Origin of the sequence: Halostagnicola sp. A56, assembly GCF_000691505.1 — an archaeon.
Taxonomy (GTDB): domain Archaea; phylum Halobacteriota; class Halobacteria; order Halobacteriales; family Natrialbaceae; genus Halostagnicola.
Genome location: NZ_JMIP02000015.1, coordinates 1 through 56005 on the forward strand (window position 1 = coordinate 1; position 56005 = coordinate 56005).

General features: G+C 60.5%; 57 protein-coding genes, 1 tRNA gene, 1 other RNA gene and 3 pseudogenes. 31 read left to right on the top strand and 31 right to left on the bottom strand.

The features are described 5' to 3' along the window. Positions 1-375: 375 nt before the first annotated feature. The gene (locus EL22_RS05355; protein WP_050050526.1) at positions 376-1929 is read right to left on the bottom strand and encodes a carboxypeptidase-like regulatory domain-containing protein; all 1554 of its coding nucleotides are present in this window, start codon (positions 1927-1929) and stop codon (positions 376-378) included. Positions 1930-2059: 130 nt separating this feature from the next. On the opposite strand from EL22_RS05355, the gene EL22_RS05360 reads away from it, so the two are divergent. Continuing rightward, on the top strand, positions 2060-2593 hold the full coding sequence (locus EL22_RS05360; RefSeq protein WP_049953258.1) for an Rrf2 family transcriptional regulator: 534 nt from the start codon (positions 2060-2062) through the stop codon (positions 2591-2593). A gap of 122 nt (positions 2594-2715) precedes the next feature. Here the strand turns inward: EL22_RS05360 and gyrA are convergent, their stop codons facing one another. From gyrA to EL22_RS05375, 3 genes are all read right to left on the bottom strand, one after another. Continuing rightward, positions 2716-5217 (bottom strand): DNA gyrase subunit A, encoded by a 2502-nt coding sequence (gene gyrA, locus EL22_RS05365; RefSeq protein ID WP_050050527.1) that lies wholly within the window; start codon positions 5215-5217, stop codon positions 2716-2718. 16 nt (positions 5218-5233) lie between these two features. Beyond that, positions 5234-7165, bottom strand: coding sequence for a DNA topoisomerase (ATP-hydrolyzing) subunit B (gene gyrB / locus EL22_RS05370; RefSeq protein WP_050050528.1), 1932 nt, complete (start codon positions 7163-7165; stop codon positions 5234-5236). Between the two features lie 189 nt (positions 7166-7354). Beyond that, complete coding sequence (locus EL22_RS05375; RefSeq protein ID WP_050050529.1) at positions 7355-8302, bottom strand: biotin--[acetyl-CoA-carboxylase] ligase; 948 nt, start codon at positions 8300-8302, stop codon at positions 7355-7357. 549 nt (positions 8303-8851) lie between these two features. On the opposite strand from EL22_RS05375, the gene EL22_RS05380 reads away from it, so the two are divergent. From EL22_RS05380 to EL22_RS05390, 3 genes are all read left to right on the top strand, one after another. Next, a complete protein-coding gene (locus tag EL22_RS05380; RefSeq protein WP_156184057.1) occupies positions 8852-10660 on the top strand; it encodes an asparagine synthase-related protein in 1809 nt (602 codons plus the stop codon). 111 nt (positions 10661-10771) lie between these two features. Next, complete coding sequence (locus tag EL22_RS05385) at positions 10772-12037, top strand: PAS domain-containing protein (RefSeq protein WP_050050530.1); 1266 nt, start codon at positions 10772-10774, stop codon at positions 12035-12037. A 430-nt stretch (positions 12038-12467) separates the two neighbouring features. Next, a complete protein-coding gene (locus EL22_RS05390) occupies positions 12468-13697 on the top strand; it encodes a site-specific integrase (protein ID WP_050050531.1) in 1230 nt (409 codons plus the stop codon). A 2-nt stretch (positions 13698-13699) separates the two neighbouring features. Here EL22_RS05390 and EL22_RS17050 read toward each other — a convergent pair whose 3' ends face one another. The 9 genes from EL22_RS17050 to EL22_RS17880 all read right to left on the bottom strand — a co-directional run bounded on the left by EL22_RS17050 (position 13700) and on the right by EL22_RS17880 (position 17383). Further along, positions 13700-13855 carry a hypothetical protein gene (locus EL22_RS17050; protein WP_156184058.1) on the bottom strand — a complete coding sequence of 52 codons (156 nt, stop codon included), beginning with the start codon at positions 13853-13855 and terminating at the stop codon, positions 13700-13702. After that, positions 13852-14169, bottom strand: a complete 318-nt coding sequence (locus EL22_RS05395) for a hypothetical protein (RefSeq protein ID WP_050050532.1) — start codon at positions 14167-14169, stop codon at positions 13852-13854. Before EL22_RS05395 ends, EL22_RS17050 begins: the two co-directional genes overlap by 4 nt. After that, positions 14166-14633, bottom strand: a complete 468-nt coding sequence (locus tag EL22_RS05400) for a FaeA/PapI family transcriptional regulator (RefSeq protein WP_050050533.1) — start codon at positions 14631-14633, stop codon at positions 14166-14168. The genes EL22_RS05395 and EL22_RS05400 overlap by 4 nt, the downstream gene beginning before the upstream one ends. Next, on the bottom strand, positions 14630-15385 hold the full coding sequence (locus EL22_RS05405) for a hypothetical protein (RefSeq protein ID WP_156184059.1): 756 nt from the start codon (positions 15383-15385) through the stop codon (positions 14630-14632). Before EL22_RS05405 ends, EL22_RS05400 begins: the two co-directional genes overlap by 4 nt. Then, positions 15378-15830 (bottom strand): hypothetical protein, encoded by a 453-nt coding sequence (locus EL22_RS05410; RefSeq protein WP_156184060.1) that lies wholly within the window; start codon positions 15828-15830, stop codon positions 15378-15380. The genes EL22_RS05405 and EL22_RS05410 overlap by 8 nt, the downstream gene beginning before the upstream one ends. Next, positions 15827-16369: a hypothetical protein gene (locus EL22_RS05415; protein WP_050050536.1), complete on the bottom strand. Its 543-nt coding sequence runs from the start codon at positions 16367-16369 to the stop codon at positions 15827-15829. The genes EL22_RS05410 and EL22_RS05415 overlap by 4 nt, the downstream gene beginning before the upstream one ends. Further along, positions 16366-16695, bottom strand: coding sequence for a hypothetical protein (locus EL22_RS05420; protein ID WP_050050537.1), 330 nt, complete (start codon positions 16693-16695; stop codon positions 16366-16368). The genes EL22_RS05415 and EL22_RS05420 overlap by 4 nt, the downstream gene beginning before the upstream one ends. Next, positions 16692-16823: a hypothetical protein gene (locus EL22_RS18955; protein ID WP_255349660.1), complete on the bottom strand. Its 132-nt coding sequence runs from the start codon at positions 16821-16823 to the stop codon at positions 16692-16694. Before EL22_RS18955 ends, EL22_RS05420 begins: the two co-directional genes overlap by 4 nt. Before the next feature lie 401 nt (positions 16824-17224). Beyond that, positions 17225-17383 carry a hypothetical protein gene (locus EL22_RS17880; RefSeq protein WP_169732121.1) on the bottom strand — a complete coding sequence of 53 codons (159 nt, stop codon included), beginning with the start codon at positions 17381-17383 and terminating at the stop codon, positions 17225-17227. Between the two features lie 128 nt (positions 17384-17511). On the opposite strand from EL22_RS17880, the gene EL22_RS15880 reads away from it, so the two are divergent. From EL22_RS15880 to EL22_RS05430, 3 genes and pseudogenes are all read left to right on the top strand, one after another. Next, positions 17512-17694, top strand: coding sequence for a plasmid mobilization protein (locus EL22_RS15880; RefSeq protein ID WP_082146684.1), 183 nt, complete (start codon positions 17512-17514; stop codon positions 17692-17694). 42 nt (positions 17695-17736) lie between these two features. After that, positions 17737-17874: a hypothetical protein gene (locus tag EL22_RS17885; protein WP_197075863.1), complete on the top strand. Its 138-nt coding sequence runs from the start codon at positions 17737-17739 to the stop codon at positions 17872-17874. Further along, a pseudogene (locus tag EL22_RS05430) lies at positions 17871-18029 on the top strand (PIN domain-containing protein); the annotation flags it as partial. The gene EL22_RS17885 and the pseudogene EL22_RS05430, both read left to right, overlap by 4 nt. A gap of 187 nt (positions 18030-18216) precedes the next feature. On the opposite strand, the gene EL22_RS05435 reads toward EL22_RS05430, so the two are convergent. Both EL22_RS05435 and EL22_RS05440 read right to left on the bottom strand, forming a co-directional pair. Then, positions 18217-19212 carry a phosphate uptake regulator PhoU gene (locus tag EL22_RS05435; RefSeq protein ID WP_050050538.1) on the bottom strand — a complete coding sequence of 332 codons (996 nt, stop codon included), beginning with the start codon at positions 19210-19212 and terminating at the stop codon, positions 18217-18219. Between the two features lie 221 nt (positions 19213-19433). After that, positions 19434-19922, bottom strand: a complete 489-nt coding sequence (locus EL22_RS05440) for an NYN domain-containing protein (RefSeq protein WP_050050539.1) — start codon at positions 19920-19922, stop codon at positions 19434-19436. Between the two features lie 146 nt (positions 19923-20068). Between EL22_RS05440 and gcvT the strand changes: the two are divergent. The 3 genes and pseudogenes from gcvT (at position 20069) to EL22_RS05455 (ending at position 23714) form a co-directional block, all read left to right on the top strand. Beyond that, positions 20069-21168 (top strand): annotated as a pseudogene (gene gcvT, locus EL22_RS05445) (glycine cleavage system aminomethyltransferase GcvT). Beyond that, complete coding sequence (gcvH, locus tag EL22_RS05450) at positions 21165-21548, top strand: glycine cleavage system protein GcvH (RefSeq protein ID WP_050050540.1); 384 nt, start codon at positions 21165-21167, stop codon at positions 21546-21548. The pseudogene gcvT and the gene gcvH overlap by 4 nt, the downstream one beginning before the upstream one ends. Positions 21549-21731: 183 nt before the next feature. Next, a complete protein-coding gene (locus tag EL22_RS05455) occupies positions 21732-23714 on the top strand; it encodes a hypothetical protein (protein WP_231587885.1) in 1983 nt (660 codons plus the stop codon). Between the two features lie 145 nt (positions 23715-23859). Here the strand turns inward: EL22_RS05455 and EL22_RS05460 are convergent, their stop codons facing one another. After that, a complete protein-coding gene (locus tag EL22_RS05460; RefSeq protein ID WP_050050542.1) occupies positions 23860-24606 on the bottom strand; it encodes a molybdopterin-binding protein in 747 nt (248 codons plus the stop codon). 115 nt (positions 24607-24721) lie between these two features. Between EL22_RS05460 and EL22_RS05465 the strand changes: the two genes are divergently transcribed. The 3 genes from EL22_RS05465 (at position 24722) to EL22_RS05475 (ending at position 30582) form a co-directional block, all read left to right on the top strand. Next, complete coding sequence (locus EL22_RS05465) at positions 24722-26299, top strand: HTTM domain-containing protein (protein WP_082146685.1); 1578 nt, start codon at positions 24722-24724, stop codon at positions 26297-26299. 85 nt (positions 26300-26384) lie between these two features. Continuing rightward, positions 26385-26597 (top strand): hypothetical protein, encoded by a 213-nt coding sequence (locus tag EL22_RS05470; RefSeq protein WP_050050543.1) that lies wholly within the window; start codon positions 26385-26387, stop codon positions 26595-26597. 343 nt (positions 26598-26940) lie between these two features. After that, complete coding sequence (locus tag EL22_RS05475; protein WP_050050544.1) at positions 26941-30582, top strand: exodeoxyribonuclease V subunit beta; 3642 nt, start codon at positions 26941-26943, stop codon at positions 30580-30582. Between the two features lie 71 nt (positions 30583-30653). Here the strand turns inward: EL22_RS05475 and EL22_RS15885 are convergent, their stop codons facing one another. From EL22_RS15885 to EL22_RS19260, 3 genes and pseudogenes are all read right to left on the bottom strand, one after another. Next, positions 30654-31211 (bottom strand): hypothetical protein, encoded by a 558-nt coding sequence (locus EL22_RS15885; protein WP_082146699.1) that lies wholly within the window; start codon positions 31209-31211, stop codon positions 30654-30656. Positions 31212-31225: 14 nt separating this feature from the next. Further along, a complete protein-coding gene (locus EL22_RS05480) occupies positions 31226-31846 on the bottom strand; it encodes a transcriptional regulator (RefSeq protein WP_231587886.1) in 621 nt (206 codons plus the stop codon). 678 nt (positions 31847-32524) lie between these two features. Next, positions 32525-32888 (bottom strand): annotated as a pseudogene (locus EL22_RS19260) (RNA polymerase subunit sigma-70); the annotation flags it as partial. Between the two features lie 550 nt (positions 32889-33438). Here EL22_RS19260 and EL22_RS05490 point away from each other — a divergent pair. Next, entirely contained in the window at positions 33439-33693 is a 255-nt protein-coding gene (locus EL22_RS05490; RefSeq protein WP_050050546.1) for a hypothetical protein, read from the top strand. After that, entirely contained in the window at positions 33690-33983 is a 294-nt protein-coding gene (locus EL22_RS05495; protein ID WP_050050547.1) for a hypothetical protein, read from the top strand. The genes EL22_RS05490 and EL22_RS05495 overlap by 4 nt, the downstream gene beginning before the upstream one ends. A 124-nt stretch (positions 33984-34107) precedes the next feature. Here the strand turns inward: EL22_RS05495 and EL22_RS05500 are convergent, their stop codons facing one another. From EL22_RS05500 to EL22_RS05505, 3 genes are all read right to left on the bottom strand, one after another. After that, the gene (locus EL22_RS05500) at positions 34108-34368 is read right to left on the bottom strand and encodes a HalOD1 output domain-containing protein (RefSeq protein WP_050050548.1); all 261 of its coding nucleotides are present in this window, start codon (positions 34366-34368) and stop codon (positions 34108-34110) included. Between the two features lie 501 nt (positions 34369-34869). Further along, positions 34870-35181, bottom strand: an RNA gene (gene ffs, locus EL22_RS15895) — signal recognition particle sRNA. Positions 35182-35246: 65 nt separating this feature from the next. Beyond that, positions 35247-36917 (bottom strand): TrkA family potassium uptake protein, encoded by a 1671-nt coding sequence (locus EL22_RS05505; protein ID WP_231587888.1) that lies wholly within the window; start codon positions 36915-36917, stop codon positions 35247-35249. 196 nt (positions 36918-37113) lie between these two features. Between EL22_RS05505 and EL22_RS05510 the strand changes: the two genes are divergently transcribed. After that, positions 37114-37437: a DUF5798 family protein gene (locus EL22_RS05510; protein ID WP_050050549.1), complete on the top strand. Its 324-nt coding sequence runs from the start codon at positions 37114-37116 to the stop codon at positions 37435-37437. A gap of 78 nt (positions 37438-37515) precedes the next feature. On the opposite strand, the gene EL22_RS05515 is transcribed toward EL22_RS05510, so the two are convergent. The 3 genes from EL22_RS05515 to EL22_RS05525 form a co-directional block, all read right to left on the bottom strand. Continuing rightward, positions 37516-37926 (bottom strand): CoA-binding protein, encoded by a 411-nt coding sequence (locus EL22_RS05515; protein ID WP_050050550.1) that lies wholly within the window; start codon positions 37924-37926, stop codon positions 37516-37518. 64 nt (positions 37927-37990) lie between these two features. Continuing rightward, entirely contained in the window at positions 37991-38842 is an 852-nt protein-coding gene (locus EL22_RS05520) for a geranylgeranylglycerol-phosphate geranylgeranyltransferase (RefSeq protein WP_050050551.1), read from the bottom strand. A 68-nt stretch (positions 38843-38910) separates the two neighbouring features. Then, positions 38911-39090 carry a hypothetical protein gene (locus EL22_RS05525; protein WP_050050552.1) on the bottom strand — a complete coding sequence of 60 codons (180 nt, stop codon included), beginning with the start codon at positions 39088-39090 and terminating at the stop codon, positions 38911-38913. A gap of 149 nt (positions 39091-39239) precedes the next feature. On the opposite strand from EL22_RS05525, the gene EL22_RS05530 reads away from it, so the two are divergent. Then, positions 39240-39314, top strand: a tRNA-Arg gene (locus tag EL22_RS05530). A 121-nt stretch (positions 39315-39435) separates the two neighbouring features. On the opposite strand, the gene EL22_RS05535 is transcribed toward EL22_RS05530, so the two are convergent. Further along, positions 39436-40614 carry an FAD-dependent monooxygenase gene (locus tag EL22_RS05535; RefSeq protein ID WP_050050553.1) on the bottom strand — a complete coding sequence of 393 codons (1179 nt, stop codon included), beginning with the start codon at positions 40612-40614 and terminating at the stop codon, positions 39436-39438. A gap of 211 nt (positions 40615-40825) precedes the next feature. Between EL22_RS05535 and EL22_RS05540 the strand changes: the two genes are divergently transcribed. Together EL22_RS05540 and EL22_RS05545 are read left to right on the top strand one after the other, a co-directional pair. After that, positions 40826-41497 carry a helix-turn-helix domain-containing protein gene (locus tag EL22_RS05540; RefSeq protein WP_050050554.1) on the top strand — a complete coding sequence of 224 codons (672 nt, stop codon included), beginning with the start codon at positions 40826-40828 and terminating at the stop codon, positions 41495-41497. Positions 41498-41941: 444 nt separating this feature from the next. Further along, entirely contained in the window at positions 41942-42298 is a 357-nt protein-coding gene (locus tag EL22_RS05545; protein ID WP_156184062.1) for a hypothetical protein, read from the top strand. A gap of 97 nt (positions 42299-42395) precedes the next feature. Here EL22_RS05545 and EL22_RS17055 read toward each other — a convergent pair whose 3' ends face one another. Next, a complete protein-coding gene (locus EL22_RS17055) occupies positions 42396-42734 on the bottom strand; it encodes a hypothetical protein (protein ID WP_231587891.1) in 339 nt (112 codons plus the stop codon). 665 nt (positions 42735-43399) lie between these two features. On the opposite strand from EL22_RS17055, the gene EL22_RS17060 reads away from it, so the two are divergent. Genes EL22_RS17060 through EL22_RS05560 form a run of 3 tightly spaced genes read left to right on the top strand, consistent with a single transcriptional unit; the run spans position 43400 to position 47076 of the window. After that, positions 43400-43606 (top strand): hypothetical protein, encoded by a 207-nt coding sequence (locus tag EL22_RS17060; RefSeq protein ID WP_050050557.1) that lies wholly within the window; start codon positions 43400-43402, stop codon positions 43604-43606. Positions 43607-43630: 24 nt separating this feature from the next. Next, complete coding sequence (locus EL22_RS17065; RefSeq protein ID WP_156184064.1) at positions 43631-43774, top strand: hypothetical protein; 144 nt, start codon at positions 43631-43633, stop codon at positions 43772-43774. A gap of 20 nt (positions 43775-43794) precedes the next feature. Then, entirely contained in the window at positions 43795-47076 is a 3282-nt protein-coding gene (locus tag EL22_RS05560; RefSeq protein ID WP_050050558.1) for a fibronectin type III domain-containing protein, read from the top strand. A gap of 79 nt (positions 47077-47155) precedes the next feature. Here EL22_RS05560 and EL22_RS05565 read toward each other — a convergent pair whose 3' ends face one another. Both EL22_RS05565 and EL22_RS05570 read right to left on the bottom strand, forming a co-directional pair. After that, on the bottom strand, positions 47156-47584 hold the full coding sequence (locus EL22_RS05565; protein ID WP_050050559.1) for a hypothetical protein: 429 nt from the start codon (positions 47582-47584) through the stop codon (positions 47156-47158). Next, positions 47574-47879, bottom strand: coding sequence for a DUF6516 family protein (locus EL22_RS05570; protein WP_050050560.1), 306 nt, complete (start codon positions 47877-47879; stop codon positions 47574-47576). The genes EL22_RS05565 and EL22_RS05570 overlap by 11 nt, the downstream gene beginning before the upstream one ends. A gap of 227 nt (positions 47880-48106) precedes the next feature. On the opposite strand from EL22_RS05570, the gene EL22_RS05575 reads away from it, so the two are divergent. The 7 genes from EL22_RS05575 to EL22_RS05600 all read left to right on the top strand — a co-directional run bounded on the left by EL22_RS05575 (position 48107) and on the right by EL22_RS05600 (position 53316). Then, positions 48107-48661, top strand: a complete 555-nt coding sequence (locus tag EL22_RS05575; RefSeq protein ID WP_082146701.1) for an archaellin/type IV pilin N-terminal domain-containing protein — start codon at positions 48107-48109, stop codon at positions 48659-48661. A gap of 159 nt (positions 48662-48820) precedes the next feature. Continuing rightward, the gene (locus EL22_RS05580) at positions 48821-49348 is read left to right on the top strand and encodes a hypothetical protein (RefSeq protein ID WP_050050562.1); all 528 of its coding nucleotides are present in this window, start codon (positions 48821-48823) and stop codon (positions 49346-49348) included. After that, entirely contained in the window at positions 49349-49846 is a 498-nt protein-coding gene (locus tag EL22_RS05585; RefSeq protein ID WP_050050563.1) for a flagellin, read from the top strand. Between the two features lie 11 nt (positions 49847-49857). Then, complete coding sequence (locus tag EL22_RS05590) at positions 49858-50958, top strand: FlaD/FlaE family flagellar protein (protein ID WP_050050564.1); 1101 nt, start codon at positions 49858-49860, stop codon at positions 50956-50958. Between the two features lie 134 nt (positions 50959-51092). Next, positions 51093-52814, top strand: a complete 1722-nt coding sequence (flaJ, locus tag EL22_RS05595; protein WP_050050565.1) for an archaellar assembly protein FlaJ — start codon at positions 51093-51095, stop codon at positions 52812-52814. Between the two features lie 58 nt (positions 52815-52872). After that, positions 52873-53007 carry a hypothetical protein gene (locus tag EL22_RS18960; RefSeq protein ID WP_255349661.1) on the top strand — a complete coding sequence of 45 codons (135 nt, stop codon included), beginning with the start codon at positions 52873-52875 and terminating at the stop codon, positions 53005-53007. Between the two features lie 102 nt (positions 53008-53109). Beyond that, positions 53110-53316 carry a hypothetical protein gene (locus EL22_RS05600; RefSeq protein WP_050050566.1) on the top strand — a complete coding sequence of 69 codons (207 nt, stop codon included), beginning with the start codon at positions 53110-53112 and terminating at the stop codon, positions 53314-53316. A 132-nt stretch (positions 53317-53448) separates the two neighbouring features. Here the strand turns inward: EL22_RS05600 and EL22_RS05605 are convergent, their stop codons facing one another. Next, positions 53449-54078, bottom strand: coding sequence for a hypothetical protein (locus tag EL22_RS05605; RefSeq protein WP_050050567.1), 630 nt, complete (start codon positions 54076-54078; stop codon positions 53449-53451). Positions 54079-54228: 150 nt separating this feature from the next. Between EL22_RS05605 and EL22_RS17895 the strand changes: the two genes are divergently transcribed. After that, entirely contained in the window at positions 54229-54501 is a 273-nt protein-coding gene (locus tag EL22_RS17895; RefSeq protein ID WP_197075855.1) for a hypothetical protein, read from the top strand. 183 nt (positions 54502-54684) lie between these two features. Beyond that, positions 54685-55299: a hypothetical protein gene (locus EL22_RS05610; protein ID WP_050050568.1), complete on the top strand. Its 615-nt coding sequence runs from the start codon at positions 54685-54687 to the stop codon at positions 55297-55299. A 39-nt stretch (positions 55300-55338) separates the two neighbouring features. On the opposite strand, the gene EL22_RS05615 is transcribed toward EL22_RS05610, so the two are convergent. Beyond that, the gene (locus tag EL22_RS05615) at positions 55339-55968 is read right to left on the bottom strand and encodes a DUF4013 domain-containing protein (RefSeq protein WP_197075856.1); all 630 of its coding nucleotides are present in this window, start codon (positions 55966-55968) and stop codon (positions 55339-55341) included. Positions 55969-56005: the final 37 nt, after the last annotated feature.

Here is a 56005-nt window from a genome sequence, read left to right on the forward strand (position 1 = left end):
CTGAAGCGCGATATCGATAGCGTCGGTGACGTTCGACCTAAACAGCTTCGCCATCGCGCTCTCGGCGATCGCGTTACCGCGCTCGAGTTTGCGTGCAGCGTGGCGCCCATCGTCCGCGCGGAAGGGCGACTACCTGCGGTTGCACTTCGAATCGATAGACCGCTGGTCTAAACACAGTCTGGAGCGGGCAACTACCTCTGTCGAATTTTGTATCACTATCAATCATCATGCGTTCTCGAATTTGAATTACACACCTACACCTGTAATAGAAAACATTCAGTATTGATTGTGACAGTGTAATCTCCCCATGTAATACTCGTTTTTCGCATTTGACCACGTGTTCTCGAGAGTACAAACGTATTTGAGAATAAAACTCTAAACTCCAAATGTATTACTACAGAACGAAAAAATATGCACGCCGTATTCGATACCTTCGTTCTGGTTGTCCTGTTCGGTGAACGTGAACTGAATGCTATCGACCTGCTGTTCGGTCTCCGTGGTCGCTTCGAAGCTCGCTTCACCATCTTCGTTCGTTGTCTGACTCGAGTCCCCGTTTCGGTAGTCGACATCCTCGCCGTCATCGGTTGCCTCGACGGTGACGCCCTCGACGGGCGTTCCAGCGTTGTTAGTCACGGTTGCGGTGAACTCGACCCACTCGCCGACCGTCGTTGTCGTGTCGCTGGCATCGATGTCTACCTGTTGTGCGACAGGATCGGTCAGATCGATGTCGACACCAGTGGTTTCGTCCCCGACATCGACGATGACGCTCTCCTGTTCCGGAGCAGATTCGAACGCGTCGGTCGTCACGCTCACCGTGTAGCCATTGTCGACGTTCACGTCGACGTTCTCGAACGTGTACGTGACTGAACTGTCGCCGTCAGCAATCGTCACCTCCTCGCTCGCAACCTCTTGTTCCCCGTCTCGGACCGTCACGTCCACCGGGAAGTCACCGTCAGCGGGCTCCGGTATCGAGACGCTTCCCGAGAGAGCGCCACCCGCTGCGTAGTCGAGGTCGAAGTCGACGTTTTCCTTCGTCGTACCGTCCTTGATAGTTTCGGTCCGCGTGTCGGATTCGAGCCCACTGCCGTCAACCGCGAAGCCGTGGGTCCCGACCGGCAATTGGTCGACACTGAACGAGCCGTCTGTTACGTCCACGGTCACGTCGCCGTCTCCGCTCGCATCCGTGTCGAAGTAGTGGACGGTAACCGTCGCGTCGTCGACGTTCTCCCCCGCAATGGGAGTACTCATGGTCGATATGGAGTCGGTCGAAGTCCCACCGCTCGAGGCGGTATCACCGGAAGCGGTCACCGTCCCTTCGGCACCTCCGGTGTCTCGCTCGAGCACTAGGTTGCCGACATCGGCCGTCTCGCCGACATCGACCATCACGGTGTCCTCGAGGGCGTCTCCATAGTTTTCCGAATCTGGCGACGCGATGACCGTGTAGCCGTCGTCGACGTCCACATCTACGTCGTCAATGGTGAACGCCGCGCTGTCCGTGTCAGCCTCGAGGGGAACGGTCGTTTCATCGTCGGTCTCCTCGAGGGCGACCGTCACTGTCACGTCTTCGGCTGGATCTACCTCGTCGAGTGAGACGGTTCCCGAGACGGTCCCCCCGTCGGCGTACTCGAGGTCGAAGTCGGCGTCGTCCGTCGTGACGCCCTGTTCGATCGTGACCTGCTGCGTGTCAGAGACAAAACCGTCCGCCTCGGCCACGAACCCGTGGGTCCCAACTGGTAGATCCGTGATCGAGTACTCCCCGTTCGCGTCGACCTTGATCGGCTCGAGCGTCTCGTCACCCGAGGCGTCCGGATCGAACGGATAGACCGTCACGGTCGCGTCCACAACCGGATCGGCTGTGCCGGGCGTCTGCATGGTCGTAATCGCGTTCGTGCTGGTATCGGCTTCACTGGTGTCGCCGGAGGCGGTCACCCTGCCGGCGGCGTCGCGTTCTGCAAGAGATTCTCGAGGAGTTGGACGAGTCGCGTTTCGCTCGCGAGAAATCGCTTTGAGGACTCGACGACGAGCCCGCTCCCCGGAAATCAATTACGTAAGATTCCATATGTCATCAATCGAACTCACTCCGAGCCAGAAGAAAATACTTCGTGCCCTGACAAATCTGCACAACGAGACCGACGACGCGATCAAGGGGGAAGACATCGCAGAACAGGTTGACCGCAACCCGGGCACGATCCGCAATCAAATGCAGAGTCTCAAAGCGCTCCAGCTCGTCGAGGGCGTACCCGGTCCGAAAGGGGGGTACAAGCCGACCGCCGCAGCCTACGAAGCCCTCGAGATCCAGCAGATGGACGATCCCGCGTCGGTTCCACTCGAGCACGAAGGCGAGCCAGTAACCGATGTCATCATCGAAGAGATCGACCTCTCGAGCGTGCACCACCCCGAACTCTGCCGTGCGGAGATTCACGTTCAGGGCGCGATCGGCGACATCAACGAGGACGATTCGGTCGTCGTCGGCCCGACGCCGCTCTCGAAACTCCTCATCGAGGGGACTGTCGACGGCAAGGACGATACGAACAACATCCTGATCCTCCGCATCGACGAGATGGTCGCGCCGTCAGAAGAAGCGGCCCACTAACAGGACACGGAGCAGACCACGGTTTCGGGACTCGAATCGCGGCATCTGACGTTGTCTCTCCTCGAGTTGCTCTTCGAATCGCGATTCGATTGTGAAAAGTTCCGAGAGCGGTCGATCGTCGTCTATTCTGTCGATTCGTCCGACTCGTTCGCGTCACCCGCGGCGACCGCCGGAATGACGTCGACGCTCGCGACCGCGTCGTCCGCGTCGACGTCCATGATAGTCACGCCCATCGTGTTGCGCCCGACCGTCGAGATCTCGCCCGCCCGAGTCCGCATGATCTGGCCGCGTTCGCTCATCGCGACGAGGTGATCGTCTTCGGTGACCGCCTTGACCGCGGTGACGGGCCCGTTTCGCTCGTCGGTTTTGATGTCGATCAGGCCCTTGCCGTACCGCGATTGGTTGCTATACTCCGAGAGCAGGGTCCGTTTTCCGTACCCGTTCTGGGTGACGGTCAACAGCGAACGATCGTCGTCCTGATCCATCGCGACGAGTCCGGCCACCGCGTCGCGGTCGTCGCCGTCGCCCTGGAGTTTGATTCCGTTGACGCCTCGAGCGTTGCGTCCCATCTCGCGCACCTCGTTCTCGTCGAAACGAATGGTCATCCCATGTTCGGTCGCGATCACGAGATCGGTCGAGCCGTCTGTCACCTCGACATCGACGAGTTCGTCGCCGTCCTCGAGGCTCGCCGCGATAATCCCCGTCGTCAGGATATTGTCGAAGTCCTCGCCCGCGGTCCGTTTGACGTAGCCGTTTTTCGTGACCATCGTCACGCACTCGTCGTCCTCGAAGGAGTCGGTGTCGACGACCGCCGTGATTTCCTCGCCGTCGTCGAGATCGAGGATGTTGACGGCCGATTTGCCGCGCGCGGTCCGGCCCATCTCGGGGATTTCGTAGGTTTTCAGCTGATAGACCTGCCCGTGGTTCGTAAAGCAAAGCAGGTAGTCGTGGGTGTTCGCCTGGAACACCGCCGACACCCTGTCGCCTTCTTTGATGTCCGCACCGATGATCCCCTTCCCGCCTCGGCCCTGGGGATCGAACGTGTCGATCGGCATCCGTTTGACGTAGTCGTCCTCGGTCATGACGACGACGACATCTTCCTCCGGAATGAGATCCTCGTGGGTGACGGTCCCCTGATCCTCGATGATCGAGGTTCGGCGCTCGTCGTCGTATTCGTCTTTGATCTCCCGAAGTTCGTCCTTGATGACGGTCAACAACTTTTCCTCGCTCTCGAGGATCGCAGTCAGGCGGTCGATTTCGGCCTGGACCTCCTCGTACTCGTTTTCGATCTCGGCGGCTTCCATCGACGTGAGGCTACCCAGTTGCATCCGGACGATGTGTTCTGCCTGCGCCTCGGAGAAGTCGAACTCCGTCGCGAGCCCGGATTTGGCCGCCGAGCGGTCCTCGGAGTTGCGGATGAGTTCGACGACGTCCTCGACGTTCTCGAGGGCTTTCAATCGCCCCTCGAGAATGTGGGCACGATCCTCGGCCTCCTCGAGGTCGTACTCGCTGCGCCGGCGCACGACCTCCCTGCGATGAGAGACGTACTCCTCTAAGGTCTCTTTGAGCGAGAGGACCCGCGGCTGGCCGTCGACCAGCGCGAGGTTGATGACGCCGAAGGTTCGTTCGAGGTGATTCTCGAGCAGTTTGTTCTTGACGACGTCGCTGTTCGCACCGCGTTTGAGGTCGACGACGACGCGGACGCCGTTCCGATCGGATTCGTCTCGCAGGTCCGAAATTCCCTCGATTTCGCCCTCGTTGATGTCTTCGGCGATTCGCTCGACGATTCGAGCCTTGTTCGCCTGATAGGGCAGTTCCGTGATGACGATGCGTTCTCGATCCGATTTCCACTCCTCGACCTCGAACTCGGCCCGAACGCGGATGCGACCGCGGCCGGTCGCATAGGCCGAGTAGATCGCGTCGCGGCCGACGATATTCGCACCAGTCGGAAAGTCAGGACCTTTGACGTGTTCCATCAGGTCCTCGACGGTCGCGTCGGGATCGTCGATGAGTTCGATCGTCGCGTCGATCACCTCGCCGAGGTTGTGCGGCGGAATGTTCGTCGACATCCCGACCGCGATCCCCGACGAGCCGTTGACCAGCAGGTTCGGGAACGAGGAGGGCAACACCGTCGGTTCCTCGAGTCGGTCGTCGTAGTTCGACTGGAAGTCGACGGTGTCCTTGCCGATGTCCTCGAGTAGCTCTTCTGAGAGTGCGGACATCCGCGCCTCGGTGTATCGCGGGGCCGCGGCCGGATCGCCGTCCATCGATCCGAAGTTCCCCTGCCCGTCGACGAGGGGATAGCGCATCGAGAAGTCCTGTGCCATCCGGACGAGCGTGTCGTAGATCGCGCTGTCGCCGTGGGGGTGATAATCACCCATCGTCTCCCCGACGATCGAGGACGACTTCCGATGGCTCGAGCCGCTGGTGACGCCCAGTTCGTGCATCGCGTACAGGATGCGCCGGTGGACGGGTTTGAGCCCGTCGCGGGCGTCGGGGAGGGCACGACCCGCGATGACGCTCATCGCATAGTCGATGTAACTCTGTTCCATCTCGTCTTCGATACGGACGGTTTCGACCGTCCGGGCCTCTACGTCCGTGGGTTCGGGTACGTCTGAGCTCATGTGTCTTGCCTACTCGTTAAATGTCGATCCACTCTGCCTCGGGGGCGTTATCCTTGATGAACTGCTTTCGCGGCTCGACGGCGTCGCCCATCAGGACCGAGAACATTTTGTCCGCCGCCGCGGCGTCCTCGACGGTGATCTGTTTGAGGATGCGATTCTCTGGATTCATCGTCGTCTCCCAGAGCTGTTCGGGGTTCATCTCGCCAAGGCCCTTGAACCGCTGGACCTGCGTCGGGTTGCCGTCGCAGTTCTCGGCGACGATCTCGTCGCGTTCGGCGTCGGTCATCGCGTCGTAGGTCTCGCCACGATAGCGAATCCGGTACAGCGGCGGTTGGGTCGCGTAGACGTACCCGCCCTCGAGCAACGGACGCATGTGCCGGTAGATAAACGTCAACAGGAGCGTTCGAATGTGCGCTCCGTCGACGTCCGCGTCCGTCGCCATGATGATCTTCTTGTATCGGATATCCTCGACGTCGAACTCGTCGCCGATTCCCGTCCCGATCGCGGTGATCAGGTTCCGAATCTCGTCGTTCTCGAGGATCCGATCGAGCCGGTGTTTCTCGACGTTCAGTATCTTCCCTTTGATCGGAAGAACGGCCTGAAACTCGGGGTTTCGGGCCTGCTTTGCGCTGCCGCCCGCGGAGTCTCCCTCCGCGATGAACAGTTCGGCGTCCTCGGGGTCTTTGGTCTGACAGTCCGCGAGTTTCCCCGGCAGCGAGGTCGAATCGAGCGCGGACTTTCGACGGGTCAGCTCTTCGGCCTTCTGGGCAGCCATTCGGGCCTTGGCCGCCTCGACCGCCTTCATGACGACGGCCTGGGCGGTGTCGGGGTTCTCCTCGAAGTAGATGCCGAGGCCCTCGTGCATGGCGCTCTCGACGATTCCGCGCACTTCGCTGTTGCCGAGTTTCGTCTTGGTCTGGCCCTCGAACTGGGGATCGGGGTGTTTGACCGAGATGACCGCGGTCAGTCCCTCGCGGATGTCCTCGCCCTTGAGGTTGTCCTCGAGATCCGAGAGGAGGTCGTTCTCGTTGGCGTAATCGTTGACCACGCGCGTGAGCGCGGTCTTAAATCCCGTGAGGTGGGTGCCGCCCTCGCGCGTGTTGATGTTGTTCGCGAACGCATGGATCGAGCCCTGGAGTTCCTGGGTCGCCTGCATCGCGACCTCGACCTGGATGTTCTCGTCCTCGTCCTCGAAGTAGATGATCTCCTCGTGCATCTCCGAGCGAGTCTCGTTCAGATACTCGACGAACTCGCGGATGCCGCCCTCGTACTCGTAAGTTTCGGCGACGACATCGCCCTCGTCGGTCCGCTCGCGTTCGTCGCGGAGGGTGATGCGAACGCCCGAGTTGAGGAAGGCGAGTTCGCGAAGCCGGTTCGAGAGCGTCGAGAACGCAAACTGGTCGGTCTCGAAGATGTCGTCGTCGGGCCAGAACCTGATCTCGGTGCCCGTATCCTCGCCCGCCTCGAGGTCGCGAACCCGCTCCATATCGCCCTGGGGTTCGCCGCGCTCGAACGCGTGGCGGAAGACGCCCCCGTCGCGCTTGACCTCGACCTCGAACCGACTCGAGAGGGCGTTCACCACGGAGACGCCGACGCCGTGGAGGCCGCCCGAAACCTGGTAGGACTTGTTGTCAAACTTGCCGCCGGCGTGGAGGACGGTGAGGATCACCTCGAGGGCCGGGCGATCGTACTCCTCGTGGGTGTCGACGGGGATCCCACGGCCGTCGTCGGTCACGGCAACGGACCCGTCGTCGTGGATCGAGACGGTGATGTCGTCACAGTGGCCTGCCAGTGCCTCGTCGATGGAGTTGTCCACCACCTCGTAGACGAGGTGATGGAGTCCTCGAGAATCGGTAGAACCGATGTACATTGCCGGGCGCTTTCTGACGGCCTCCAGACCTTCTAAGACCTGAATCTGGCCGGCACCGTACTCGCTTTCCTGAGACATGAAAACCTGTTTTCGGATAGTGGGTGGGAGGTTAAAAAGGTCACGTACGCGCGCTCGCGCGAACAAAAAACGAAACACCAGTGACAGAAACTGGATATGTGAAGGGATCCGTGCTGTTCCTCGAGAGAACACGTACAGCGACCGCTTCGTCTCGTATCCAGCCGAACCGGCCGTACGCCCGCTTCGAACTCACGCTCGCCGAACGTGTTCGCAGTCTCCCGCGGTCACCGTCTGCTCGCCGTCGTCCGTTTCGACGATCAGCGCACCGGCGTCGTCGATGTCGACTGCCGTCCCGACGACTTCGCCGCCAGTGCAGTCGACTCGGACGTGCTTTCCGATCGTCAGCGCGTGGTCCCGCCAGGAGTCGACGACCGACTCGAGGGCGTTTCGCTGCGCGTCGAACTCCTCTAGCAGTCGCTGGACGAAGACGCGCCGGTCGACGTCACCGACTTCCTCGCCCACGCTGGTCGCCTCGGGCGGAAGTGCGGCCGCATCGATGTTCGCGTTCACGCCGATCCCGACGACGAGCCAGGTGACGCGGTCGGTCTCACCTTCCATTTCCGTGAGGATTCCCGCGAGTTTCCGATACGGACGAGCCTTCTCTTCGTCCTCGAGCGGGACGACCACGTCGTTGGGCCACTTGATCTGGGCGTCGACACCGGCTTCGCGAGCGGCTCGAGTCGTCGCAACCGCCGCGGCCAGCGTGTACAACGGCGCTCGCGTCGGGGGCACGTCCGGTCGACAAACGAGGCTCGCCCAGACGCCGCCGCTGGGTGCACTCCAGGCTCGCTTGAGTCGGCCTCGCCCTCCGGTCTGTTCGTCCGCGAGAACGACCACGTCGGACGCACCGTCGGTCGCCAGGTCGCGCGCGCGGTTGTTCGTGCTCCCGAGCGAATCGTGATACTCGACGGAAAACGGCGCCTCGAGGCCGTACTCGACGGCCAGTGCGTTGTACTCGGTCGGCCCGTCGAGTGCGTAGCCGTCTGATCCGCTTTCGATTTCGAACCCGGCCTCCCGAAGCTCGTCGACGTGTTTCCAGACCGCCGCTCGAGAGATGTCGAGTGACTCGGCGAGCGCGGGACCGCCGACGGGGCCCGCAGACAGGGCCTCGAGGATCGCGCGTTTCGTCTCGTTCATGGTATATAACGTGAGGTACGAACACTTCAACTCGCCGGAAGGGCCGTTCGAACCCGGCATCTCGGGACCGTACGACCGCGTGTCCGCGTCATAGAAAAATCCGTACGAGTTCTTCGGCCCGTTTTTCGCGCGATGCGTTATTCCGGGCCTCGGCGTCGTACGTGGCTCCCGGGGGCTTCTACGGCCACGAGTCGGACGCGTCATCCCCTATCGGCGGTGGGCTCGGCTCGAACGGCGCTTCGGGTCGCCGGATCCATACGTCCGTTCACGCCGTCGTGTGCCTCACCGGGTGCCTTCAGTGATGACCGTTCCGTCTGTGGTTTGTTTCGCCGGGAGCAGGGCGTTCGCCCCACGCGATACAGGGAGTGGCGGTCGCTTAATTCTTTCTCTCTGACGTGACTGCGGAGTCGAACGGCTCCACCGAGACACTGCGAGCGACGGTTCGTCTCGCTCGGGTGGATCACGGAATATCCCGAAACTCCGCCCAACCAGAGCACTGGTGCGTTTAACAGCCGTATAATAATCCCCTCGCGCCGTCTTCGCCGTCGTATGCCAGGAATCACCGTCGCCGACGAGCCGATCGATCACGGGGTCGTTGACGACGCGCTCGAATCAGTCTGTTTCACCGATCGATACGACGGCCACTACGTGATCGACGACGAGGAGGGGGTCGTCGCCTACTCGGGGTACGACGAGTATCCGATCGAAGTCTACGAAACCGACACGTACACGATCGTTCTCGAGGGACACCTCTACGGGACGGACGACGTCGAAGCGACAGTGACCGAGGCGGCAGAACTCGTCGCGGGAGCCCGAACCGACGAACTCTCGGAGTGGATCGCCGAACGGGACGGGGACTTCCTGCTGGTAATCTCCGATCAGGACGATGGCACGACCTGGGCGGTAAACGACGCGTTCGGGCGGCTGCCGACCTACCGCGCGACCGTCGGTGGGACAACGATACTCACCCGCGAACTCAAGGTCGTTCGCGAACTGGCCGAACGGATCGAAGACGGACTCGAGCCCGATTCGCTCGCACTCGGCCAGATGCTGCTGTTCGGCTATCCGCTCGGGACGCGAACGCTGTTCGAGGGCGTCGAGCAACTGCCGCCGGGATCGATGCTCGAACTCGAGTCGGATACCACCGACTCGGTGCACGAGTTCCAGTTCGACGAGCACGCGAACGCGCATCGATCCGTCGAAGAGAACGCCCGACGGCTCCGCGATCGGTTCGTCGACGCCTGCCAGAACCGGGCGGGCGTCACCGGCGAGACGGTCGTCTCCCTGAGCGGCGGCCTCGATTCTCGAGCGGTCATCGCCGGCTACACGCACGCGGACGGCGAACTGCTCGCAGCGACGTCTGCGCGGACGGACGGCTCCAACGCGGCCGAAGTCGACGTCGCGCGACAGGTCGCGAACGCACTCGACGTCCCGTGGCAGTCCTACGTCGCGGACAGGACCGACCGACACCGAGAACTGCTCCTCGAGATGAGTCAGGGGATGAACAACCTCGGGATGTCGCTCGGCCTCAACTTCGCCGAACAGGTCGCCACCGACCACCCCAACGCCACCTTCGTTACCGGCGACGGCGGCGACAAGGCCATCCCGGATCTCACCCCCTCGAAAGACGTCGATTCGATGGACGAACTCGTCGAACTCGTCGTCGACGGCCAGCAGGTCTTCTCGCTCGAGGAGGTCGCAGACATCGTCGACGTCGACCCGGCCCGGCTGACCAGTTCGGTCAGGAGTCGACTGCTTTCCTACCCCGAATCCACCCTCGAGGGACGATACGTCCACTTCCTCGTCCGAGAGCGGGGGATCAACTGGCTCAACCACGGCGAGGACCGCACGCGGTATTACACCTGGTCGACGACGCCGTTCTACGCGCTCCCGTTCTTCGAGGAGGCGATGGCATGTCCGCCGGCCCAAAAGGACGGAACGACGCTCTACCGGGAGTTTCTGGCCCAGCTTTCGCCCGCTACCCTCGAGATCGACTACGTCGACTTCGGCGCGCCGATCGACTCGCTCACCTACCGGCTCAAACGCTTTGGCTACGACTGGCTCTCCGAACATCCCGACCTCAAAGACCGTGTCTTCGGACTGCTCGGGCAGGGCGAAAGCGGTGCGGACAGTCCCCCGATGGCTCTCGCAGAGGCGACAAGCGACCCCTCCGACTTTCGGGAGCACTTCTCGGGCGAGGCGGTCCAGCGGGTGACGTGGTCGGGCGGGCGCTACACCGCCACCCAGCAGTATTTCCTGCTGACGCTCATCGCTGCGATCCAGCAATCCGGTGACTCGAGTGATTCCCGTTCCGAATCGGTTGATAGCAGTGCGGATCGGGTATCGCTCTCACAGTAATTTCGACGACCGCCCAACCGCCTTGACGTACGAGAAGTACTTCTTAGTGCTTGATACTGCGGATCACCCGTGGCCGTAAGAACAACGAGCCTTCGAACACTGGCATGATAGATGGAACGTGGTAGTGGAGAAGAGATAACGGTTCTTCACGTCGATGACGACTCGAGTTTGGCCGACTTGATCGCTACCTACCTACAACGCGAGGATGACAGATTTTCCGTCGAAACCGCAACCACCGTTGACGAGGGTCTGAAATACCTCGGTAAATCCGCTGTCGATTGTATCGTCTCTGATTACGACATGCCTGGAGGGAACGGTATCGAATTCCTCAAAGCAGTTCGAGAACGATACCCCGATCTCCCGTTTATTCTCTACACCGGGAAAGGATCCGAGGAAGTGGCCAGTGAGGCAATCTCTGCGGGTGTAACAGAGTATCTGCAGAAGGAGTCCGGAACCAGTCAGTACGCGGTACTCGCAAATCGCATCGGAAACGTCGTAAGACAGTCGCGATCACAACGCGATCTCGAAGAAACGCAACGAAAACTGTCCCAACTCGCTGAGAAGTCAGACGACATCCTGTTCATGTTCAACAGCGATTGGAGTGAGTTACTGTTCATCAACTCGGCGTACGAAGACATCTGGGGCGGTTCTATTTCGGACGTCAAATCCGATCCGGAGTCGTTTTTAGCGCATATTCACCCCGAAGACCGCGAGCGGACAACCCGCTCTATGGAGACGGTCGCGAACGGCGAACCTGATTCGATCGAGTATCGTATAATCCGTTCGAACGGCGAGATGCGGTGGGTTCGAAGCGAGGGAAAACCGATCTTCGAGGCGGAATCCGTAAGCCGAATCGTGGGATACGTCCGTGATATTACCGAACAAAAAGAGCGCGAAGGGGAGTTAAAGTCACTTTACGCCCGGTTCGAACGGTTTGGGAAACACGTACGCGACGCTCTTTTTTTCGTCTCGACAGATTATTCGGAGACACTGTATGCAAACCCAGCCGTCGAGACCATCTACGGGATCACACCCGAGGAGGCGTACGAAGACCCCACATCGTGGATGAGATATATCCATCCCGACGATCGGACCGAGATGGTAGAAGGGCTGGAAAAGCAACAAGAACAGGCCCTCGACTGGCCGGTCGAACAGGAGTTCCGTATCCAGCACCCTGAACGGGGGGTCCGGTGGATCCAATCGCGACTCGAGCAGGTTACCGATGACGAGGGAGTTCCCGTCGAGATTGCCGGCGTGGCAACGGATATCACCGAGAGTAAAGCACGCGAGCAAACGCTCAAGCGGGAACGTGACAAGTTCGACGAGTTCGCCAGCGTCGTCTCCCACGACCTTCGCTTCCATCGTTTAGCCGCTTAGCGATTGCGTAGAAGTGTTCTGTCGACTTCTAACCGAAGATCGAACACAGTACAGACCGGTAGAATTCAACGTAGGTTTCATCCGGGACGAATTATGTTCTGAGCCAGTGACTATTGGCTGGCCCATAGGACACATCAGCAATCTCCTTCTGTTGCTCGAAGGACTCTGCAAAGCTTCGAGGTTAATCTCCTCTGGTAGGAACTCGTCGCGACGACGTTGGCAACATCGAAGTCAATTACTATTCGAGTTGAGACTACGACGGAGTATATATTATCTTAGCGCCACTATACTCAAATTGATCTGCTATCCGTGATGTCTTCGATCCACTCTTTATATAATGAAATCGCAAGAGGGCGTTGAACCCTTTTTAAGTATGCCCGGGGAGGGATCTAAACCCGACCTTTACATGCCCACTGAAATAGTATAAGTCATGACGGCGCACCCGGAACAGTCGATCAAACGGCTCCGTGAGCGAGTCAACGGTGCCGAGGATATGAGCGAAGACGACGCGCAAGCGCTCCTCCGAATGAGCAACCGTATCCGTATCCTCGGGGAGTCGAAATACGGTGACTTCGCCCACGAGAAGTACCTCATGCGAGCTGTCAAACTCGCCCAGGAGGTCGGCGGTCTCGCCGACGCGCTTGAGGATCGCGACGCCGCGGAAAACCTCGTCGCCTGGATCAACACGGAGAAGTCGAACTCCGCTGAGACCAACAAGGATTACCGAGTCACCCTCCGACAGTTCGGAAAGCTCGCCAGTGGAGACGACGTCGACGGCATCCCCGACAGTCTCGAGTGGGTTCCTGGCGGCTATCCAAGCAACTACGACCCGGCACCCGATCCGGGCGACATGCTCCGGTGGGACGAAGAAATCCTCCCCATGATCGACGCGTGTTCGAATCTCCGCGATCGCGCGCTGATCGCCCTCGCCTGGGATCTCGGTCCGCGCCCGTACGAACTGTTCGACCTGACACCGAAGCAGATCACCGACCATAAATACGGCCTCCAAGTCACTGTCAACGGAAAGACTGGCCGACGATCGCCCGTCCTGATCCCGTCGGTGCCGTACGTCCAGCGATGGCTCGAGGTACATCCAGGTGACCGAAACGATCCGCTGTTCTGTGCGCTCAACTCCCCGCGCGAAATCTCGAATAACCGAATCCGGGACATCCTCAAGGAGAAGGCACGGAAGGCTGACGTCGAACGGCCGGTCACACCCTCGAATTTCCGGAAGTCCTCCGCGTCGCATCTGGCGAGCCAGGGCGTCTCGCAGGCCCACCTCGAGGACCATCACGGCTGGACTCGGGGATCCGATATCGCCTCGCGTTACATCAGCGTCTTCGGTGATGCGAACGACCGGGAGATCGCCCGCGCCCACGGCATCGATGTCGGTGAAGACGAACACGAGGATCTCGCGCCGGTCCCGTGCCCTAGCTGCGATCGGGATAACCCGAGAGATAGTGATGTATGTGTGTGGTGCGGACGCGCGCTCAGCCAACGCGCATTGGATAAATCCGACGATGTCAACCGCCGATGGGTCGAGTCCGCCGGAGAGGCCAGTGGGGAGCAGGGTGACGTCTCCCTCGATGACGTCATGGAAGCCCGCGACCTCGTCGACGAGAATCCCGCGCTCAAACGACTCCTGTTCGGCGACGACTGACATCACTTCTCACCTCCGTCGGTGATCTCGATGATGCGCTCGATATCTTCCGAAATTGGAAGGTCGGCGTCTGCGATTCGCTCGAGGAGCTCGCGGTTTTCTTCGACAGTCTCTGCTGCTTCGTCTGTTGGGTCTGGATTCGTGGAAGTCGTACTCATTGATCTGTCACCTGTGAGCGGATGTACTGCTGTTCGTCTTCCGCTCGATGCCACAGCGGGATGCAGGTCATGAGTGCTCCCTGTCGGGCGAGGAGTATGACTTCCATCTCGTAGAGTCGCGCAACGCACGCGTTCGATGCGCTGGGGTAGTGGACCGGCTCGGCGTCTCTCCAGGCCTCGCGAAGATCGACATCGGTGCCGACCCGATCGGGCCAGGTATCGGTCGTGATGTGGTCGCTGACCCTCCCGATCGACATCTCTGCAGCTCGGCGGCGTTCACCGGCCGGGTCGGGTGATAGAGAGACAGCGCTCATAGGATCACCCCGGCGACGAACGTGGCAATCAGACCGACGACTAGGACGAGCAGGCCGATCGCCCGCGGGTCCGCGCTAGCTCGCCCGTCGGCCTCGAGCGCCCAGCTGGGATGGGCCTTGTCCTGGAGTCGTTCGACGTGGCCGTGGGCCTCTAGGTTCGACAGGATCTGTCCAACCTGTCGAGGATCCGCGCCGACGTCCGTCGCGATCTCTCGCGTTTGGATCCAGTTCCGTGCCGGGTCGTCGGCGATCTCGGTGATCGACTCGAGGATGGTTTCGGAGCCGATATCTGCGGCTTCCCGGAGGACCTCGCGGCCAACAGGGAATTCGTCGACGTCTTTCGCGTCGATCGGCGGGCCTGCGTAGACGGTCTGGCACGATTTGCATCGGTGAGCTCGCTCGTCAGCGAGTCTCTCGATGCGCGTGTGGCCCTCGGGACACCGGTAGCGCCACGGGGCGCTCATCGCCGACCACCTGTGACTTCCCGAACATCTCCATAATAGCCGAGCGCGACCGTGATCGTCCGCGCCCGTCCCGGAGTAACGCCGAGTTCGTCAGCGATGGCCCCCAGGTCTCCGTGCTCGTCGACAGCTGTCTGGACGTTGGTCTCGGTTACCCCGTCGGGGAGCTCTATATCCGGTTCGTCCTTCTCGCTGTCGACGGCGTCGACGGTGATTTCGTCGGTGGCTTCTTGAACGTCGTCGCCGGTGTCCGCCGGCGCGTCGTCCGCGGCATCCTCCTCGAGGTCGACTGGTACCTCTGACTCTGGTTCTGACTCGGTGTCGTCCTCGGTGGAGGTGCCGTTTTCACTATCGGTTTCGTGGACCCCGTGATTTTTCATTTGTCGGTACACCGCAGCGTATCCGACCTCGAATCGCTCGGAGGCTTGACTGATATTGCCGTCTGCCTCGTCGTAGGCGCGCTGAAGGTCCTCGGTTTTGGTGTGGTCTAGGAGCTCTGCAGTTTCCTCGGCGTCGTCGGTGTCGTCCGACTCGCCGTCGACGGCGATCTCCTCCTGGTCGGTGTCGGGTTGGGTGCGGGGTTCAACGCCGGCGATCGCATCGAGATCGGCGTCGCGAACTGTGACAGTGAGCTGACCGCGGAGTTCGTTCGCATCGGCCTCGAGCAGCTGAGCGCTGTCGACTTCAAGCGGCGTGTCCTGGAGTGCGCCGACGACGCCAGCGAACCGGCGAAGCCCATCGGCGACATCACTCATCGTCGATCGCCTCCGGGACCGCATCCTCGCCGATCGCGATGCCGTCGTCGGTCGCGACGATCGTCTCACGCCGGTAGATCTCCTCGAGGCCACCATCGGCCCGGAGCTCCGTCGCGCGCTCGAACTCGCCGCCATCGGGGATCGTCGCCTCGTTGTCGTCCTCGAGATACGCCACACAGTCGTCGCACGTGTCGGCCTCCTCGCGGAACCGTTCGGGATCCTCCGTTAGATCCGCGACAGGGGTCTCGACGATCGTCCCACAGGCGGCGACGTGTCTGGTGTCCTCGATGTACATCGAGGCGTGGAACGTCTCCTCGAGGTCTTGGACCCAGTGCTGGACGTCGACTTCGTTTTCGGAGGGGAGCCCGTGGCGGGACTCGAGCTCGTCCATCTTGCATTGCTGGCACAGGTAGTCTCGATTCCCGCAGACCGTACAGTCGGTCACGACCAACTCACCCCGTCGTACTTCTGCTGGGCATCACGGAGGACCTCCTCGAGATTCTCCGCGTACAGCTCGAAGAACCGGAACTGGCCGATAAACTCCTCGAGTTGGTTCTCGGCTTCGGCAGCAACCGCTTCGGGTGTGACCTCGCCTTGATTGTCTTCGACGATATCTGCCTCGAGCCACAGCTCTTCGATTGTCTTCTGGAAGGCGATGGCCGTTGCCGTCGTCATCCCGATTCCGTAGCCGGTTCGAGATGGGTTGTAGAACGTGTGGAGGCCGAGGTCGCCAAACCACGTTGCTTCGCCGAGGTTGTCGCGCACGCGGAGTTCCTCTGAGGCTGCTTCGAGTCGTTTCTCGATCGGTCGGCGGTCGAGCTCTTCCGCGGCACAGCTTCCGTTACAGTAGAAGTCGGTGACGACACCGATTCCGTCTTCAGCAGGGTGGGAGTGCTTGACGATTTCCTCGTCGTCCTCGAGATCGGTTTCATCGAAGCTGATACGGTCGGGGATCTCGTTGCCACAGTGCTGGCAGGCGATCATCGCCGATCACTCGTGTAGACGACGTAGTTCGTCGAGAGCCACTCCGTGCCGTCTGGATCTCCAACGAGGTATCCGTAGCAGCCGGCTGTCGGGGTCCCCTCGAGCGGCTCGGCGTAGTGGCTCTGTTTCTCGGCCGCGTCGAATCGACGGGCCGTCTTGATTCGCCGGAGTTCCGCGGAGTCCTGGTCGACGCCGTCGTCCTCGAGTCGGGCTCGCTCGGCGATCGCCGCGAAGGTGTCGACGATGGACTCGACCGCGCCCGCCTTATTGAGATCGACTCGATCGCGATCGTCCCGGTCGTCGGGGAACTCGCCGGTGGTCGTCATGCCGCCACCCCGTGGAAAAAGACGTCTGTTCGGGGCTCGGCGCGCTTGAGTGCGCCCTCGAGGTAGCCGCTGGTTGTGTTCGATCCGGTACTGTTTTTGTCGTCGTCCGTGTCTGTGTACATGGTCATGGATTGATCCGGAGCCGATTCGCGCTCCGGGGTTGTCGTCGTCTGTGGCCTGCGAACTGCCGGGGACGCCAAGTCCTGGATAGATCGGGCGTCCTCGGTGGGGTTCGCAAGTGCTCGATTAGTCTGTGCGTCTCTCTTTCCCATAAGTTCGTGAGCGCTGTTTCCGCATTTCCGAAATTCGCGGTAAGTGCCGATTACCGCCGCGTAGACGCTTCTCCCGGCGTCTTTTCTTCTCTCCGCAACGGTTCCGAAAACACGATAGTCAGGATAAACTGACTGTTTCGAGCGCGTATGGGGTCCATAGTAAGGCCCCCGCGGGGCGTTTGCTTGCATGAGGTTCATCGTGGTTTTCCCGGGGCGCTGGCACGCCTCGGGCTGCAGTTAATTGGTGAGTCGATTCGCTACAGCGCGTTCGTCTCGACAGTGTACGATTCGGGTGCTTCCCATTCGCCACTGTCTTCGGCCTCGAATCGCGCGACGAGAGCTTCGCGAACATATCTGCTTTTGTTCCCGTCCTCGCCGGCGCGCCCCTCGAGGTCCTCCAACATTTCATCAGGCATCGTGAACGACGGTCGCGCCATGCTACTGCATTACTACTGCACCACTATAATATTACCGTCTCGTACTAATGTAGTGTAGCACTTCCGAATGCTACATTCTTATGTTACTGTGGTAGAATGGCAGAAGTATGAGCGAGCGGGACAAGCAGCTAACGACGTACGTGACTGAAGAGGAACGGAACCAGATTCGTGTGAAGGCTGCAGAAGAGGGTTATTCAGGTGTCTCTGGCTGGCTTCGAGATCTTGCGCTTGATGAACTGGAGGACGAAGAGGGAAATCCGAAGGCTCCGGCAGTAGCGACAGCTGACTAATTCACCGACAGAATCATGCCCGTAGCCATCAACTCCCGTAACATGGACGACGACAGCACACCCTCGAGTGATGGGGACGATGACGTTCCACTAGGAACGTTCCTGTCGCGAGCGTTCGACGACACTGACGCCGACGTGGATTCCGTCGAAGCTGTTCGCGAGATCCGCGAAGACGTATGAAGCTGTTCGTTGATACGAACCTCCTCGTTGCTGCAACACTTGATGAAGATGAGCGTGGCGAGATGGCAACGAAGTTTCTAAATCTGGACCGGGAGTTAGCGACGACAATACTCAATCTGATGGAGTTTCGCACGGTGCTCACAAAGAAGAAACAGCTATGAATCTGCCGGTGTTCACATTTGTTTCCCGACAATCGACCGGATCGAGCGTGAGTTCGCGGAATTGGCGAGCAAATCAGCGCGTGAGCGCGTCTTTCCACGGCATCTGTCAATCGAAAGAGAGAGGCTCGAGGTTTCCGGGAGAAAATCAGACAGACCACACCGGAAGCCAGCGCCGGCGGATTTAGGGACTCGGCGCTGCCTTCTGTAGCGCCGTCTCCGCGATGTTGCCGCCGTAGTCGGCGCTTCTCGAGAGCGAGTCGACGATCAGGCCGAGCGACTGGGCCTGCATGGGCTCGAGTTCTCGAAGCATGTCGTCGATCGTTCGCGTGTGTTCGTCGATCTCGAGGATCCGTTCGCGAGCGGCGTGTCCGAGCCGGTTCGCCTCGTCGCTGTCGTCGGCGAACAGCGCGTCGAGGGACTTCTCGAGCACGTCGAAGGCGTCCTCGCGAAGCGCGACGAGTGCGTCCGCGACCTCCTCCGGGATCTCCCCGAGTTTGAGCGCGAGCTGACTGATTTTGACCGCGTGGTCTGCGACCCGCTCGAGTTGACGGGCGCTCGAGTGATAATCGAAGCAGTCCTCTCGGGGAACGCCGAGTTCCTCGGCAGCTCGAGGCGAGCGCAGCGTCGCGCGGAATATCCGGGAGACGACGAGCCACAGTCGGTCGACGTCGTCGTCGCGCTCGATCACGTCGCGCGCGATGTCGTCGTCGTTCTCGACGAGCGCGGTGGTTGCGTCCTCGAGCATCGACGAGGAGATCAAGCGCATGCGAGTCACGGCGTTGACGATCGAAAGCTCCGAGGAATCGAGCAGGTCCTGGATCACGACGCTGTCAGTCGTCTCCTCAAGGACCTCGACGCCGACGAGACTCTGGGTCGCGCTCCGAATCGCGCGGCGCTGGTCGGTCGTGATCCGGTTTGCCTCGAGGCGGATCAGATCGAAGCCACTGACGTACATCGTCATGACGGCCCGGGTCAGTCGGTCGTCCTCGAGACTCGAGACGTCGAGGGTCCCCTCCTGTCTATCGACGTCGCTCTGGGGAGTCAAAAGCAGCGAATCGTCCTCGGGATAGAACTCGACGGTCGTCCCGGCGCTGACCTGGTTGTCGGTCGCCCAGGATTTCGGCAGCGATACCGTGTACGTCGATCCGCCCGTGACCTGGACTTTTCGCGTCTCCATGTGCGGAGGTTGCGGACATGGGACTATAAATCTATTCTAATCTATAAATCTGATTGCAATCTATAGAGGGTACTCCTACTCGGTGATAGAGTCCTACAACCGACCATATCCGAATCGTTCGGATCGTTTTTCGAGCGTAACCAACAGCTACTCAGTTACGAACGACGATCTATATATACGAGGTGCAGCGATGAATATCTCCCTATCGAGTGGAGACGAGTTCACTCCGTCAGCGTGACGCCGTCGTCGGCGGCGTTTCGGAGTGCATCCGAGCGCCCGTGGCTTCCGGGGGCGAGTGCGACCGTCCGAATGCCGGCCGTCCCAGCGTACTCGAGCACCGGTTTGAAGTCCGTATCGCGCGAGGCGATGATGAGGACGTCGACCGGGTCGCCGGCGACGAACGCGGTCGCGTCGACTGCCAGTTTGACGTCGACGTCGCCGCTGGTGACCACGACCTCGTACCCTCGAGCCTCGGCGGCCTGAATCAACCCCGGCGTCGCGTGTTCGTCGAGATAGAGCCGGGTGATCCCGACGCGTCCGTACTCGAGTGCCGCGTCGCGAACGTCGTCGAGGTCGACGTCGAACTCATCTCGAAGCACGTTCGGGCCATCGACGAAGAGCCCGACGGTCGGCGGCGATTCGTTCGCAGATTCGGACGCGGGCTCCGACGAAGACTCGAGACGAGACCGAACGCGGTCGAAGACGGACATAGATACTGCCCCGTAGTGGGGGTCTCGAAATAGGTGTGACGAAAGGGCCGCCGCCGGTACCGGGTTGGGTTCGTACCGGCAGCGTGCGGCGATTCGAACGCACGACGACGAAAAGACATTACTATCCCGGGGGTGTCCACACGACTATGCCGCTTCAGACGCCGCCACTGCGTGGGCTCCACGACGATACTGGAGCGAAGTTCACAGCGTTCGGCGGCTGGGACATGCCGGTCGAGTTCTCCTCGATCCGCGACGAACACGTCGCCGTCCGGACCGACGTCGGGAAGTTCGACGTCTCACACATGGGCGAGATTCACGTCACCGGCCCCGATTCGACTCAGCTCCTGCAGCGACTCACCACGAACGACGTGGCGGCGCTCGATGTCGGCGACGCCCAGTACGCGGCCATCACCGACGCCGAGGGGTCGATCATCGACGATACGGTGATCTACCGGCTGCCCGACGAAGCCGAAACGGCGACATACCTGTTCGTTCCGAACGCGGGTACCGACGAGGCGATCCACGAACGGTGGATCGCCCACCGCAACGAGTGGGATCTCGAGGCGACCGTGGACAACATGACCGACGAGTACGCGATGTTCGCGGTACAGGGTCCGAACTCGGCCGACCTCGTCGCCGCCGCCGCGGACGAGTCGATCGACGCCCTCTCGCGGTTCGATGCGAAAACGGTCACGATCGAGGGCGTCGAGTGCTGGGCAGGTCGAACGGGGTACACCGGCGAAGACGGGTTCGAGTTCGTCGTCCCGTGGAACGACGCCGAATCAGTGTGGTCGGCCATCGACTGCCAGCCTGCGGGCTGGGTGCACGCGATACGCTCCGAATCGAGGCCGGCTATCTCCTCGCGGGTCAGGAGTTCGACCGGGAGTCCAACCCGCGGACGCCCTACGAGGCCGGTATCGGATTCGCCGTCGCACTCGAGACCGACTTCGTCGGCCGTGACGCCCTCGCGCAGGTCAACGAAACGGGCGTCGAGGAGACGCTGGTCGGCCTCAAGCTGATGGACCGGGGCGTTCCGAGAAACGGCTACGATATCACGAACACCGACAGCCGCGTCGTCGGCACGGTCACCAGCGGGACGATGAGCCCGACCCTCGAGTCACCGATCGGACTCGGATACGTTCCGGTCGAGTACGCGGATCCGGGGACGACGCTGCGAGTGGTGGTTCGCGGACAGTCAAAGAAAGCGCGGGTCGAAACGACACCCTTCATCGAGACAGTACAATGAACTTCGACGTTCCAGCGGACAGACGGTACCAAGAATCGCACGAGTGGGCACACGAGACCGACGGCGTCGTCCGAGTCGGTATCACCGACTTCGCGCAGGATGAACTCGGCGACGTCGTCTTCGTCGAACTTCCCGACGAGGGCGACGACGTCAGCCAGAACGAGGAGTTCGGCGTCGTCGAATCGATAAAAGCGGTTTCGGACCTGTACGCGCCCGTCAGCGGCGAGGTGGTCGCGGTCAACGACGACCTCTTCGACGCGCCGGAACTCGTCAACGACGACCCGTTCGGCGACGGCTGGATGCTCGAGATCGAGCCAACGGACGCGGACGAACTCGAGTCGCTGCTCACTGCCGACGACTACGAAGACCAGATCGCGTAAGCGTCTCCACCGACGCGGGCGACTCGAGAACGGCTACGTTGCTCGGAGCTGGCGATATCCGTCCGTCACCGACGTGTTATCACGATAGAAAGTAAGGAAAATTTACTTGTACCCCTAGCAACAATCGGGGGTTGTATGCAACAGTGTCCCCGCCGTACAATCCTTGGTGGCATCGGTGCGACCATGGCTGCTACTCTCGCCGGATCGACGGTCGCCGCGCCGGACGACGACCGCGTCCCGAAGGCATCGACCACGACCGAATCCTCGTTCGACGACGTGCTCGCGCCCCTCCCAGCGTCCGTCGCCGAGGACTCGATGGCCGTGGCCGTCACAAACTATGAACGGATGCGCGAGGCCGACCAGCCGTACGGTCCGACGCCGCCGATCAACACGGCAGAAATGGACGCCGATAACGTGTCGAAAAGCGCCTTCGTCACGTCCTACACCGACGAGTACTCCCGACCGCTCACGGTTCTGTCCGGTGACATCGAACTGCCGGAATCGACCGACTCGAGCGAAACCGACGCCGGAGTCGAGTACGAGTACTACGACGCCGAATCCGACGCCGTCGTCGCGTCGGACGGCGATGTTGTCGTCGCGTCGACAGACAGAGAGACGGTCGAGGCGGCGTTCGACGCGAACGCCGGTAAAGCGGATCGACTCCTCGAGACCGAGTCGGCGATCGAATCGGGACTCTCCACCTTCCCAGAGAGCGACGCACGGTCCGTTCAGATAAGCGACGAACAACCGACTCTGAGCGAGTTCGAAGACGTCGATATCGAGTACACCATCACCGCCCAGACCGTGATCGACGCCGACACGATCGAGATGTCTGTCGGGATCGAACTCGCGGACGAGTCGGACGCCACCGACGAACTGATCGAAACGCTCGAAAGCCAGTTCGCGTACGCTGCGACGACGGACGAGCCCTCGGCCGAGGTCGACGGATCGTTCGTCAGCACGACGGTTACGCGCGATCTAGCTGCAGAACGGGCGGTTCGGGAGCACGAGAGTCCCGGCTATCTTCAGGTCGAACGCGACTTCGATATCGAGGACGACGACCGCCTCGAGATCGAAATCGGCCGCGGCGATCCGACGCCAATCGAGGACCTCACGCTCGAGGTCGACGACGAGCCGTACGATCGAGACATTTGGGCCGACGGGCACGGCAAACTCGAGGAAGGCGACACGATCGTCATCGAGATGGACGATGTCGAACCGAACCTGTCCGTTTCGCTCACCCACGAACACGAACTCGGGAGCAGTTCGTCCGGGACGACGATCCTCTCTCATTTCCGGTTCGAGTCGTCTTACGACGTCGATTCCGGCGAACTCACCCTCGAGTACGCAGACGAGTTCCCGCTCGACGGCGATCAGGTCTTCGTCGCGGCCTTCGAGGAACGCCGGTTCTACCGATCGAACGAAGAGGCCACCGAACCGCGAACCTCCAGCCAGCCGTGGGACGGCGAAACCATGGCCGAAGGCGATACTGCGACGATCGAAGACGTCGAGGCCGGCGATACGGTCATCGTCGGCTGGAAGGGAACGGATTACGACGACAGCATCTCGCGGCAGCAGGCGAATCCGCCGGGGAGAGCACGCTTCGAGTACCAGTACGACGACGAGACCCTCGAGGCGACACTCGAGTTCGGCCCGCTTTCGTCCGACCCAGATTCGGAGTCGACAGACGATGTCGAGCGCTCGGCGTCCGAGTACGAACTCCAGATCGACGGTGAGCCAGCAGACACGCAGTGGACCGACGAGTTCGACACCGTCTCGACGGGTGCAACCATCGAGGTCGACGACGTGGCCGTTGGCTCGGATGTCGAGGCCGTCTGGGCCGAGACGGACGCCACCATTGGCGGAACGCACGCGCAGCCGTCGATTGACCTCGCCTACGACGACGGGACCGTCGAACACGTCGGTGGAGACGCGCTTCCCGCAGCGGATCTCGAGGCCGAGATCTGGGCCGAGAACGGATCCTACACGCTCACACTCGGAGACGAGATCGACGGCGACTTCGAAGACGGCGATTCGTTCACCGTCGACGCCGAGAGCGTGACCGACCGCAGCGGCGACGATGTCGACGAAATCGGCACGGTACATCACGTGTCGGTCCGATACGACGGCGAGTATCGGGTCGGCTACGCGTTCCCGGAGCGGTAACGCCGCCCCGCCGAGTTCTGTGCTGTTGTGAACGATCGGTCAGGCAGTAGCGAACGGCTGTTCGGGGCAGTGTCGAATGGCGCTCTGTTTTTGATCGATATCGGTACTCGACAGCCGACCCACCGTTCGAGGCGTCGAAACCGACTCAGTTGGATTCGGGTGGTTCTCCCGTTTCGACTCGGTCGGAGAGCCACTCCGCGGCCGCTTCGACGGTGTCTTCATCGCTACCTGTAACTCGCAAGCGGCCCAACCGATCCTCGCTCTGGGGGTAACTCCCGACGGAGACGTCGAACCGTTCGTCGACCCCCTCGAGAAGCGTTCGAAGCGATCCTTCGGGTGCGGGCGTGAAGACGGTTTTCGAGACGACCTCGCCCGAAAACTCGGCTTCGACGGTCTCGAACATGGCCTTCATCTCGTCCGGTATCCCGGCGAAGACGTAAACGTTCTCGATCACACAACCCGGCGACCAGCCGTCGTCGATCACGATCGGTCTCGCACCCTTCGGAAGCGAGGCCGCGGCGTCGACGTCGAACTCGAGTTCGTACTCCTCGAAGAACTCGGGCCGTTCTTCGCGGAGCGCGCGGCCCTTCTCGAGGAGTTGCTCTTTGACCGCCGGGACGACGGCGAGGTCGCGCTCCAGTCCGGCCGCGACGGCCTCGAGGGTCACGTCGTCCGGCGTGCCGCCGAGACCGCCGGTGACGACGACGGCGTCGAAGCGTTCGCTCCACTCGGCGACGACATCTGCGATGAGGCTTCGATCGTCGGGAATCGTCAGGATTCGACGAACCGCTCCGCCGCGATCGGTGATCTTCTCGGCGAGCCACGATGCGTTGGTGTTGGTCGTTCGGCCCGCGAGCAGTTCGTCACCGATCGTGAGAATCGCGACCTGCATACTGCGGTGTTCTCGTCGTCGACGGTTATATCTCGCGCTGGCGCACCCAGCCGATAGAGAGGGGAAAACACTTATAGAGCGGCTCACAACCGCGTAAGCGAGTATACTCTATCGTATGGTCGCCGATCGATCACCACCGTCGGACTCGAGTGATGTCGACACCGGGCCCGGTTCGGTGAGTCGATCGACGACCCCGGCGGTTCGGTCCTGGATTTCGGCGGTCCGGTCGGTGATACGGTCACGGCTTGGAATCGATCCCCGGGCCCTCGCCGCGTTTCGAATCGCAGTTGGACTCGTTGTTCTCGGAGACCTGCTCTTGCTTCGCGTTCCTGGGCTCGTCGCGTTCTACACCGACGCGGGGGTGTTCCCCCGGTCGGCGCTCGCGGAGACCTACCCGACGTTCGCATCCGTTTCCGTCCACGCGCTGTCGGGATCGCCGTGGGCGCAGGGGTTCCTCTTCGCGATCGCCGCCGTCGCCGCGGTCTGTCTGTGTCTCGGCTATCGGACCCGCCTCGCAACCCTCGTCTCGGTCGCGTTGCTCACCTCGCTCCAGCTCAGGAACCCACACGTCCTCAACGGCGGCGATACGATTCTCACGTCGTTACTGTTTCTGGGACTGTTCCTCCCGCTGGATGCTCGATGGTCTCTCGACGCGCGGTGCCGGTCTCGAGACCTGGGAAGATGCTCGTGGACGGACACAGACGGCGCTCGAGTCGTGTCCGTTGCGACGGCGACGACGCTGCTCCACCTCGTTTTCATCTACGCGACGAACGCGGTGTTGAAGTTCCGGAGCGAACCCTGGATGGAGGGCGTCGCTGTCGAGCGAATCTTCCACCTCGAGCAGTTTCTGGCGTTTCTGGGGCCGTTTCTAGCAGAGATTCCGCTCGTTCTCACGGCGGTCAATTGGGCCTGGATCGGAACGCTCTCGGCCGCGCCGCTCCTGATCGTCCTCACCGGTCGGGGCAGAACCGTGGTCGCCGCCGCCTTCGTCTGCAGCCACCTCGGCATGGCGGCAACGATGGAGATTGGGGTGTTCCCGTTCGTCATGGTGAGCGGGCTGTTGTTGTTCTTCCCCCCGCACGTCTGGGACCGCGTCGAACGCAGTCGGACGCGAGCGTTCCTCGACGGTCTCGAGTCGCAGATCCGACACGACGGTCCGCATCGACTGACGACGCTCCTCCCGTCGATTCCCTCGGCGACCATTCCGGTCGCGCTCCGACGAGTCGGTCGTGTCGGCATCGTGGTGGTCCTCGGTACCCTTCTGCTTACGTCGGTGTTCTGGCAGACGGTCCAGGCCGGGTTCGTCGACTCACCGGCCCCGGAGCTGACCGCGGAGATTGACGATGTCGGCTGGGTGTTCTTCGCACCGAATCCGCCGGACGCGTCGAAGGGCTACATCGTCGAGGCCGAACTCGAGACCGGCGACCGGATCGATCTGGCGACGGGCGAGTCTGCCACGCTGGACCGGCCGCCGGATCCGATCGACACCTATCCCAGCACCCTCTGGAAACGATTCGGAGGGAACATCCGCTCCGCCGAGCCGAGCCAGTTAGAACCCAGCGTGGAGTACATCTGTGATCGATCGGCCTATCGGATCGAGACAGTGACGATTTACAGCCTCGAGCAACCGGTCGGCCCGGACGGCCCAACCGGTGAGCCCGTCGTCGACGAACGGATCTCGAGGACGTGTTGAGGCAGGCGCTTCGACTCGAGCCGGCAGGAGCCGAGAGCGGCGGTATGAGAACTCCCCGAAATGATTACTCTGTCGAGACAGTTATATGAGAGTCTTCCCGCTCGAGCGAACGGAACTACAGTACCTTCGGGTTCTGTTCGTCGTACCCGTCTTCGTGGGCACCGCGGGAAGGGCGCTTTCCGGTGGCTCGCTCCTGGAATCGGTCGTTGGAGGCGGTGTTATCGGTGGGTTCGCCGTCCTTCCGTTGGCGCTCATCTACTTCGTGTATTTGCTTGGAATGCCCCGCCTGGTGTCGTAACTCGCTCTTTCGGGGTTTCTGGTCACGAGTTTGTTCGCGACAGAAGTGCGTTGGCTGGGATTTGAACCACGCCGAGACGATCATCTCGCTTCGCTCGGTGCTGCGACTCGTCTGATTCAAACCCAGATAGATATTTCTCCTCACGCGATTGTTCGGAGAAATATGCGTTGGCTGGGATTTGAACTACTCCTGAGAACCTGCTCGCAAGCTCGCAGAACCTCAGTATAATTCAAATCCAGTGATATTACCAGTTGCGGCTTTATGATGGATAAGAAATACGGTCCAGCAAGAAAATGGTAGAGCAATATGACTGGTAACCAGCTGTCTCTCACTCTTTTAATCTATGACTGAGGAATCCGAGGAGATTCAGCTCACAGAGGAACAGGAGGACGCGCTCGTCCAAGGCCGGAACGTCGCGATTACTGCCGGCGCCGGGACGGGGAAGACGACGACGCTCACCGAGCGGTACGTGGCGATACTGGCCGAGAACCCGTCGCTCACGCCGGAGAACATCGTCACGATCACCTTCACGCGAAAGGCTGCTGCCGAACTGACCGAGCGCGTTCGGGAGGAAGTGTACGATCGGCTCGAAGCTGTCGACTCACCAGAGGCCTACCACCGTTGGCGAAACGTCCTCGACGATCTGGAGGACGGCTACGTCCACACTATTCACGCGTTCTGTACGCGGCTCTTGCGAGAACGGGCCGTCGAAGCTTCGGTTCCGCTCGGCTTCGACGTGCTCGACGAAGACGGCGCCGCGACACTCCAACGTGAAGTAGTGACAGAGTTCCTCGAACGCAACCAGGACGATGAGGATGTGGAGCTCCTTGCTCAGCTCTGGGGCCGTGACCAGCTGGTCGATGTACTCACTGGACTACTCGATGAGCGCCCACAGAGCGAGGCGGTCCTCGAGGAGTGGCGTGATGCGGAGGTCGACGAATACGTCGATATCTGCTGGGAGGTCGTTTGTGATCTCGACGTCGCCGACGCCCGACAGACGCTGTATGCGAACGGACTCCTTGAGCAGCTACGCACGGTCGCGAACCGCGTCGATCGCGAGGGCGCTATCGCCGACGAGGACGGTCTTCGGGCCTACCGGACCTTCACCGAGGTCGCGACGACATTCCCTGCCAACCCCGAGGAAAGCGATCCCCGCGACTGTCAGCGGGCAATCCTCGAGCTCTACGAGGCCTGTGAGAAGAAGAACGGCGGCCTGTACAGCAGTTCGGGGTATGTCGTCGGTGACCGGGACGATTGGGGTGAGTACGGTGACGTCTACGACGACCTGAAAGACGCCATCGACACGGTCATCGATGCCGTCGAACCGCACGCGGATGCGGTCGAGACGACGCCGGGGGAACTGGAAGAGAATAGCGCTCACTACGCGCTGGCTCTGATGCGGGTCTTCGACGACGTCCTCGATACCTACACCGACGAGAAGGACCGTCGGGATACACTCGACTTTCCCGACGTGATCGAGACGACGCTCGAGTTCTTGCGAGCTAACGATGCCGTCACGGAGCGGCTTCAAGACCAGTTTGCGGCCGTGATGGTCGACGAGTTCCAGGACACGGACCCGCGCCAGTGGGAGTTAGTCAAGCTCCTCACGGGCGTCGACGAGCAGACGGCGTCGAACGTCTTTCTGGTCGGCGACGAGAAACAGAGCATCTACGGATTCCGTGGGGCCGACGTGACGACGTTCGGGGCGGCGAGAGCGGAACTCCAGGCCGTCAACGAAGCCCGTGGGGTCGACGATGTACTCGACAGTGATGCCGAGAGTCCGACGGCACTCGAACTCTCTGGGAACTTCCGGACGCTGGATGAGCCGCTGTCGTTCCTGAACGAGCTCTTCGAGTACCTATTCCAAGCAGAAGGTGGCGATCACGAACCCTACGAAGCGCCACCACAGGAGTTGACCACGCAACGCGACCGTGTCGAGGACATCGATGAACTGACCGGGAGTGTCGAGTATCTCGCTGTCCCCGAAGACGCCAATACGGCAGCAGAGCTCTTCGGCAACGACCATCCGGTCGCCAAAGGTGCGCTCGATCACACCATCGAGGCCGAGGCGAAAGCGCTCGCTGCTCGACTGACCCTCCTGTTCGACGATCCGCCGCAAGTCCAAGACCCCGATACAGGTGTCCATCGTGACGCTACTCCCGACGACACGGCAATCCTCCTCCGCCGGCGAACCCATCTGGATCGGTATCAGCGGGCCCTCGAGGAGTACGATATTCCCTACACCGTCGTCGGTGGCGTCGGGTTCTACGATACACCCGAGGTTCAGGCGCTTACGAACCTGCTTCGGATACTCGGTGATCCACAGGACGATGTCTCCCTCTATGGGGTGCTTCGGTCGCCGCTGTTCGGATTCGCGGATGATCGTCTCGCACCGGCTGTCGCAGAAGCTGATTCAGTATGGGACGCGCTCGCCGAGACGGACGATCCACAGCTCGCGGACGCATTCGACCTCCTCACAACGTGGCGGACCCTCAGCGGCTGTGCGATGTCGTCCGAAGATAGAGTCCTCCCGTGGAACCGCCTGCTGTCTCAGGTGATCGACGACACGGGGTATCTGGCAAGTGTGAGTGCTGATGAACGCGGTCGACAGGCCGTCGCGAACGTCGAGAAGTTCCGCGACCAGGTCCGTACCTGGAGCGAGAACGGTGTTCACACCGCTGCCGGGTTGCTCCACCGGATCGACCGCCAAGCCGAGATTGACCCTCGTGAGGGGGAGGCAGATATTCCGGGTGACGCCGAGGGCGTCCGGATTATGACGATCCATTCTGCGAAGGGACTCGAGTTCCCGATCGTCACCGTCCCCGATCTCGGGAGTGACCTCAACTTTGGTCGCTCCGTCGACGACCATGGCTACGTTCGACTCGTGGACGGAACTGGTGATGCGCCGCCGGTGCCGGCGGTCGGCGGGCCGAATCCGGGCGATGCGTTCTCGATAGAGAAGACGGCCACCCACGAGTACGCCGACCGACAGTCGCGTCCTCAGGAGCGTGCGGAATCGAAACGGCTCCTCTACGTTGCGTGTACACGAACGCGAGATCACCTCCTTCTCTGCGGCACGCACGAGATGGACATCGACGAGTCCGGTACAGTCGAACTCGGCGACCCTTCAGCCTTCGACGACGCAGACCGGTGGCGTGACTGGCTACAGCCAGCCCTCCTCGACGGAGCCCTCGTCACCGAGGCGGTTCGAGATGGACAGGCCCGTGGCGAGATGGATGAGGCTAGCTATACCGTTCGCAAGCCGCCGCGCCCAGTAGACTGGCACACCGACGACGACGCTGTGGATTCTGCGCCGGAAATATCGATTCCTTCACCGCCGTCGCTAGCGCCGGCGAAACGGATCGCGGCTACGACGCTCGTGAATGCGGTAGCGGATACGTCTACAGACGGTCACAGTTACTCTCCACGTGAGGAGTCGGCGGGTCTGAGTCCAACGACGTTCGGGACAGTCGTCCACCGGATCAACGAACTCCGTCCACCGAGAGACGAGTGGCCTACCCTGATCCGCCGTTTGAGTCGGATGTACGGTGAGGAGCCGACGGAAACAGACCTCCGCGATGCTGTCAATCACGCTGCTGATGCGGTCGAATTTGTGGACCAGGTTGAGGCCGGTGCCCAGCTCCAAGCGGTCTACGACGAGTACTCTGTTGTCGCTCGCATAGGTGAGTCGCGGATTGTCGGTGATATCGACCGACTGCTCGTTACTTCGGATGCCTTCCACATTATCGACTACAAGACCAACGACCTCTCATCGACGACGTCGGATGAGCTAGCAGAGCACTATCGACCACAACTGCTCGCGTACGCGTTAGCTCTCCTACAGCATAGTCCCGATCGTAGTATTCGTGCTTCACTCCGATTCACCGATGCCGGCGTCGAAGAACGGTTTGAATGGGACTCGAGTGAGTGCTCTGTGATCGAATCTAACCTTCGTTCTATGGTTGAGCTGCTTCCTGAAAATTGATTCCCGATTTGAATAGAAGTCTTCGCCAGACGAGGGTGCTCTAGCTACACTCCTCCAACCGTCGCAACTCTCTACTCATTCCACGTAAGTTGGTCAACGGTTGGAAACTCAGATTTTGCTGTCTGAGGCGGGTTGTAGTATCGTGATTTGATATCGTAGTACCCGAATTCGGGAGGGAGACGAGCACACGCCGTTGCCAGATTTTTGTCCGCAGTGTGGGTAATTACACGAATTCGGGCATTTGCGTCGAACAATCGAACTGCCAACGCCACCAAAGATGCATCCCGCCAGTTGTTCGTCTCTGGATACTTGCTTTGCTGGTTGAGAAACTCATCTGCAGCAAACCGAGCTTTCTCAACCGGCCCAGCGCTATTATCAAAGCCTTTTGTACGATCACCTGGCAGCGGTGTGGCTACCCGAAGCCACCCCTCTTCGATAGCTGCATCGAGGTACGGATTCGTTGGTGAGTCGGCATTTCCACTATCCGCCAGTTCGTGGTAGACCGCTGCTGGAACCCAAATCTCTGTTCCGGCATCCTCAACGGAACTCTTGAGTGACTGTAAACGCGGACTGGGATGCTTCCCTAAATTCCGAAACATCACCGTGTCCGCTATATTCGCAGTGTACATCCTCGTCATTCAGTCTACTTGTCGGCAAATTCTCCGAGGAGATCGCCTTCGTCCTCGTCAAAATCACTCGGTGTGTACGTTGTCGGGGTCGACCCGTCACCGAGATCGAGAATCGAATAGAGCTCTTCGACGAGATCATACGCAGTTCCAGGCGAAAGGTCTGTGAGGCTCGCGATCTGCCTGATTGTGACATCCCCCTTACTGTGTGCTTTCACGAGATCGTATGCAAGTGCGAATGTGACGATGCCGTAGTCATCGAGAACCCGCTCGATCGCTGGATATTCGCTCTTCTGTGCAATCACTTCGATAAGCTCGGGCGTGATCGTGACTTCCGTCTCGCGGACTGTCAATGTTAATTTGAACTCTTCAGCAGTGTATACGGCGGCCCCGCCATCGTCGTCAACCTTGCTGATCAGGCCCGCCTGCTCCAGCTTATGGAGATAGTCGTACACCGTCTTCTTTGAGACGGTCGTTGATCCAACGAGTTCGGGGCCCGTGGCAGTCGCTGAGTGTCTAATTGATGTATAGAGGCTAGCGAGGGACGGATTCTCGAGTAATTCTGCGAACGTAGGGATTCCGGTGATCATCCCCGGAGTGTCACCCGCGTTTCGCACGTGTTCTGTGTCGTAGCTCATCTTGTATAGAGTTACGAAACTAGAAACCATAAATGTTTGCTACGGAAATGGGTGCGTAGTGTTCACAGGTTAGAGGCGAATACCCGGGACTCGGCCCAAGGTGGTTTACACACGAGGTTACTGCTTTCCCCCTGAAGATCTGTACCTCGATAGAAGCCGTGACTGACTGCGCTACCGCTCCGTGGATTGGAATTCACTCCCCAATGGAGGGTTTAGGCGTATCCAGCCCTGTTGAAATCCTCAGAGATGTACAGCTTTAGTCTTGCTGTGCTTCTAATTCTTCGACCCGTTGTTTCAATTCCTCTATCTCTTCGTCTTCGTCCATATCGCCCGGAGCGCATCGTCATCCCCTCGAAGTAGGTGGTGCGTGACAGCGTTGAGGTCGATTTCTTTTGCGACTGCCACTCCTTGGGGTCGCTGTCCGTTTCCTCGAAATCCCGACATTCGAGGAATTCGACGAACTCGGCCTTGGAGTCCGGCGCGACACCGATATTGAGGTCAGTGGAGAAGCGTGTGTTGAACGCTAAGGCAGCGTAGCCGCCAACATGGACTACTCGTGCCCCTCTTGGATAAGCTACTCGAGTAGTTCGATGAGTGCGTCACTTTGGTTTTTGAAGCTCATGGCTGCGCGCCCATTCGGTCTCTCAATACGTGACGTCGAGGTCGAGGTCCTCGCGGTCCGTCCAGTTTGTCTCCGAGCTGTCGCTCGAATGCAGTGGGGAGAGGTCGAACGACTCGAAAAACACCTCTCAGGCGTCGATGTCCTGCTCACGAACAGCGAGGAACAGCGGATAGTCGTCGGGCTCGCGCTCAACTTGGTAGCCGCCCTGGGTCCACACGTAGACGGCGCCGATCCGCATGAACGCGAACGGCCAGTCACCGAACTGTGGATGACGTAGGCCTCCTCGATGGAGAGTGGACTAACGTCGGCGCTGGCAGCGACTAGCTCGCGGGCTGCGTCGCGTACGCGCTCATTGACGACAGTGGGGCTAATTTATGCCGCCGTATCGTCTAGTACCTTGTACATCTGGCAGTTACCAATATTCCGATAATAGTTAAATCACCCACTAGAAGACTTGCTTAGCTAACCTTCTTGGTGTATATCTGGGGCTAACTGCTCACCACTATCATGTGACTTATGTTCTGAAATAAACCATAGGAACAATCTCCTACAGAAGAGAGTCCCCTCAGACAGTTATGAGATTGTCTTATCTATGTCTTTTATCTTGGAACGTGGAGAGAAATTCCAAAATCGCAGTGCGGCGGTGCGGTAACGAGATATTGTATCCTGGCCTGGAAGTCACGATGATAAATAAAACGTATCGAGGATTGGATTTGATCCAGCCGAAACATCGGTTCGAATTGGATGACTGTATCCGGATACAGTGGGTTCGAGCCGTGGTCAACTATCAGTCATTAGCATCCAGTTTCATCACGGTGAAGACATTTATACGAAATCCGTTCTTACTCGTTAATCTCTGACCATTCCGTCAACCGATCGAAACATGAACTGTGTACGATGTGGCAACGATGCTGGATACAATCGACTGGTGGCCGAGCTATACAGTGGGGCCGAAATCGGGGGGTTGTGTATGAACTGCGAGAAAGAACACTACGGGGAGTGTCTCTCCTACGTCTCTCGAAACGAGCCGCGACAGTGTGCCTTCTGCGAACGAGACGGTCACTTCGCGCTTCCGCGATGGGTCCCGTCGCTCGAACAGTCCGGCGAGAAAGTCGTCTCGTCGGTCTCGATCGAGGAAACGGATGCCGCGGTCAAACTGTGTGACGAACACGTCCAACCAGTGGTGAACGAACCGACGACCGACAAACACCTCGTCACACGATGACGATTCCACTGCGAACGCACGCCTCCTGGATGTCGAAGAACGACGATCGGATCCTCGAGTACCTCGCCCACCACGGGCCACAGCGTGCGCTCGAACTCCGTTCGGCACTGGCCGACCGAAGCGCGGCGCTCGATTTCCGTCCGATGTACCTCCAGAAGCGACTCGAGATTCTCGCCGATGCGGGACTGGTTTCGTACGACGGCCTCAAGTACGACGTCTCCTCGCGCGGGCGGGCGTACCTTGCCGGCGAGTTCGATGCGAGTACGCTCTCTCGGCGTCGCTCGAGTTGAGGGCGGGAGACGGCGTCCGAGGTGAGAACGGACGTGACGCCGGCCGGCTCCGTTTCCGACGGCCGATTTCTGTCCCGCACGCGCCGTAGTTGTGTCGTCCGATGAAACGCCGTTCGGTGGAACGTCACTCCAATCGGCGAACGATGACGAACCCGTTTCCGTAGACGGTGATCCCGAATCCCTCGTAGGCGAACCAGATGTGATTGGTCTCGCGCCGCGACCGCGGCGAACGGGGCTCGAAAATCGACTCGAGGCTATCCGAGTCGACCACGTTGTGGATCGACTCGAGCGAGTCGGGCGACCGGTCGGATAGGTCCGCGACGGTCGTGACGATCTCGACGGCGAGCGACCCGTGTTCGTCTCGATCGTACTGGAAGAACGTCATTGGTGCGCCCGGCGGCGATGCGTCTATCGGAGTGTGCTCTCTTGATGCGGTCATGTGATCAGTTCCCCTCAGTTGAACGTCTTCGACACTGACAGGGATCACAGTCTATACCGGGCGATAGTATAAATCCCTGTCAGACAATTTTCGTTAATATGTACGACGAAAATAACCTAGTGAGTATCACCGCCGCGTAATCGCGTCTCCCACCAGTGTCTTACACGACGCCGTCTAGTGATCCGAGTCGTAGTAGACGGTCTACTGGTATTTGAGACCCCATCGAGAAATCCATCCGTCGGACTCGAGTTCGATACAGACGCTGTGGGCAGGCTTCAGCGCTCTCGAACTTCGGTCGTTCCGTTCGGCCCACTCGAGACTGTCATACCTGTGTGTCTTCCTCGCGTGAGGCGTGGTTTTCTCGAGCGAGTGCCATCGACCGATACCGCCACGTCCGGTTGAAAACGAGTCGGCACCGTCGCTCAAGGGCGTGTGAATAGCGTATGAATGTGGACGGCCACGGTTGCCCGGCGTTCCGATCGGGGGAGTCCCGGTTGCCTCCTCCACCCCGCGACCCGTCGAGCGACAGGTGTCCGGCGGTCCACTGCTCGCTTCCGCGCCTGATGGGCTGTCGCCGGTTAGCCACGATGGGACGTCCCTGCGGACGGCCAGCGTGGCCCGCTGTCCCCGACGGACGAGGCTTCTCTGTTGGCTCCCGGGGCCCCGGCCGGTCTGACCGGACGCCCATGGGGATCGGCCCCCGCTAAAGACCATAGTGCGGGTAATGAGCAGGGCCTAACTGCCCGACCTAGTCCACTTTCGCCTAGTCTCCGTTGGCTTAAGGACCTTTCGTTCCCCGAATCCACCCTCCCCTCGAGTCGCTGTCACGCCGAGGTGTACCGCTCGAGGAAATCCGCAACTTCCGTCTGCGAGCCGGCGACGACGACGGCATCGCTGTCCGCGAGCGAGCGATCCCGCACGTCGGTTCTGAGGTGGCCGTCGACCTCGAGCCCGACGACTGAACAGCCGGTTCGATCTCGGATCGTCTCGAGTTCGTCGCGTCCACCCGCCTCGGTCGCGATATCCGATGTCTCGACGCGGGCTATCGACACTCGTTCCCCGAGGACCATCGTTTCGCGGTCGAACACTCTGAGCAAGATCATCCGACCGACGACGTTGGGGAGACTGAGCACGTCGTTGGCACCGGCCGTCCGGAGGCGGCTCACGCTTGCCTCCCGATCGCTCGCGACGATGATTTCCAGTCCGTCGACGAGCGACCGCGCGACCAGCGTCGCCAGTATCGCGTCGTCGTCGTTGTCGAGCGCGATCAACAGCGTCTTCGCGTCGGCGATGTCGGCCGCCGTGAGCGTTTCGACTGTCGTCGCGTCGCCGACGACGTCGACGAAACGTCCGTCCTCGCGATCGACGAGGGTCGTCTCGATACCGACCCGCTCGAGTGTCCCCATCGCGGTCCGGCCGACGATGCCAGCGCCGACGATCACGACCGGCCCGCGACCGCTTTCGTAGCGGTACCTGTCCGAGCCGACGATCGGTTCGATGGCGTCGAGATCCGCTTCGTTGCCGACGACGAGCAGCGTCGTGTTCTCGTCGGCGTGAACCGTCGGCGGGAGCGACGTGAGAAAGTCGCCGCGAACCCAGACGCCGAGAACCGTGACGCCGTGTCGCTCGAGGCGACGAGCGGCGTCGAGCGTCTCGTCGTACAGTTGTCCGCTGGGATCGATTGGGAGTTCGACCACCTCGAGTTCGCCCTCGGGATAGGCGGTCCCCCCGCTGCCAGCGGCGATGTCTTCGGACAGGTCGATCACGTTTCGAACTTTGTCCCCGAGTGACTTTCCCAGCCGGTGTTTCGGTGAGAGCACCTCGTCGGCACCGGCGTATCGAAGATACTGCGCTCGAGACGGGTCGGTGACGAGCGCGAGCACCGTCGCATCGACGTCTCGCTCGTCACACGCTAGCACGACCCGGATGTACTGGTGTTCCGTCGCATCGACCAGGATCGTATTCGCCGTCTCGATCTGTGCGGCCTCGAGCGTTTCCTCGGACGACGGGTCGCCGTAGAGTACCGCGTATCCTCGCCCGTCGAGCGCCAGCGCGCGACTCGCGGACGGTTCGATGATCACGTACGGCGTTCGACTCGAGTTGAGTTCCTCGACGAGGACCCGCGAGAGTTCGGTGTAGCCGACGATAATGACGTGGTCCTGCAGATCTCCGATTCGTTCCGGCGGGGTGGGTTCGGCTATCTCCGCGACCCACGGGACGACGAACACGGGGAAGGCGACGAAGATATACGCGATACCGGTTAGCTGTACGAGGACCACGAACGCCGTCATCTGGAGCGATTCCCAGGGCGCGTCCTGTCCGTAGCCGGTGGTCGTCATCGACTGGACCACGATCTCGAACGCGCGATACCAGCTCCGCGGGTCGTCCTCGAACGCGGCCATCCCCCACCGGTACACGACAGTGTAAAGGATCACCAGCAGCAGTAGCGACCCCACGTAGAGCTCGATCCGCCGTCGCAAACTGAGCACGCTCACCCACCCTGCGGCGGCTCGTCGTCGGTATGGCGTCGTCTCGAATCCATTCGATCCGCAGCAGTCTCCACCGCGAACGATAATCGTTCTTGGCGGTGCACTCGCGCGGAGTACTGACTGGCTCTCGCCGTCGGGATTTTTCGTCGAGACGGGCTCGCGGAGGAAAAGACCTACTAGGCGGACGCCCGAAAGACGGTACATGGGACTCGGAAGTACTGCGAAGAAGGTCCAGACGATCTCGGACATGGCCGAAAAGATGTACAAACAGGTCCAGCAGATCCAACAGCGGATCATCAACCTCGAGGAGGAAGTCGACGACACCCACGCCACCACCGAAGAGTTGGATCGACAGCTCACCGAACAGCGGGAATTGCTGCTCGCGATCGCCGAGGAGCAGGGGATCGACGGCGAGGCGGTTCTGGCCGACGTCGCGATCGACGACGCGGAGGCCGATTCCGAGACGGATACCGAGCAAGCGGCGTCCGTGTCGACCGACGGATCCGCGACCACGACCGAACAGTAACGAATCGAGCCGCTGGACTCGCCGGAACGTTCAGTTTCTGCGAAAGGTAGTCGCCGGTGTGTTCAGTTGTCAGACGGTTCAATCGGCGAGACGCCGGTGCTCGACTTTCATACACCGATCCTGGACCGCTTGCCTGCCGGAGTCTTCGACCCGAGCCGCGGCGCCGTCGTCGCTGATCCCCAGTTGCATCCAGACGACATCGACGTCTTCGCGCTCGAGTACGTCGTCGACGATCCCGTCGACCTCGTCGCTCGGCCGAAACACGCAGACGACATCGATCGACTCTTCGAGTTCGTCCAGCGAATCCGCGGCGGGGCGGTCGAAAATCTCCGCTGCGAACGGATTGACCGGGTGGACGTCGTACCCGTGCTCGAGCAGGTACGCCGGCACGTCGTGGGCGGCTTTGCCCGGCGAACTCGAGCAGCCGACCACGGCGATCGAGTCGTTCTCGAGAATCGTCCGAAGTTCCTCGTCAGTCTCGACTGGCATACCAGTTCGTAGGGACCGTGCCTGTAAACATCTGTGGGGTACTGGGCCGAAAAGCCCATTTCGGTCACATCACGCCCAGCAACTCGTCGAGGCGGCCGACGACAAACGCCAGCGCCGCGAGAAACGTCCCGTATTTGAGCACCGACTGACCAGCCGTCGGGTCGGCGAAGCTCCGCACCCCTGCATACACCATCACCAAATCGGCGGGGATCACGACGACGAGGTACGCGAGCCCGAACAACTCGAGCAGATATGGAAGCGGGCTCGCCAGCACGCCGATCACGAGCAGGGAGAGCGCGACCAGCAGCGCGCGGCGCTCGCCGATCGCGATCGGCAGCGTGTTGAGCCCCTCCGCCCGATCACCGTCGACGTCCTCGACATCTTTGATTATCTCGCGCGTCAGCGTCGCGATCGCGGCGAGCAAACAGAGGACGCTCGCCGCCTCGAGGTCGCCAACCGCCGCCCCGCCGAAGAGGAACGTGCTCCCGACGAGGTAGGCGACGAGCGCGTTGCCGACGCCGGGCAGTCCCTTGAACACCTCCGTGTACGCGATCAGAGCGAGCAAGTTGACTCCCGCGATCGCGATGGCGAGCGTCGGGAGGGTGAGCGACAGTCCAACCGCCACGAGAAAGAGCACGACACTGAACGCGAGCGCCCCGTTCGGACTCACAGCGCCGCGCGGGATCGCACGCTCGGGTTGATTGATCCGATCGATTTCCCTGTCGAAGTAGTCGTTGATCGCGTTTCCGGCACCCACGGCCAATCCCGTCGCCGCGACGGCGCTTCCCACCGCGACCGGGGCTTCCGTCAGACCGCCCGCGACGAACGCGCCGATGCACGTGAGCACGCTCGCGGCGATCACGTTTACCGGGCGCGTCAACTCGAGTATTCCCCGCGCCGTCTCCGCCGCTGTCATATGCCGGAGTGGTTAGCCCCGAGAGATAAACCATCCGATACGGACTCGCTCCACCCCGTCTATCGCCCCTATCGCCACTCCTCGAGATCACAGAGCAAATTTGGAGTGACGGTGATCCACTGTCCCTGCGTTTCGTCGTCGGTCACACGCCCCGGAATCGCGGTCCACGTCTCGTCGTCGTCGGTCACCAACTCGAGGATGTCACCCGCCGGCTCGTCTGCATCTGGGATGGAGGTTTCGTTCGTCATCACGACTCTATCCGGTCTTCGAACGCCGACCTAATGACCCGTGTGAATATTTTCATCGGCTGAGAACGACCGATGGTCTGGCTCGAACGACCGCCCCGGCAGCTTCAAATCGAGTGACTTATACGGAGCCGTCGGGAACGAACTGGTACGGGCGCTTAGCTCAGTCTGGACAGAGTGCTTGGCTTCGGACCAAACCGTCGCGGGTTCAAATCCTGCAGCGCCCATACATTTATGGCGACGTAATCGCCATACTGCGTGGCGGTCATCGGTCGAATGGGGCTTATTTTGCTTTCATTCGATGGTCGAGCGAATGAGTGACTGTCACCCACGGTCGCTCTCTAACTTTCAGATTGGGTCATCTGGAAGCGACGTGCCGAAGGCTCGCTGCCTACGTGAACGTTGGAAGAGAAGGTTCGGGATGAAGCCAACAGCCATGTTGCGTACCCTTGCTCCGATTCCGGATTGGATCGATCCGAGTTTCGCAAGACGACGTGACTCAGAGGAGATCCGGTCGGCCCTCGGTTTCCGTTCTCGTTCGTACATCGCAAATGCTTCCGTCCAGTCGTCGGTCGCAGAGAGCGAATAAGCCAAATAGAGGGCGTCCTCGATCGCCTGTGCTGCCCCTTGGCCGGCAAAAGGCATCATTGCGTGCGCAGCGTCTCCAGCGAGACAGACTTCCCCGCGAGACCAACTGTCGAGTCTTGGTACTTCCTCTAGTGGAGTAACAAAGACATCATCCCTACCGAGAGAGTTGAGCACGGTGGGAATTGGCTCAGGGAACTCAGCGAACTGCTCGCGGAGTTCGGATACCGTTTCGGCGTGCGTAGCCGGGTCTTTCCCGGATGGCATCGGTGCAGTCCCAAACCAGTAGAATCTGTTCTCGCCAAGTGGAGCACCGCCAGTGTAGGTCCCCGTTCCCCATACTTCAACGCCTCGCGCTCGGTGTTTTTCCGTGACTTCTACCGTTGTCGCAACTGCTCGGTACGCGATGAGGTCTGGTTCCCGCGGTTCGACACCGGGAGCGACGAAATTACGTACAGTCGAGTTGATCCCGTCCGCTCCGATGAGAACATCCGGCCGAATGCGGGTTCCGTCGGTGAACCTTGCGGTCGGTTTGTCGGTGGCGGTAACCGTCCGGCACTTCATTCCCAGGTTGACATCGGTATCCAATTCATCGACGAGGAGGTCTTGGAGGTCCGCGCGATGAATCGCTACGAATCCGTGGCCAAACTCATCCCGTTCCAGGTGGTCTAGATCGAATCGTTTTAACACTCGTCCATCAGGCGACCGAATGATGCTATCATCGAGGGGAGTCCCAGTGTCTCGAACGCGATCCGCGATTCCGAGTCGGTCAAGCACGAGTAATGCATTCGTTTGTAAGAGGAGACCGGCACCGACTGGACGATACTCGGATGCTGCCTCGTAAATAGTCGGCGCTATACCTCGCCGTTCGAGTGCAAGGGCCGTGACGAGTCCGCAGATACCGCCTCCGATGATAGCGACCTCAGACGATTCCCGCGTCATCACTGACACCACAGATCGGTTTCCGTCTGAGGGGGGGTATGGCTGCTACGCCCTTCAATGGAATCCTGATATGGCGTTCTATCCTTGCTGGTTGGCTCAGTACGCGTATCAGGGAAGATCCGGTTCACACTCTCTTATCGAGGCGGAATACCAAGCGTCAACTGCGGTGTATCCACGTTGCTTTAAATGGATCTCACTGATACTGCCTCGTATGCGATATCTTACAGGCCTCATTCACCCCTCCGAAAGCAGTTCGTTTCATCCGCTCGGGAAGCAACTTACAGAGGAATCCCGTATCACGCGTGAAGCGATTCACCACATCGAATTGCTCACCGACGGGCTGGTGCTGATGTTTGCCGAGGGAAGCGGTGATCGGGAAAGGTACGAAGAGATCATGCAGAACTCTCCATTCGTCGTTGACCACCTCGTTGCTGGCGAGGACCCATGGACGGCGGTAAGTCAATTCGAACCGACGGACGTGTCAAAAAGAGCATTAGAACTACAGCAGGAGTCCAACGTCGTAATCAAGATGCCAATCCGTTTCACCCCGGACGGATCGCTTCGAATAACGTATCTGGGAACCGACGAGGATTTTCAACGGCTGTTCCGGGACACCCTCGGAGAGGATGCCATTGCGTTCGAAATCATCGAGAAAGGAGATTACGAACCGGATGAATCCTCTCTTACCAGGCAACTGACGACTCGCCAGCAGGAAGTACTAGAGGCCGCGGTCGATATCGGGTACTATAGCACCCCCCGTCAGGCGACTCATGCGGACGTTGCCGCGGCAGTCGGTATTGCACCAACGACCGCAGGAGAACACCTCCGGAAAATCGAAGAGCGCGCATTTAGCACGATTGTTCACACTTCGCACCATCAGTAATTCCGTACCTAGTCATCAATACTCACCTACTGAACGACTGGTTCACTAATAGAGGCGTGACGCGAATAATGACCGCTTGCTGGAGACACCTGTAGAGAGTGATCACCACTCCAACGCGACTCGACCTCTGATTCTTGCTGTACTCGCGCCATATGTCTAGCCCGAGTTCACGATCCGAGCACCAATTCCTCAAATAGAGCCCACTTCAACCCTCCCACATTTGGCACCTCACGCTTCAGAGGACGATTCGTTCGACGGTTGAACCGGAGCCTGCAGCGCCCACTCGTACTTTACTTCGTTGGAATCCAACAGACGGCGGAGCAGTGATTATACCAGATCGGAATTCGGCGCGCAGAGTTCATCAAGTCGCTCGTCTTCGACCCGATGCATAATTTTGAGGATACACTAATCCTCGACAACGGTCTGATCCGATTCTATTGCGACGTGTCCGACGGTTCGATCGAGGCCGAGAAGTGGGACAGCGCCCAGGAGTGGACGACGGTCGGCCTTTCGAAGCCCGCAGATGTCGACCTCTACGACGTTGATATCGCGGAGATCGGCATGGTCCGGGACCGTGTGCAACTAACCTTCGATGTCGACGGTGACCTGTTTGCACTGGACGCGATCCTGCAGACGGGTGCGGAGTCGATCCTCTGGGATAACCCCGACCCCGACCGACAGGGACCGATCCCGGCTGGTCTCGAGGACTGGCTTGCCCCGATCGCAAGCGAGCGATACGTGGATCCGAACAGTTCGAAGGGATTGGTTCGCAGACAAGACGTGCGCGTTACGTCGCAGTAGCGGCTTTTACGGAGACTACAACAATGACATTCGACCCATCGGTAGCCAACGGACAGACGGTAATGGACGTACTGCAACTGCAAGCAACGCTCGCGGGCTACTCGCTCGTCGATTCGGACGGCGTCACTGTCGAGCCAGCCAGTGGCCTCGCCGTCGACGTGACGTTCAACACGGACGCCCGTCTCGGCGGCCCTGCGGAGGTGGTCGCCGACGTGACGGGGCACTCGCTCCCGAGCGCGGATCCGGACGATCCGCGAAAGGTCCTGCTGTATCTCGACGCCACTGGCGACGTGCAGTCGATTGCAGGCGATGCGGCGGCCGCATCCCCAGCGGGCGAGGAACGAACGCGGGCCGGCGTGCCAGATGTTCCGATCCCGGGTGAGCCGTTCTGCCCGATCGCAGAGATTTGGCTCTCGGCGGGCGCGTCGAGCATCACACAGAACGATATCTCGAGTCGCCGGATACCGTTCGCGCAGGGCGAAGGGAGTGGAGTGAACGCAGATCTATTGCGTGGGAGTGCTGATTATACGACGACGAGTGAGGCAGCGGCTGCTGCGCCTGTGCAGAGTGTTAATGGAAAGACCGGTGGTGTCGACCTTCCTACAAGAGCTAATATTCAAATATTCGACACAGTTGGCAGCCACACATGGACTAAACCCGATAATATCGATTTCGTCCGTGTTGATGTTATCGGGGGTGGTGCTGGTGGTGGCGGTGGTCATGTGGATACGGCTTCTTTTGCAGACGGTGGAAGTGCTGGTGGCGGCGGCGGGCGTCGAATAATGACCTTCCCGGCGGATGAAATTGACGACCAAGTAACTGTTACTGTTGGGGCTGGGGGCGCTGGGGGTGCAGGTGCCCCTGATGAAGATACAGGACCGGGTAATGGAGAAGATGGGGAGATGTCTACATTTGGACAATACATCGATGAAAAATATGACCTCGGTGGGTTTACAGATGGAGACCCGGAATATTGCTCAGGTGGTGGGAATGGTGTAAGTCAAAGATACATCGGGGGAGGCAAATTTGAATCTCCAGTAGAATCTACAAGAGAACACGGTGTATATGGGGGTGGTTCTGGAGCTAGAGAATCGGACACCGATGGAAATGGAGGAGCATCTCTTTTCGGCGGTGCTGGCGGTGGAGCCGGCGGACGGGGCGAAGGTGGGCAAGATGGAACCGGGACAGATGGTGGTGGTGGTGGAAAAACAAATGATTGGTCAGGATTTAACGATAATGGGGGTATTGGCGGTGAAGAATATGGTAATGATGGGACTGACGGGGGCAATGGCTCTAACGGAAATTTGATTTTTTGTGGAGAGGGTGGTGGCGGTGGCGGCGGCGGCGGTCGATCACGGGCAGGTGGTAACGGTGGAGATGGTGGTGTTCCCGCTGGCGGCGGCGGTGGCGGCGGTGGTGGCGCTACCAGCGACGGGGGTGGTGGTGATGGTGGCGACGGTGCCCGAGGTGAAGTAAGAATCTGGACGTGGTAGATCATGCCGGATGAATATTCTTGGAACGGGGGCAATGCATGGAATAGTGGCACTTCATGGGGAATCTCCGAACCCATCGCCCCGGAAAACCTATCCGTCAGCACCAAAAGCACGACTGAACTCACGCTCGAGTGGGATACCATCGGTGCTGTCGATCAAACAGTCATCTATCGGGCTAAAAACTCAAGCACCGACCTCGCAGACTATCAGCAGATCGAAACTGTTGACGCTCCTACAGAGGCCTATACCGACAGTGGACTCACAAACGGACAAATCTACCATTATCGAGTTACCACAGTAAATGCAGTCGGTGAAAGCTCATCTTCGAACGGTGCTAATGCAACGACGGCACTCCCAGAGCCCGAAATAAGCGGCTTCGACACCAGTATCGAGCGTGAGATCTCTGTCGAGATCGCGCTGCAGGACAACAACGACGAGGGCGACATCACGATCTATCGTGACGACAGTGCGCTCGCGACGGTTGACCGAAGCACGGCGACGTACGTCGACGACGAGGACATCCGTGACGGCCGGTCGTACGAGTACCACCTCAAGCGGTACACGACCGACGCCACGGCGACCGGGCCGGCTGACATAACGGTCGCGTATCTCCCCGACGCCGAGGCGCTCTCACTGGACGGGACGCCGCCGTCAGAGCTCAACGCCGACTGGGACGCCGTTCTCAACAACGGGCAGTACCGGCTCGAGTTCCGCGACGACGACCCCGATGGCGACCACCCGCCGTACCAGGCCGAGGCGACGGTCGCCCACGACGGGACACTCACGCACACGATCGAGGACGTCCTCGACGGCGAACAGTTCAGCGTCCGGATTCGAACGGAGACTGACTACGCAACCGGCGGCTGGCTCTCGGCCGAGGAGATCACGAAGCTCTACTCGCCCGATGTGCCCACGTTCACGGCCGTCGGCGAGACCGATCTCGGTCTCGATTGGACCAACAATTCGGTGTTCGATGGCTCGAATCAGGTCTACCGTCGGCGGATCTACGCAGACGATGTCGGCCAGTGGCGGCTCGTTGGGTCCGTTGCTGACGACGGGACGACTTTTACGGACACGAGCACCCGACCGGATACGACGTACGAGTATCGAATCACGGCCCTCACGCAGTGGATCTCCTCCGATAGTGCTGTCTCGACGCCGACCACGACTGACGGGATCGGCCTCGAGCATCGGTCGGTCCCTCCTCGCGGCTGGCACGCCGAAATCGAGCGCCCCAACGGGACGATCGTCACGCCGGCGATCCTCAGCGATGGTACGCAATTCCAACCGACACTCAACGGCCAACCGACTGCAACCATCGACATCTCGCGAGATGAAGCCTATCTCCTCGAGAGGTTCGAGGGGGCCGACATGCGCGTCTACCGGAACGGTAAACGCAAAGCGATCGATGAGTTGGAGGATATCGCGATCGAGACGGACAGGGACGAGTTGATCGGCTACGGCGGGACGGAACTCGAGCAGGATGTCTCGGTCGGCGTCGACGACCAGCACGTCTCAGCGTTTGTCCGCGACCTACTCGAAGAGCACGCCCCCGAATACGTCCTGAACATCGACGAGTTCGACTCGACGGTCGACGAGGACGTGATCGTCGGCGATGCAGCGGATGAACTCGAGTTCGAGCAGTTTTTCGAGGCGATTGCATCCGACGAGACACTGCCAGTAGAGTACGCTGATGGCGAACTGAAGCCGCTCCATACTGCCGTGATGTACAATCTGGGCGGCGACTTGACGGACGACCGCTATATCGGTGGCGAGGCGGCCGAACCGTTCTTCTCCGAGTCGATATCGTTTGATCATATAATCCCGGAGGAACACGTCGGCCTCGCCGTCCGCGAGGGGATCATGGGCGGCGATGTCGGCGATGTCACGTACAGTTTTGACGGTACTGAGACTGTCACTGCGTATGACCCCAGTGACCGGGATGATCCAGGGTGGTTCGATGTGTCGGTATTCTATGACGGCGGTGACCTCACCGACAGCGCGACCTTCTTCGGCGCTCAAGACGACTCCGGTGCGCATGACGACGATCTCGTCATCGATGCAATCTGTGTCTACGATGCGCGCTATCACGACTCCGACGAGTGGGACGAGACCCTCCACGAACCGGGTGGCTACCCGGAGAAGCCGACAGCGTACCCAAATACACCGCTCGAGTTAACCGTCGAGACGATCCCGCAATTCCAGCGGGCTGTCGCGGCCACACTATCGGTCCAGGGAAGCTTCGATGGCGGCATCCGGGGGATGAGCCTCTCGGCCGATAACGGCCAGACCTGGTATGACGCCGACGACACCGATGAGTTCACGACCGAGTTCGACGAACCAGGGCCGTACCTCAGAGCGCGGATCGAGCTCGAGGGTTGGGAACCGGACGGCCCACGCGATGACTTTCCCCGGACTGGCTATGCGCCTGAGACGATCTCGTCAATAGAGTTCGCGGCCGACCTCGACGATACGCCGCTCGTGCTCAACTATGAGGAAGAAGGCGAGCTAGGAGAGATCCTCGCCGCGCGAGCGGAGCAGGCCGAAGCCGTCTACGAAGTCTGGCAGGATGGCGAGGACACGGTGTTCGAGTGGACCTGGCCCGGACAGCGTCCGGCGACTCGTTCGGACGCGATTTCTGATTACTCTGTGACCAAGCACACGCGCCGAACGCTGCGATGCAAGGTCAAAGGAAATAACGCGACTGTCCGCGCGGAAGAGATCGCTGTCGACGAACTCGATGCCGTCTACCCGCTCGAGGAAGACGACGTCGTCCGCGGTCAGGAAACAGTTCGCGACAGCGACGGCGAACGGCTCCGGGTTGGCCTGGACTACGAACTCCACGGTGCTGCCGGCGAAGTCGAGATCCTCTCGCAGGGAAGTGTCGGGGCCGGCGAGACGATCGAGGTCGACTACAAGTATACGATCAGCGGAACGTACGAGCATCCCGACTACGATGGTGACACACGCCAGGCTCGGACGGAGAAGATCCCCGCGGCGCGGTCCGAACGGGCCTGTGAACAGGCAGCAAAAGTCATCGTCGACGAGGCATCGGTCCCCCGCTGGGAAGCTGACGTGACGATCGCCTACGAAGACGTGCAAGATATTCGGTTGAGCGATACACTCGATATAGATACTGTCCCTGGTGACGCGGAAGTCGTGCGGGAGCTTGGGGATCAGGGATCCGATAGCGGGGTCTCCCTCCGGCTCGGGAACCGAAAACCTGCCAGCGAGCGTGTGTCGCAGATCCAATCCACACTCTCAAGTGCGAGCGATCTGGTCTAACCTCTCTCTTTTCGCGGTTCTGTTCTCTCTGAAACACTACCCGGAGCGACCAGCGGCAGCGCTGGCGCACGATGCATGATCAGGCGTGCGCCCGTCCACCGCCAGATTCGCCGACGACCTCGACATCGAGCCGGACGCGCTCGTAGGGGATGTGAGGTCGTTTCGAGCGCCCGTCTGTTTCGAAGTAGACGATGTGGTGGTCGGCGAGCACCTGGACATCGGCATGGACATCGGCATAGTTGCGCTCGAGACGATCGGCGAGGGCAGCGATACTCTCAGGCGAGTCAGTCATAACCGCACGCATCACCTCAAGACGCCGGTCGGTGAGCAGATTGCGGATATCGGCAACGCTCTCGAATGACCGGACCGCTTCGTCGGGAGTCCCGTCAGTGCTGGCCTGCTCGATCGCCTGGTCGAACACGTTACCAGCTGGCCCGACGGTGATTCGAAGCGTCTCTGGGTAGTTCTCCGCGCCCTGTGCACTCAGTTCTCTGGAATCATCTTTCATAGTTGGTCACCTCGTCTCGGAAGTCGGCGAGATGGGTTTCGAGGTCTTCGAACTCAATACCAGTCACCTTCTCGTCGCCGTCGATCCATTCGTGGCGATGGTGATGGCCCGCGCCGTGGGTCGGCACCTGCGAATTATCGTATCGGAGAAACTCCCGGCCAGAGTCAGGGTCGTAGTACTGAAACCGGTAGTTCACGCCACCTGGGTAGTCAGTACTCTCGACAGCGAAGAGTCGAACTCGCGTGCCGCCCTGGAAGGTTGCTTCGGTGTCAACGAGTACGTCACCATCGGCCATCTGTACTATAGGCTACAACCCAATAGTTAATAACTGTATTGGATTATGGCCTATAGATCTATGGGAACGGGGACGCCACGTTGACGTTCGATAAACGAGCGATGCTCGTCGATCGGTTGAGTTCGACACAGAACGATCTCGCTCGAGACAGCGCGGGCGCTGTCGCCATCGACGCTGACCGACGAAGCGTTGATGCTCTAAAACGGCATCTACGTTTTCATTATTTAATGTACGAGACGGCCTCTGACGGAGATAGACGCGCACAAGCAGGCATTGGGACGCTGATCCTATTCGTAGCGATGGTACTCGTCGCTGCGCTAACCGCAGGCGTCCTGATGAGCACTGCTGGCGTCCTTCAGTCACAGGCCGAAGCGACCGGACAGGAGAGCATCGCACAGGTGTCGAACACCCTTGAGATCTACACTACGACCGGGACCGTCGATGCCGACGGCAACATCGATTCGATCGAGATGACGGTGAGTCTCGGGCCCGGATCGAATCCGATCGACCTCGAGAATATCGTCCTCGATTACCTCGGACCGAGTGACCACGCCTACGTCAGCGGCGTGCCGGTCTCGGTCCACGGCAGCGATAGACCGGTGCTCGAGGACGGTCAGGACCGCGGCACCATCACCCTCGATATCGAATCCGAGGCGGGTGTCCTCGAGCCGGGCGACGACGCGGTCGTCAAAATCGTTACCAACGACGGCGCACAGATCACGACGGAACTCTCGGTGCCGACCACGCTCGACGGCGCCGACGGAGACACGATCCGGCTGTAGGCTCGACTCGAGTTCGGTCCGTCCTTTTCTTGTTTCCTCGATCTCAGGGATTTCGAGTCTCGAGGCTGCTCCCGGCTGAACGCAGGTGTGCGCTTCCGTGGCGTGCCATCGGAGGATGGCCAGAGCGTTTTTGCATATGGGTTGTCTCTCGAGGACGTAATGGGGTTTAGCACGAGCGGTGCAGTCGCGATTATGCTCATCGGCTTTCTGCTAGCGGCCGGTGTGTTGTTCCCCACGGTATTCTCGGCTGCGAGCGGCGTCGGCGACGCGTTCTCAGGACAGGCGGATCAGACGCGGGATCTGGTAAACACCGATATCGAACTCGAGAGCGTCGAGACGACGGACGACGCCGACGGCAACCTCGAGTCGATCACCGTCGTCGCCGACAATCGCGGAACGACCGCCCTCGACGTGGTGAAGACCGACCTCCTGCTCAACGGCGAGTACGTCTCCACGACCGAGTACGAAACCGCTGTCGCCGAGGTCGACGACGGCGAGACGATAACCGACGACGACCGCATCGACTCCGACGTCTGGTATCCTGGCTCTCGACTCGAGATCCGGATCGATCAGGACACGCTCTCGGCGGACACCGCGGTTTCGGACCTCTTCGACGGCGCCGAACTCGAGCGGGTCAAACTGGTCGCCGAACACGGCGTCAGCGACGCAACGGAGGCGATCCAGTAGATGGCGAGCGTTTCCGCGACGCACATCATCCTGTTTATCGCGAGCATGGTCGTCGCGGCGGGCATCGCGGGGACGGTGGTTCTCGAGGTCGACGACCTGAGCGGCGCGATCGAAACCCAGGGGTCGGCGACCGCCTCGGAGATCGGAACCGAGATCGATATCGTCAGCGACGCCGGCCACCCCGAGGCGATCTACGACCCGACGGCCGGCGACGGGAACGTCACGGTCTACGTCAAGAACGTGGGTGACGAGCATCTCGAGGCCCATCACTCGTCGGTCGACGTGTTACTCGACGGCCGGTACGTCTCACACGAGTACACCGAACTCGAACACCAGTACAGCGAGAGCAACACCTGGCAGACGGGCGACGTGGTCGCGCTCCGAATCGATGTGGCGGCGGCCGACGACCTCGAGGCGACGGGCGATACGACCGTGACGGTCATCGCGAACGACAACGAGGACAGCATCGACTTCTACGTCGACGGCGGCTCGAACTAGGTGAAACACGCATGGTACTGAACTTCGGCGGACTCGGCGGCGGCGAGGAATCGGACGAACAAAGCGGCGGCGACGACCTGATGGGTGGTGCCGACGAGGGGCTGATGGGCGACGAGGCGATGTTCGCTGACGACGACAACGATGAGGACTCGGAGATGGAGCTCACCTATCAGCTCGACGAGATCGAAAAGGAAGTCGAGTCCCTCGAGAACAAGGTCGAAACCGTCCGCGGCGAGAACGAGAAGATCAGCGACTCGATCTCGACGGTCGAGCGCAACGTCGACAAACTCGTCGATCTCTACGAGATCGTCACCGAGGGGGTAAACCCCTTCGCCGCCGACCAGGAGATCGGCAACGCCTTCGACACCGACGGCGGCATCTTCGCCGACGACGATGACGACCTCGGCGAGGCGATCGACGACGAGATCGTCGACGCCGAAGCGGACGAGTTCCTCGACGACGAGATCGCAGACGATGCGGACGAGGAGACGTTTGGCGACGAGTTCGACGAGGACGGCTCGTTCGAGGACGGTAGCGAGGACGACGAGTTCGACGCAACGACAGACGACGCCCTCGAAGACGAGTCGATCGACGACGAAACGACGATACCGCTCGAGTTCGACGAGGACGATACTCCGGTCGACGGGACTCCGAACGAGGGCACCCCGGATGACACCGAGGACGCGGGGACCGACGAACCGGCTCGGTCGGCCGTCGACGCACTCGGCAAGAACGGCGAGGTCGGCGAGCCGCCGTATCTCGCCACCCAGCCCTCGCGAAACGACGCCGAGCTATTGACGATCGAGTGGCTCGACTTCCTCGTCGAGACGGTCGGTGTCTCCGGTGCGGCCCAGACGCTCGCCTACTACGAGTCCGTCGGGTGGATCTCCGCCCCGGTCGAGAGCTACCTCCAGTCGATGCTCAACGGCTTCGGCGACGACTCGAGGCCGGCGACGGAGCTGGCGGCGGATCCCGAGCCGCGGTCGGTCCTCGAAACCGACGAACACAAGCGAAGCTTGCAGTATATCGCCTGGATCGCGACACCGGAGCAGGCACCGGACCTGCGGGTCGACCCGACGCCCGGGGAAGCGGCGACGATATCGGGCCAGTAACCCGGCCAGAAATTTTGTATACGGCGCACGGACACGTATCGAACGTCGAACGAAATCGAGTGGGGACATCGGTCTCCCCGGCGACGGTCGCCGAACGACCGAACTGAGCGGCCCCCGAAGGGGTTGCAGACACCATGGGAATTGCAGACAACACGACGGCGGCAGCCAACCTCAGCGGCTCTATCATCCGCTCTTACGAGGAGATGGAACTCCCCGCGAAGTACTACATCCCGGGGGTCTTGTTCCCCGCCTTCTTGCTTTTCCTCGTGACGGTCGCCGTCGCCGTCGTCGTGGATATGTTCCTGATCGTTCGGTTGTTGCTACCCGTTCTCGGCCTGTTGATCCTCGCGACGGCCGTCAGCTACCCGCGGCTGGCGGTCGACAGCCGTCGGATCGAGATGGAACGGCGATTTCACCTGCTCGTGATCCACATGACCGTCCTGTCGACGACGAACATCGATCGGATGGAAGTGTTCCGCCAACTCGCGGTCGAGGATCAGTACGGCGAACTGGCCGACGAGATTCAACGAATCGTGGACCTGGTCGACATCTGGCATCTGAGTCTCGGCGACGCCTGTCGGCGGCGCGCGAAGGAGGTCCCAAGCGACTCGGTGACTGACCTCTTCGAACGGCTGGCATACACCTTAGAGGCCGGACAGGAACTCGATAAGTTCCTGCTCGAGGAACAGGAGGTGTTGATCGAGAAGTACTCGACGGTGTACAAACAGTCGCTGAACAACCTCGACGTCATCAAGGATCTGTACCTCTCGATGATCATTTCGATGACGTTCGCGCTGGTGTTCGCTATCGTCCTTCCCTTGCTGTCGGGAACGAACCCGACGATGACGGTGAGTCTCGTCATCGTCCTGTTCATCTTCGTCCAGGTCGGCTTTTTCTTCGTGATTCAGGCGGTCGTGCCGAGCGATCCGATCTGGTACCTAGAGGAGGGCTACCGGACGACGACGAAACAGCGGATGTTGGTTTCGACGGTCGTCGGTTTCGCGTTGAGCCTCCTGTTCGTGGTCGCGATGATGCTGGTGTTTTTCGGGCTGATTCCCCCGCTGTTTCCGGTCCATTCGATCCCGCTTTTGTTGTACATGCCGGTGGCGACCCTTCCGATGTTGATTCCCGGCGGGGTGTTCTGGTACGAGGAGAAAAAGACCTTCAAGCGGGATCGCGAGTTCCCGAACTTCATTCGGGCCCTCGGGACGACCGAGAGCGCGAAACAGGCCACGACCAGCGAGGTCCTAGAGAGCCTCCGCTCGAAGAACTTCGGACCCTTGACCGAGGACATAGACAACCTCTATCGCCGGCTGAACATGCGCTTGAGTACCGAGAAGTCCTGGCGCTATTTCACCGGCGAGGCGAGTTCGTTCCTCATCCAGAAGTTCAGCAACATGTACCTGATCGGCCGCGAGATGGGTGGCGGGCCGAAGCGACTCGGCGGGCTCATAAGCACCAACATGAACGCGATCCTCAACCTCCGTGAGCAGCGAAAACAGAAGGTAACGACGCTTATCGGGGTTATATACGGTATCTCGGTCGCCGCGACGTTCGCGCTTTTCATCGGGCTGGAACTGGCCGTGATGCTATCTGGGTTCGACATCGACACGGGCGGGCAGATCACCGCGGGATCGCTGATCCACACCGGTCAGTATAACGTTCCAGTCCTTCGATTCCTGATGGTCCTGGTGTTGATATTCAACGCGTTCATCTCGTCGCTCGTGCTTCGGGCCGCCGACGGCGGCCACTTCGGGAACTCCTACCTGCACTTCACGGCGCTGCTCTGGATCGGCGGGATCACCGGTGAAGTCACCCGCCGGCTGGTCGAGATGCTCATCTCGGTCGATATGTGAGCGGCCGGCGGACGTGCGGCCGGAAGACCAATAACGATCACATCGAAAGAACGAGTAGATGAGTCGGCCCCCACGCTCTTTCGGAACGGACTCGCGCGCGATCGAATCGATACACAGCGGCCTGCTCCTGTTCGGCTACGCGATCGTTCTATCGCTATTTATGGCGGCAGTGATCCTGATCAACGGCGCGTGAGTCCAGACGGAACGATCGCCCAGCGACCGTGTTCCCACGCCGCCGTCGCGCCCTTCTCTCGAAATCGGTACAATAACTGTCGCTCGGATCCACGCTCGAGCCATGAACGCCAGGTTCGCCCTCTCGTTGGTCGGGTCCGGGCTGTTGGCCCTGTGGGCGCTCGCCGTCATCGCTCTCGTCCTCGGTCGGTACACGCCCCTTGCGCTTCTGTCTGGTGTGCAAACGACCGTCGCTGTCGGTGCTGTGGTCTTCACGCTTTTCGGTGTGGTATTGCTCGTCTGGAACGGGTATCGCCGCGTCGTCACCTGAGTGACTGTCCGCTCTCGCAGACCCGAAGTTCCCGAGCATACCCGGGGCTCCCGTCCGTTGAATCCTGACAAAACCGCCCGAAGAAAATCCGTGGGCCTCGAGAACTCCCAGCTCGGTCCCCGATGAGGCGGCTCACTCGAGTTGCTCGAGCAAGTCGCCGATCGTGTCTGATTCGCCGAGGCCGTGTTTTCCGATCACGCGCCGAAGGCGGTTCTCGGTCAGCGGCGCGTTGAACTCGGATCGAGAGAGCAACAGCGAAATCGCGCGGGTCGTGGGCGTGTTCTGTGACACGCTCTGGGCATACCAGAGCACGAGGTTGTCGAACGTTCCGACCACGTCGTCGGAGGCGGTTCGCTGCCGGATCGTATTCCCGTCGAACTGGGCGATGAGATCGATCGCGTACCGCGACTCGAGTCGCTCGAGCTCGTCGGCGAGGACGCTTCGTGCGGCCTCCGGGCTTTGGATCCGTCCGCCCGCGTCCGTCCTATCGGCGGGCTCACCTCGGCCACCCCGAGCGCGGGCCGGCTCCCCGGCCTGTGACTGAGTCGCCAGCGAGTCCTGCTCTGCGACGTTCGGCGGGCTCTTATCGGGCGAGACGACGTACCGTCCGTCGGAGATCTCCGCGACGTACGGACTTTCGGAGATGTCGAGATCGTCGGGCGAGAGCACGCCGCCGGCGTCTGCGGACATCTGTTGCTCCTCGGGGAGTACGGGCGGAACGTCTGCGTTGTCTTTGGGATTGTCGGGGTTACCGTCTGTCATGGCCCATCCTTACACGCTCTTTCGACCCGAGGGAGAAAGAAACCTTCGCCCACGCTGAGAGTCTGTCGAACCGAAAAATCACGATCTCGAAGCGTCCGTCTCGACGCGGTCTGTCACGGTTGACCTGCGACTTAATTCTCCGAAATACACGTGAACGGAACATTAAGGGATGGGAACATCCTCTCAGGAACGGCTGTCAACTGTACGTGGGGCAATACCGCTGGGACGCATCGCATCTCTGCAAAAATCGATGATTCTGATTGGATCGAGCAATCCGTTGCCGAGGCGATCGACGGTAGCGTCGGATGTGTGACAGCCAGAGTAACGTACGGAGACGGCAGTGATACGCTGGATATATTTATCAGAGAGAACTGTGATGACGTTCCCGAATACAATGGCGGGTGCGAGTTCGCCAACGAGTGAGTGCGCGTTACGAAGAGCGCGGAACGTCCCTTTTCATACCAACAACCGTTCAGTCTTGCTGTGATTCAAATACTTCTCTCAACTCACGCACGAGCAAGACCGATACGCTTTCGATAGTCTCGCTGAACAGCGATCGCTCGAGCCCAGTGGATTCAAACGCCCTCGAGCCCAACACACCCCAAAATGGAGAAGACGCCGGGAGGGACGTCCGTCGGGGTCGACGACCCCTACGAGTTCGCGGGCCTCTGTGACCACCTGACCGGCGAGGGCCGCTGTCGGTACGCCTTCGACCACTACGAGCACGATCCGGAGTTCGCCCGTGAGCGCGCCGAAGACGACTACGCCTGCCCGCCCGCGAACCCCGAATCCGAAGCCACGTGGGCCGACTGTCCACACTTTCGGTCGCGCAAACAGGACCGAGAGTGCGTCCGCTGTGGCCTCGCGGAAAAGCTGAACGAACTCACCGAGGAGCGACCGCTGCTGGAAGAACACCACCTCTCGTACCGGGATACGCTCGAGAAGAGCGCCAACGCCGCCGGTGATCACGAGCCGATCGACAGTGACGAGCCGACAACGGACGACGGGCCAGCCGGGAACGGCGCTGACGACGGCGAACTCTCCCACGAGATTACGATCTACCTCTGTCGGTGGTGTCACGCCAAGGTCCACAACTCGTGGGCGCGGATCACCGACGACGTCGCGCCGGACCCGGCGGCCGTCGCCGCGCTCGAGGAACGCCGGGGGCGGGAACTCGAGGAGACGGGCTTCGAGTCGGCGGCCGATCGGTACGGAGAGTAACGAGCGAGGGAGTCGACGCGTTGTAGCCGGGTCGAACGACTAGGGACTCGAACGCGCGGCTTTCCCTTCGATCTCGGCCAGCAGGCTCGAGAACACGAGATACTCGTAGAGCACCGCCGCCGGAAGCAACAGGATTCCGACTATGGTGATCATGAGCACGATCTGGAAAATAGTAAAGACGATGGGACCGACTACCACCACGAGCAAGAAAACGGCGAGGTATCGGAGACTAAACGCCGTCCGGACGACGCGTCGAACCTGCAACGCGTCGCGCATTCGTCGCCGTCGACTGAACCGGTACGCGACGGCAGCCATACAGTAGAGAAACCCGAAATAGAACGGGACCAGTACCGCCCAGAACAGCGCCAGTGCTGCGGTTTCGTTGAACTCCTGAACGAAGAGCATCGCGAACGCTGTGAGGACGAAAGCGACGATGTAAATTAGGAATACGCCAGTTAGTTTGACCCCGTCGACGAAGAGACCTCCAAAGTCCTCGAAGCGCGGTGGTTCGCGGCCGTCCGACGCGTTCTGTATCGCCCGAACGAGATAGCCCGTCAGAACGAATATCGGGAGTATCAAAACGGATCCGATTAGTAACACCGAGCCGATCAGCATCGTCTCGAGCGTGTCCTCGCCCTCGAGCGGGTACGTGAGCGCGTCGACGATCATGGACTGGCTCAGTGCCATCCTCGTATAAGTCTTCATT

Excerpts from the sequence above, each read along its gene's own strand:
- EL22_RS05525 (WP_050050552.1), bottom strand. The coding sequence starts at position 39,090 with ATGACGAACGAAACCTCCATCCCAGATGCAGACGAGCCGGCGGGTGAC.
- EL22_RS05570 (WP_050050560.1), bottom strand. The coding sequence starts at position 47,879 with ATGGCCGATGGTGACGTACTCGTTGACACCGAAGCAACCTTCCAGGGC.
- EL22_RS05470 (WP_050050543.1), top strand. The coding sequence starts at position 26,385 with ATGAGAGTCTTCCCGCTCGAGCGAACGGAACTACAGTACCTTCGGGTT.
- EL22_RS05395 (WP_050050532.1), bottom strand. The coding sequence starts at position 14,169 with ATGAGCGCTGTCTCTCTATCACCCGACCCGGCCGGTGAACGCCGCCGA.
- EL22_RS18955 (WP_255349660.1), bottom strand. The coding sequence starts at position 16,823 with ATGACCATGTACACAGACACGGACGACGACAAAAACAGTACCGGATCG.
- EL22_RS15880 (WP_082146684.1), top strand. The coding sequence starts at position 17,512 with ATGAGCGAGCGGGACAAGCAGCTAACGACGTACGTGACTGAAGAGGAA.
- EL22_RS05475 (WP_050050544.1), top strand. The coding sequence starts at position 26,941 with ATGACTGAGGAATCCGAGGAGATTCAGCTCACAGAGGAACAGGAGGAC.
- EL22_RS17060 (WP_050050557.1), top strand. The coding sequence starts at position 43,400 with ATGGAAATGGAGGAGCATCTCTTTTCGGCGGTGCTGGCGGTGGAGCCG.
- EL22_RS05390 (WP_050050531.1), top strand. The coding sequence starts at position 12,468 with ATGACGGCGCACCCGGAACAGTCGATCAAACGGCTCCGTGAGCGAGTC.
- EL22_RS05480 (WP_231587886.1), bottom strand. The coding sequence starts at position 31,846 with ATGAGCTACGACACAGAACACGTGCGAAACGCGGGTGACACTCCGGGG.
- EL22_RS05510 (WP_050050549.1), top strand. The coding sequence starts at position 37,114 with ATGGGACTCGGAAGTACTGCGAAGAAGGTCCAGACGATCTCGGACATG.
- EL22_RS05500 (WP_050050548.1), bottom strand. The coding sequence starts at position 34,368 with ATGACGTTCTTCCAGTACGATCGAGACGAACACGGGTCGCTCGCCGTC.
- EL22_RS05400 (WP_050050533.1), bottom strand. The coding sequence starts at position 14,633 with ATGAGCGCCCCGTGGCGCTACCGGTGTCCCGAGGGCCACACGCGCATC.
- gyrB (WP_050050528.1), bottom strand. The coding sequence starts at position 7,165 with ATGTCTCAGGAAAGCGAGTACGGTGCCGGCCAGATTCAGGTCTTAGAA.
- EL22_RS05575 (WP_082146701.1), top strand. The coding sequence starts at position 48,107 with ATGTACGAGACGGCCTCTGACGGAGATAGACGCGCACAAGCAGGCATT.
- EL22_RS05420 (WP_050050537.1), bottom strand. The coding sequence starts at position 16,695 with ATGACGACCACCGGCGAGTTCCCCGACGACCGGGACGATCGCGATCGA.
- EL22_RS05415 (WP_050050536.1), bottom strand. The coding sequence starts at position 16,369 with ATGATCGCCTGCCAGCACTGTGGCAACGAGATCCCCGACCGTATCAGC.
- EL22_RS05605 (WP_050050567.1), bottom strand. The coding sequence starts at position 54,078 with ATGACAGACGGTAACCCCGACAATCCCAAAGACAACGCAGACGTTCCG.
- EL22_RS05610 (WP_050050568.1), top strand. The coding sequence starts at position 54,685 with ATGGAGAAGACGCCGGGAGGGACGTCCGTCGGGGTCGACGACCCCTAC.
- EL22_RS05440 (WP_050050539.1), bottom strand. The coding sequence starts at position 19,922 with ATGTCCGTCTTCGACCGCGTTCGGTCTCGTCTCGAGTCTTCGTCGGAG.
- EL22_RS05585 (WP_050050563.1), top strand. The coding sequence starts at position 49,349 with ATGGCGAGCGTTTCCGCGACGCACATCATCCTGTTTATCGCGAGCATG.
- EL22_RS05435 (WP_050050538.1), bottom strand. The coding sequence starts at position 19,212 with ATGGAGACGCGAAAAGTCCAGGTCACGGGCGGATCGACGTACACGGTA.
- EL22_RS05495 (WP_050050547.1), top strand. The coding sequence starts at position 33,690 with ATGACGATTCCACTGCGAACGCACGCCTCCTGGATGTCGAAGAACGAC.
- EL22_RS05520 (WP_050050551.1), bottom strand. The coding sequence starts at position 38,842 with ATGACAGCGGCGGAGACGGCGCGGGGAATACTCGAGTTGACGCGCCCG.
- EL22_RS05385 (WP_050050530.1), top strand. The coding sequence starts at position 10,772 with ATGGAACGTGGTAGTGGAGAAGAGATAACGGTTCTTCACGTCGATGAC.
- EL22_RS05580 (WP_050050562.1), top strand. The coding sequence starts at position 48,821 with ATGGGGTTTAGCACGAGCGGTGCAGTCGCGATTATGCTCATCGGCTTT.
- EL22_RS18960 (WP_255349661.1), top strand. The coding sequence starts at position 52,873 with ATGAGTCGGCCCCCACGCTCTTTCGGAACGGACTCGCGCGCGATCGAA.
- EL22_RS05455 (WP_231587885.1), top strand. The coding sequence starts at position 21,732 with ATGGCTGCTACTCTCGCCGGATCGACGGTCGCCGCGCCGGACGACGAC.
- EL22_RS05590 (WP_050050564.1), top strand. The coding sequence starts at position 49,858 with ATGGTACTGAACTTCGGCGGACTCGGCGGCGGCGAGGAATCGGACGAA.
- gcvH (WP_050050540.1), top strand. The coding sequence starts at position 21,165 with ATGAACTTCGACGTTCCAGCGGACAGACGGTACCAAGAATCGCACGAG.
- EL22_RS05600 (WP_050050566.1), top strand. The coding sequence starts at position 53,110 with ATGAACGCCAGGTTCGCCCTCTCGTTGGTCGGGTCCGGGCTGTTGGCC.
- EL22_RS05380 (WP_156184057.1), top strand. The coding sequence starts at position 8,852 with ATGCCAGGAATCACCGTCGCCGACGAGCCGATCGATCACGGGGTCGTT.
- EL22_RS17885 (WP_197075863.1), top strand. The coding sequence starts at position 17,737 with ATGGACGACGACAGCACACCCTCGAGTGATGGGGACGATGACGTTCCA.
- EL22_RS15885 (WP_082146699.1), bottom strand. The coding sequence starts at position 31,211 with ATGTACACTGCGAATATAGCGGACACGGTGATGTTTCGGAATTTAGGG.
- EL22_RS05460 (WP_050050542.1), bottom strand. The coding sequence starts at position 24,606 with ATGCAGGTCGCGATTCTCACGATCGGTGACGAACTGCTCGCGGGCCGA.
- EL22_RS05465 (WP_082146685.1), top strand. The coding sequence starts at position 24,722 with ATGGTCGCCGATCGATCACCACCGTCGGACTCGAGTGATGTCGACACC.
- EL22_RS05565 (WP_050050559.1), bottom strand. The coding sequence starts at position 47,584 with ATGAAAGATGATTCCAGAGAACTGAGTGCACAGGGCGCGGAGAACTAC.
- EL22_RS05540 (WP_050050554.1), top strand. The coding sequence starts at position 40,826 with ATGCGATATCTTACAGGCCTCATTCACCCCTCCGAAAGCAGTTCGTTT.
- EL22_RS05535 (WP_050050553.1), bottom strand. The coding sequence starts at position 40,614 with ATGACGCGGGAATCGTCTGAGGTCGCTATCATCGGAGGCGGTATCTGC.
- EL22_RS17880 (WP_169732121.1), bottom strand. The coding sequence starts at position 17,383 with ATGCCTGATGAAATGTTGGAGGACCTCGAGGGGCGCGCCGGCGAGGAC.
- EL22_RS05560 (WP_050050558.1), top strand. The coding sequence starts at position 43,795 with ATGCCGGATGAATATTCTTGGAACGGGGGCAATGCATGGAATAGTGGC.
- EL22_RS05615 (WP_197075856.1), bottom strand. The coding sequence starts at position 55,968 with ATGATCGTCGACGCGCTCACGTACCCGCTCGAGGGCGAGGACACGCTC.
- flaJ (WP_050050565.1), top strand. The coding sequence starts at position 51,093 with ATGGGAATTGCAGACAACACGACGGCGGCAGCCAACCTCAGCGGCTCT.
- EL22_RS17050 (WP_156184058.1), bottom strand. The coding sequence starts at position 13,855 with ATGAGTACGACTTCCACGAATCCAGACCCAACAGACGAAGCAGCAGAG.
- EL22_RS05515 (WP_050050550.1), bottom strand. The coding sequence starts at position 37,926 with ATGCCAGTCGAGACTGACGAGGAACTTCGGACGATTCTCGAGAACGAC.
- EL22_RS05360 (WP_049953258.1), top strand. The coding sequence starts at position 2,060 with ATGTCATCAATCGAACTCACTCCGAGCCAGAAGAAAATACTTCGTGCC.
- EL22_RS05375 (WP_050050529.1), bottom strand. The coding sequence starts at position 8,302 with ATGAACGAGACGAAACGCGCGATCCTCGAGGCCCTGTCTGCGGGCCCC.
- gyrA (WP_050050527.1), bottom strand. The coding sequence starts at position 5,217 with ATGAGCTCAGACGTACCCGAACCCACGGACGTAGAGGCCCGGACGGTC.
- EL22_RS05405 (WP_156184059.1), bottom strand. The coding sequence starts at position 15,385 with ATGAGTGATGTCGCCGATGGGCTTCGCCGGTTCGCTGGCGTCGTCGGC.
- EL22_RS05490 (WP_050050546.1), top strand. The coding sequence starts at position 33,439 with ATGAACTGCGAGAAAGAACACTACGGGGAGTGTCTCTCCTACGTCTCT.